General features: G+C 35.4%; 46 protein-coding genes, 1 rRNA gene and 2 pseudogenes (2 of these 49 running past the window's edge). 16 read left to right on the top strand and 33 right to left on the bottom strand.

Going from position 1 to position 46,986, the window contains the following annotated elements; translation table 11 throughout:
• A 16S ribosomal RNA gene (locus tag MHH42_RS02690) occupies positions 1 to 25 on the bottom strand (it extends 1,527 nt beyond the left edge of the window).
• A gap of 396 nt (positions 26 to 421) precedes the next feature.
• On the opposite strand from MHH42_RS02690, the gene MHH42_RS02685 reads away from it, so the two are divergent.
• Entirely contained in the window at positions 422 to 778 is a 357-nt protein-coding gene (locus MHH42_RS02685) for a YgzB family protein (RefSeq protein ID WP_000025051.1), read from the top strand.
• Positions 779 to 973: 195 nt separating this feature from the next.
• Here MHH42_RS02685 and MHH42_RS02680 read toward each other — a convergent pair whose 3' ends face one another.
• The 7 genes from MHH42_RS02680 to MHH42_RS02650 all read right to left on the bottom strand — a co-directional run bounded on the left by MHH42_RS02680 (position 974) and on the right by MHH42_RS02650 (position 5,876).
• Positions 974 to 1,393 (bottom strand): GNAT family N-acetyltransferase, encoded by a 420-nt coding sequence (locus MHH42_RS02680; protein WP_340892869.1) that lies wholly within the window; start codon positions 1,391 to 1,393, stop codon positions 974 to 976.
• 191 nt (positions 1,394 to 1,584) lie between these two features.
• The gene (gene perR / locus MHH42_RS02675) at positions 1,585 to 2,013 is read right to left on the bottom strand and encodes a peroxide-responsive transcriptional repressor PerR (RefSeq protein WP_000237831.1); all 429 of its coding nucleotides are present in this window, start codon (positions 2,011 to 2,013) and stop codon (positions 1,585 to 1,587) included.
• Positions 2,014 to 2,311: 298 nt separating this feature from the next.
• Positions 2,312 to 2,767: a thioredoxin-dependent thiol peroxidase gene (gene bcp / locus MHH42_RS02670; RefSeq protein WP_000633719.1), complete on the bottom strand. Its 456-nt coding sequence runs from the start codon at positions 2,765 to 2,767 to the stop codon at positions 2,312 to 2,314.
• 44 nt (positions 2,768 to 2,811) lie between these two features.
• A complete protein-coding gene (locus MHH42_RS02665; protein WP_000964354.1) occupies positions 2,812 to 3,216 on the bottom strand; it encodes a potassium channel family protein in 405 nt (134 codons plus the stop codon).
• A 72-nt stretch (positions 3,217 to 3,288) separates the two neighbouring features.
• Positions 3,289 to 4,074 carry an ABC transporter permease gene (locus MHH42_RS02660; protein ID WP_000965746.1) on the bottom strand — a complete coding sequence of 262 codons (786 nt, stop codon included), beginning with the start codon at positions 4,072 to 4,074 and terminating at the stop codon, positions 3,289 to 3,291.
• Between the two features lie 4 nt (positions 4,075 to 4,078).
• On the bottom strand, positions 4,079 to 4,870 hold the full coding sequence (locus MHH42_RS02655) for an ABC transporter permease (RefSeq protein WP_000521522.1): 792 nt from the start codon (positions 4,868 to 4,870) through the stop codon (positions 4,079 to 4,081).
• Positions 4,863 to 5,876 carry an ABC transporter ATP-binding protein gene (locus tag MHH42_RS02650; protein ID WP_000843664.1) on the bottom strand — a complete coding sequence of 338 codons (1,014 nt, stop codon included), beginning with the start codon at positions 5,874 to 5,876 and terminating at the stop codon, positions 4,863 to 4,865. Before MHH42_RS02650 ends, MHH42_RS02655 begins: the two co-directional genes overlap by 8 nt.
• A 127-nt stretch (positions 5,877 to 6,003) precedes the next feature.
• Here MHH42_RS02650 and hemL point away from each other — a divergent pair, with 127 nt between their 5' ends.
• The 3 genes from hemL (at position 6,004) to MHH42_RS02635 (ending at position 13,440) form a co-directional block, all read left to right on the top strand.
• Positions 6,004 to 7,302, top strand: coding sequence for a glutamate-1-semialdehyde-2,1-aminomutase (hemL, locus tag MHH42_RS02645; RefSeq protein WP_001011872.1), 1,299 nt, complete (start codon positions 6,004 to 6,006; stop codon positions 7,300 to 7,302).
• Positions 7,303 to 7,500: 198 nt separating this feature from the next.
• Complete coding sequence (locus MHH42_RS02640; RefSeq protein WP_016107479.1) at positions 7,501 to 11,937, top strand: glutamate synthase-related protein; 4,437 nt, start codon at positions 7,501 to 7,503, stop codon at positions 11,935 to 11,937.
• A gap of 414 nt (positions 11,938 to 12,351) precedes the next feature.
• Positions 12,352 to 13,440, top strand: coding sequence for an aromatic acid exporter family protein (locus tag MHH42_RS02635; protein ID WP_087969380.1), 1,089 nt, complete (start codon positions 12,352 to 12,354; stop codon positions 13,438 to 13,440).
• 14 nt (positions 13,441 to 13,454) lie between these two features.
• Here MHH42_RS02635 and MHH42_RS02630 read toward each other — a convergent pair whose 3' ends face one another.
• From MHH42_RS02630 to MHH42_RS02615, 4 genes are all read right to left on the bottom strand, one after another.
• Positions 13,455 to 15,215, bottom strand: coding sequence for an ABC transporter ATP-binding protein (locus tag MHH42_RS02630; RefSeq protein WP_001161636.1), 1,761 nt, complete (start codon positions 15,213 to 15,215; stop codon positions 13,455 to 13,457).
• Between the two features lie 54 nt (positions 15,216 to 15,269).
• Entirely contained in the window at positions 15,270 to 15,800 is a 531-nt protein-coding gene (ntdP, locus tag MHH42_RS02625) for a nucleoside tri-diphosphate phosphatase (RefSeq protein ID WP_000885402.1), read from the bottom strand.
• A 274-nt stretch (positions 15,801 to 16,074) separates the two neighbouring features.
• Complete coding sequence (locus MHH42_RS02620; protein WP_000651154.1) at positions 16,075 to 16,335, bottom strand: YgaB family protein; 261 nt, start codon at positions 16,333 to 16,335, stop codon at positions 16,075 to 16,077.
• Positions 16,336 to 16,523: 188 nt separating this feature from the next.
• Positions 16,524 to 16,805 (bottom strand): gamma-type small acid-soluble spore protein, encoded by a 282-nt coding sequence (locus MHH42_RS02615; protein WP_340892867.1) that lies wholly within the window; start codon positions 16,803 to 16,805, stop codon positions 16,524 to 16,526.
• A 125-nt stretch (positions 16,806 to 16,930) separates the two neighbouring features.
• Between MHH42_RS02615 and MHH42_RS02610 the strand changes: the two genes are divergently transcribed.
• Positions 16,931 to 17,155, top strand: coding sequence for a hypothetical protein (locus tag MHH42_RS02610; RefSeq protein ID WP_000275432.1), 225 nt, complete (start codon positions 16,931 to 16,933; stop codon positions 17,153 to 17,155).
• Between the two features lie 35 nt (positions 17,156 to 17,190).
• On the opposite strand, the gene mutY is transcribed toward MHH42_RS02610, so the two are convergent.
• Positions 17,191 to 18,288, bottom strand: a complete 1,098-nt coding sequence (gene mutY / locus MHH42_RS02605; protein WP_000171374.1) for an A/G-specific adenine glycosylase — start codon at positions 18,286 to 18,288, stop codon at positions 17,191 to 17,193.
• Between the two features lie 150 nt (positions 18,289 to 18,438).
• Between mutY and MHH42_RS02600 the strand changes: the two genes are divergently transcribed.
• Positions 18,439 to 19,419 carry a metal-dependent hydrolase gene (locus MHH42_RS02600; protein WP_000379139.1) on the top strand — a complete coding sequence of 327 codons (981 nt, stop codon included), beginning with the start codon at positions 18,439 to 18,441 and terminating at the stop codon, positions 19,417 to 19,419.
• A 23-nt stretch (positions 19,420 to 19,442) separates the two neighbouring features.
• On the opposite strand, the gene MHH42_RS02595 is transcribed toward MHH42_RS02600, so the two are convergent.
• Positions 19,443 to 19,709 carry a YfhJ family protein gene (locus MHH42_RS02595; RefSeq protein WP_000998161.1) on the bottom strand — a complete coding sequence of 89 codons (267 nt, stop codon included), beginning with the start codon at positions 19,707 to 19,709 and terminating at the stop codon, positions 19,443 to 19,445.
• A gap of 122 nt (positions 19,710 to 19,831) precedes the next feature.
• Between MHH42_RS02595 and MHH42_RS02590 the strand changes: the two genes are divergently transcribed.
• Together MHH42_RS02590 and MHH42_RS02585 are read left to right on the top strand one after the other, a co-directional pair.
• Positions 19,832 to 19,990, top strand: coding sequence for a small, acid-soluble spore protein K (locus MHH42_RS02590; protein WP_000517891.1), 159 nt, complete (start codon positions 19,832 to 19,834; stop codon positions 19,988 to 19,990).
• 49 nt (positions 19,991 to 20,039) lie between these two features.
• Positions 20,040 to 20,192 (top strand): YpzG family protein, encoded by a 153-nt coding sequence (locus tag MHH42_RS02585; RefSeq protein ID WP_000122093.1) that lies wholly within the window; start codon positions 20,040 to 20,042, stop codon positions 20,190 to 20,192.
• A gap of 64 nt (positions 20,193 to 20,256) precedes the next feature.
• On the opposite strand, the gene MHH42_RS02580 is transcribed toward MHH42_RS02585, so the two are convergent.
• Positions 20,257 to 20,574, bottom strand: coding sequence for a YfhH family protein (locus tag MHH42_RS02580; RefSeq protein WP_001057037.1), 318 nt, complete (start codon positions 20,572 to 20,574; stop codon positions 20,257 to 20,259).
• 13 nt (positions 20,575 to 20,587) lie between these two features.
• Positions 20,588 to 21,400: a recombination regulator RecX gene (gene recX / locus MHH42_RS02575; protein ID WP_000268511.1), complete on the bottom strand. Its 813-nt coding sequence runs from the start codon at positions 21,398 to 21,400 to the stop codon at positions 20,588 to 20,590.
• Positions 21,401 to 21,481: 81 nt separating this feature from the next.
• Between recX and MHH42_RS02570 the strand changes: the two genes are divergently transcribed.
• From MHH42_RS02570 to MHH42_RS02555, 4 genes are all read left to right on the top strand, one after another.
• Positions 21,482 to 22,387 carry a TIGR01777 family oxidoreductase gene (locus MHH42_RS02570; protein WP_000684404.1) on the top strand — a complete coding sequence of 302 codons (906 nt, stop codon included), beginning with the start codon at positions 21,482 to 21,484 and terminating at the stop codon, positions 22,385 to 22,387.
• A gap of 142 nt (positions 22,388 to 22,529) precedes the next feature.
• Positions 22,530 to 23,660 carry an amidohydrolase gene (locus MHH42_RS02565; RefSeq protein WP_000698290.1) on the top strand — a complete coding sequence of 377 codons (1,131 nt, stop codon included), beginning with the start codon at positions 22,530 to 22,532 and terminating at the stop codon, positions 23,658 to 23,660.
• Positions 23,661 to 23,901: 241 nt separating this feature from the next.
• Positions 23,902 to 24,459, top strand: coding sequence for a GNAT family N-acetyltransferase (locus tag MHH42_RS02560; protein WP_000914740.1), 558 nt, complete (start codon positions 23,902 to 23,904; stop codon positions 24,457 to 24,459).
• A 110-nt stretch (positions 24,460 to 24,569) separates the two neighbouring features.
• Positions 24,570 to 24,689: a YfhE family protein gene (locus MHH42_RS02555; RefSeq protein WP_000358484.1), complete on the top strand. Its 120-nt coding sequence runs from the start codon at positions 24,570 to 24,572 to the stop codon at positions 24,687 to 24,689.
• Positions 24,690 to 25,148: 459 nt separating this feature from the next.
• Here MHH42_RS02555 and MHH42_RS02550 read toward each other — a convergent pair whose 3' ends face one another.
• The 11 genes and pseudogenes from MHH42_RS02550 to MHH42_RS02500 form a co-directional block, all read right to left on the bottom strand.
• Positions 25,149 to 26,315 carry a diglucosyl diacylglycerol synthase gene (locus MHH42_RS02550; RefSeq protein WP_000594698.1) on the bottom strand — a complete coding sequence of 389 codons (1,167 nt, stop codon included), beginning with the start codon at positions 26,313 to 26,315 and terminating at the stop codon, positions 25,149 to 25,151.
• A gap of 412 nt (positions 26,316 to 26,727) precedes the next feature.
• Positions 26,728 to 27,459, bottom strand: a complete 732-nt coding sequence (pflA, locus tag MHH42_RS02545) for a pyruvate formate-lyase-activating protein (RefSeq protein WP_000238486.1) — start codon at positions 27,457 to 27,459, stop codon at positions 26,728 to 26,730.
• 69 nt (positions 27,460 to 27,528) lie between these two features.
• The gene (gene pflB, locus MHH42_RS02540; protein ID WP_000192129.1) at positions 27,529 to 29,778 is read right to left on the bottom strand and encodes a formate C-acetyltransferase; all 2,250 of its coding nucleotides are present in this window, start codon (positions 29,776 to 29,778) and stop codon (positions 27,529 to 27,531) included.
• A 152-nt stretch (positions 29,779 to 29,930) separates the two neighbouring features.
• Positions 29,931 to 30,150 (bottom strand): annotated as a pseudogene (locus MHH42_RS02535) (hypothetical protein).
• Positions 30,119 to 31,663 carry a glycosyltransferase family 2 protein gene (locus tag MHH42_RS02530; RefSeq protein ID WP_340892864.1) on the bottom strand — a complete coding sequence of 515 codons (1,545 nt, stop codon included), beginning with the start codon at positions 31,661 to 31,663 and terminating at the stop codon, positions 30,119 to 30,121. Before MHH42_RS02530 ends, MHH42_RS02535 begins: the two are co-directional and overlap by 32 nt.
• Positions 31,656 to 32,621 carry an NAD-dependent epimerase/dehydratase family protein gene (locus MHH42_RS02525; protein ID WP_000037046.1) on the bottom strand — a complete coding sequence of 322 codons (966 nt, stop codon included), beginning with the start codon at positions 32,619 to 32,621 and terminating at the stop codon, positions 31,656 to 31,658. The genes MHH42_RS02530 and MHH42_RS02525 overlap by 8 nt, the downstream gene beginning before the upstream one ends.
• Positions 32,618 to 33,862, bottom strand: a complete 1,245-nt coding sequence (locus tag MHH42_RS02520; RefSeq protein WP_000994263.1) for a nucleotide sugar dehydrogenase — start codon at positions 33,860 to 33,862, stop codon at positions 32,618 to 32,620. The genes MHH42_RS02525 and MHH42_RS02520 overlap by 4 nt, the downstream gene beginning before the upstream one ends.
• Positions 33,852 to 35,399, bottom strand: a complete 1,548-nt coding sequence (locus MHH42_RS02515) for a glycosyltransferase family 2 protein (RefSeq protein WP_033660278.1) — start codon at positions 35,397 to 35,399, stop codon at positions 33,852 to 33,854. The genes MHH42_RS02520 and MHH42_RS02515 overlap by 11 nt, the downstream gene beginning before the upstream one ends.
• Positions 35,400 to 35,412: 13 nt before the next feature.
• On the bottom strand, positions 35,413 to 35,607 hold the full coding sequence (locus tag MHH42_RS02510) for a hypothetical protein (RefSeq protein WP_000899471.1): 195 nt from the start codon (positions 35,605 to 35,607) through the stop codon (positions 35,413 to 35,415).
• 16 nt (positions 35,608 to 35,623) lie between these two features.
• Positions 35,624 to 36,025, bottom strand: a complete 402-nt coding sequence (locus MHH42_RS02505; protein WP_000335537.1) for a hypothetical protein — start codon at positions 36,023 to 36,025, stop codon at positions 35,624 to 35,626.
• Between the two features lie 169 nt (positions 36,026 to 36,194).
• Positions 36,195 to 37,010: a sugar ABC transporter ATP-binding protein gene (locus MHH42_RS02500; RefSeq protein WP_098637655.1), complete on the bottom strand. Its 816-nt coding sequence runs from the start codon at positions 37,008 to 37,010 to the stop codon at positions 36,195 to 36,197.
• A gap of 285 nt (positions 37,011 to 37,295) precedes the next feature.
• Between MHH42_RS02500 and MHH42_RS02495 the strand changes: the two genes are divergently transcribed.
• A protein-coding gene (locus tag MHH42_RS02495) for an IS3-like element ISBth167 family transposase (RefSeq protein WP_087949097.1) occupies positions 37,296 to 38,665 on the top strand; the annotation gives its coding sequence in 2 pieces (ribosomal slippage) (positions 37,296 to 37,761 and positions 37,761 to 38,665; 1,371 coding nt in all).
• Between the two features lie 44 nt (positions 38,666 to 38,709).
• On the opposite strand, the gene MHH42_RS02490 is transcribed toward MHH42_RS02495, so the two are convergent.
• The 3 genes and pseudogenes from MHH42_RS02490 to MHH42_RS02480 form a co-directional block, all read right to left on the bottom strand.
• Complete coding sequence (locus MHH42_RS02490; RefSeq protein WP_097954439.1) at positions 38,710 to 39,954, bottom strand: serine hydrolase domain-containing protein; 1,245 nt, start codon at positions 39,952 to 39,954, stop codon at positions 38,710 to 38,712.
• 242 nt (positions 39,955 to 40,196) lie between these two features.
• A complete protein-coding gene (nagE, locus tag MHH42_RS02485) occupies positions 40,197 to 41,699 on the bottom strand; it encodes an N-acetylglucosamine-specific PTS transporter subunit IIBC (RefSeq protein WP_016107473.1) in 1,503 nt (500 codons plus the stop codon).
• Between the two features lie 141 nt (positions 41,700 to 41,840).
• Positions 41,841 to 41,954 (bottom strand): annotated as a pseudogene (locus tag MHH42_RS02480) (transcriptional regulator).
• Positions 41,955 to 42,023: 69 nt separating this feature from the next.
• Here MHH42_RS02480 and glsA point away from each other — a divergent pair.
• Both glsA and MHH42_RS02470 read left to right on the top strand, forming a co-directional pair.
• Positions 42,024 to 42,953: a glutaminase A gene (glsA, locus tag MHH42_RS02475; protein ID WP_001149858.1), complete on the top strand. Its 930-nt coding sequence runs from the start codon at positions 42,024 to 42,026 to the stop codon at positions 42,951 to 42,953.
• Positions 42,954 to 43,123: 170 nt separating this feature from the next.
• On the top strand, positions 43,124 to 43,465 hold the full coding sequence (locus MHH42_RS02470) for a DUF3969 family protein (protein WP_000766598.1): 342 nt from the start codon (positions 43,124 to 43,126) through the stop codon (positions 43,463 to 43,465).
• Between the two features lie 113 nt (positions 43,466 to 43,578).
• On the opposite strand, the gene ytaF is transcribed toward MHH42_RS02470, so the two are convergent.
• A complete protein-coding gene (ytaF, locus tag MHH42_RS02465) occupies positions 43,579 to 44,190 on the bottom strand; it encodes a sporulation membrane protein YtaF (RefSeq protein WP_000100715.1) in 612 nt (203 codons plus the stop codon).
• 129 nt (positions 44,191 to 44,319) lie between these two features.
• Here ytaF and MHH42_RS02460 point away from each other — a divergent pair, with 129 nt between their 5' ends.
• On the top strand, positions 44,320 to 44,973 hold the full coding sequence (locus MHH42_RS02460) for a DUF1232 domain-containing protein (protein WP_001123710.1): 654 nt from the start codon (positions 44,320 to 44,322) through the stop codon (positions 44,971 to 44,973).
• A 257-nt stretch (positions 44,974 to 45,230) separates the two neighbouring features.
• Here MHH42_RS02460 and MHH42_RS02455 read toward each other — a convergent pair whose 3' ends face one another.
• On the bottom strand, positions 45,231 to 46,553 hold the full coding sequence (locus MHH42_RS02455) for an acetylornithine deacetylase (RefSeq protein ID WP_141489301.1): 1,323 nt from the start codon (positions 46,551 to 46,553) through the stop codon (positions 45,231 to 45,233).
• Between the two features lie 159 nt (positions 46,554 to 46,712).
• A protein-coding gene (locus MHH42_RS02450; RefSeq protein WP_097873166.1) for an amino acid permease crosses the window boundary here: on the bottom strand, positions 46,713 to 46,986 show its final stretch. Its footprint extends 1,166 nt past the window's final position; 274 of the gene's 1,440 nt are visible here — the last part of the coding sequence; its start codon lies beyond the right edge, outside the window; its stop codon occupies positions 46,713 to 46,715.

The following is a 46,986-nucleotide window of genomic DNA, read 5'->3' as shown; positions in this document are numbered from 1 at the left end:
GAGCCAGGATCAAACTCTCCAATAAAGTTAGTTTGTCTAGCATCTAAAAATAAAAATTGACGTTTCACGTTGTTTGTTTCGTTCAGTTTTCAAAGAACTACTCGGTCGCTCATTTGCGACTTCCTTATGTTAACATCTTCGTTTTTCGATGTCAACTAAGTTTTTCAATTTCTTTCTTGTCGTTTTCTGCGTTTTCGCATCAGCGACGTTTATTAATATATCACGCAGTATATATGGGGTCAATACTTTTTATAAAAAAATTTCACATCCCGTTAAGGAGTTAAAAAACCTTTGATAACCATCATTATTTCCGTTTGTTCTTCATTCCTCCTTATTTCATACCTTATCGCTTTAACATAATCTCCAGCGAATGAAAATTCTAAATTTTGTGTTATATTATTATTATAGGAGTGTGGTGAGAATGAGCATTAAATATTCAAACAAAATCAATAAAATTCGGACCTTTGCATTAAGTTTAGTATTTATCGGCCTCTTCATTGCATACTTAGGTGTCTTTTTCCGCGACAACATTATTATTATGACAACATTTATGATGGTTGGTTTTTTAGCTGTTATCGCTAGTACTGTCGTTTACTTTTGGATTGGTATGTTATCTACAAAGACTATACAAATCATTTGTCCAAGCTGCGATAAACCAACAAAAATGCTCGGTCGTGTCGACGCATGTATGCATTGCAATCAACCTTTAACACTTGATCGAAATCTAGAAGGAAAAGAATTTGATGAGAAATATAATAAGAAGAGCTATAAATTATAGGGATATAGGGTACAGTTCTATTTACAAAGCTAAAGAAGTTTCAACTCATTAAAAAGTCGATTTCTTAACCAAGAAATCGACTTTTTAATTTTTCCTTATTAAACTGAAGTTCCCGTTAGTTTAATAAGGAAAAAGGCTATTGGAAAAACGATGCCTTTCATATCGCTTACTGTCTTCTTCTAAAATTTATTATGTCTATTTTCTCGATATTACAGTAAACATCCCCGTCATGTTGGGTGAGTAATCTTTAAAATTATATTTTTCATAGAATGACGTTTTACCTTCTGATGCAAACAAACCAACAAACGCTTTATCCGGTGCAGTCTGATTTAAGTATTCAACTAAAGCACTCATTATTTTCTTTCCAATACCATTCTTTTGATAATCTAGATGAACCACTATATCTTGAATATAGAAATAGATAGCCCCATCACCAACAATTCTCCCCATACCCACAATTCGATTATTATCATTGACTGTGACGCAGTAAATAGAATTTTGAAATGATGTTTCCACCACTTCAAAATTCATATAATTAGTCCACCCGACAGAGTCACATAAATACTTGTATTCTTCCAATGTTGGAATGTTATTTTTAATCTCATATGTTTTCAAAGCGCATCCCCCAAGATGTTATTTTCACTACATAAAATCTATTCGACGCAGTTTTATCTAACCCTCTTACTAACTTAACTTGCTCTCATGGGCCTTTCCACTTAACGCTGAAATTCCAAATAAACATAAGATACCTTTATATAATAAAAAAAGAGGCTGACGTAACCGTCAGCCTCTTTTTTTATTATATATTACGCCTTATGACACTCTGGACAAACGCCATAAATTTCTAAGCGATGACTATTAATAACGAAGCCTGTCGTTTTCGCAGCTTCCTCTTCAAGCTGTTCCAATCCTCCATAAGGAAAATCAACAATCTTACCACATTTTTCACAAATCACATGATAATGTTGACTTGTAACATAATCAAATCTACTTGAAGCGTCTCCATAAGTTAATTCCTTTACAAGTCCAACTTCTTTAAATACACGTAAGTTATTATAAACAGTTGCAACACTCATATTTGGAAACTTACCTTCTAATGCTTTATAAATGTCATCCGCTGTTGGGTGCGTCATAGATTCCACAAGGTACTCTAAAATAGCATGACGCTGTGGAGTAATGCGTACACCCGTATTTTTCAGCATTTCTAGCGCTTCTTTTAATTCTTCTTTGACCACCGTCATGCACCCCGATTCTATACGGATTATTATTTTATAATTCTTATAAAGAGTGTACTCCTTTTCTTATAAATCGTCAATATTTCTACTATAAGTATGTGGTTTATTTTTGTATATAGCCTTATTCTTATGTATCTTTCCCCAGTTTCTATACATTTACATAGAAAAAAGTGCGACATAATCGCACTTGGAATACTATCATCTGAGGAGGTATGCCCTACACTTCCACTTTATGTAAGACGATAAAATATGTATAGACACTTGCCTTACTTCTATATATTTTACCTCCACTATAGGTTTACTTTATATAAGAAAGAACGTCCTCGGTATGCCCTTTTACTTTTACCTTACGCCACTCTTTTACAAGTTCACCGTCTTTATTAATAAGAAATGTCGAGCGTTCGATTCCCATATACTCTTTCCCGAAGTTCTTTTTCAATTTCCAAACATCGTACAATTCTGCCACTTTATGATCTTCATCTACTAAAAGTGTAAATGGAAGTTCATGCTTCTCAATGAATTTCAAATGTCTATTCGCTGAGTCAGGGCTTACACCAAGAATAACCGTATCCTTCTCTTGAAATAATCCATATGCATCACGAAAATCACATGCTTCTGTTGTACACCCTGGAGTCATATCTTTCGGATAAAAATATAGAACTACATTTTTCCCGCGAAAGTCAGCTAAGCGAACTTGTTCTCCGTTACTTCCTTCTAACGTGAATTCCGGTGCCATTTCTCCTACTGTAATCATTATTATCACTCCTTATTGTTTCTTTTACTATATCAAATGCGATCTTATTTTTCATTGTCTATTACAGACCTCATCACAAAAGCAAACGGTAATGTATATCCAATTAGTGCTTCTCCGATTGCAATCCATCTCCCTATTCCAATCGGAGCTATATCACCATATCCAACGGACAATAAAGTGACTGCACTAAAATATAAACAAATTTCAACAAGCTGAAAAGAATGAGCGGTCAACCTTTCACCATCTTCTTTCAAAACTGTAAAACCCATTTCCTCTAATACAACATAACTTAATCCAAATGCAATCAGTACTGTTGTATAAATTAAAAATAACGAGGCTAAATTATATAACGAAAAGAAACGTTTTGAATCTGAATACGAACTCCATAATAATTGGACACTTCTTAAAATAGCTACTGCTGCAATTAATAGAATAAATCCCCATAACATGTCCTCCACCTCATTTTATATGTATGAGATGGGCGGCTGATTTATCCCTTTGAAACGAACAAGCTTCTATAATTAATTCCCCGCACCACGATATCGTTTTACCCCTTGATTCCAGAGAGTAATTGCAATAGTAAAGCAAATGACACCAACAATTGGCGTTGCAAATGCATAGCTATTCCACTCTGTTTTTCTTAAGAAGTACGCCGCTGGGTATACTCCAACAAATGCAAATGGTAAAACAAACGTTAAAATGAAACGAATTACACGGTTATAAATATTAACAGGATAGCGGCCATAATTACCTATGTTATACATAAGCGGCATAATGGAACTTTTCGCATCCGACCAAAAACCAAGGCTCGCAAGCGTAACAAATATCCCGCCATACACAAGCGCTCCTCCTCCTACCATCAGTAAGAATAGGAAGAAATCATACCAGTAAAAGGATAAATTTAGTTCCACTGCTGCGTATCCCATTACAATAATTCCTGTAACCGCTCCAATTAAAGATTCAAGTTCCATTCTTTCTAATATAATTTGAAATAAGCTATGAATTGGTCTCGTCAATACACGATCCATTTCACCTTTAATAATGTAACGATCATTAAAGTCCCATATGTTAAAGAATGCTGAAAAAATGGCAAACGGTACTAAAAAGAAACCATAAATAAAGATGACTTCTTCTCGGCTCCATCCTTTTAATGCTTGTGTATGCCCAAATACTACGAGAATAAAGATTAAATTAACCGCTTGTAGTGATAAATCCGAAAGTAATCCGACGATAAAATCGCCTCGATACTCTAATTTAGTTTTTATATATTGGCTTGCGTATTGCAAAAATAATTTTATATATAGCATCCTATCATCCCCCTTGTACAATTAGACGTTTTCTCGCCGTTTTCCACATGAGTACAATTGGAATAATAAGTATAATTGCCCAAATTACTTGAAATAACAAAGCTTCATATAACTTACTTCCCTGTATACCTTCAGAGAAAATCATACTCGGAATATAACTAATTGCTTGAAACGGTAAAAACACCATTGCTTTTTGGGCCCATAATGGATAAAAACTAATCGGTAATAATAAACCAGAAAATAAATCAATCACAACACGTTTTGCATACATAATTCCACTATTATTAAATAAGAAGAATGTAAGCATTCCCGTCATTAAGTTTATTTGTGTATTAATGATAAAGCTAAATATTAACGATAAGAAGAAATATAACCACGTTTGAAAATTCGTTGTAATTTGTAATGAAAATAACAAAGTAACGATGACCATACCTGGGATTGAAAAGAACGCAAAACGAAATATCCCTTCGCCAAGACCTTGCATAACTTTCATTCCTAAATAGTTATATGGACGAATTAGTTCTACCGCCACACGCCCTTCTTGAATCTCCATCGCAATTTCTCTATCTATATTATTGAAATAAAAAGCACGTGCCATCCATGCGATCGCAATATACGTAGTCATTTGCGAAATAGATAAACTTTCAATATTCTCTTTCCCGCTATAAATCGCTTGCCATAAAAAATAATACGCACCGATATTAATCGTATAAATTAAAATCCCGCTGTAATAATTTGTACGATAAGCAAGCATCATTAAAAAGCGAATGCGAATCATTTCAATATACTTACCCATGCTTAATACCTTCTTCATAAATGTTACGAATTATTTCCTCTGTAGACACTTCGTTAATTTTTAAATCTTTAATTTGAAAAGCTTGTACTACTTTAGAAATAAGCATTGAAATAATAATTTCTTCATTCGGTATTTTTGCAACCCACGCATTTTCCTCTTTCGCTTTTGACCAAACGACTTGACTATCTGGCATAACCATCGATAACATCTGATAAGAAACTGGAGCGACAAATTGAAAATGGATTTCCTTCTCTGCTCCCCACTGTGTGCGAAGGTTATTTAAAGAACCGTCATACATAATATTTCCTTCATCCAGCATGATAACGCGCTCACATAAAGCTTCAATGTCAGTAATATCATGTGTTGTTAATAAAATTGTTGTTTTATAACGTTCATTCATCTCTTTTAAGAATTCACGTATTTTCAATTTCACAAGAACATCTAGCCCTATTGTTGGCTCATCTAAAAATAGTAACGGTGGATTATGAATTAATGCTGCCGCTAATTCACAGCGCATCCTTTGGCCAAGAGATAACTTTCGGACAGGCTTATCTAATAAAGGACCAATATCTAACGTTTCGATTACGTGCTCCATATGTTCCTTATACTGAGTGTCTGAAACACCGTACACTTTCTTCAATAAACGAAACGATTCTTGTACCGCAATATCCCACCAAAGCTGAGAGCGCTGACCAAAAACAACACCAATTGTTCTCACAAATTCTTCTCTTTGTTTATGTGGATTCATTCCGTTCACCGTGATTTGCCCTGAAGTCGGAGTCAAAATCCCTGTAAGCATTTTAATCGTCGTTGATTTACCAGCACCATTCTCACCAATATAACCAACCATTTCACCTTGCTTCACAGTAAAAGACACATCATTTACTGCTGGTACTATTTTATAATTACGATTTAATAAATCGCGAAATGCACCCTTTAATCCCGGACGACTTGAATAGGCTGTAAACTCTTTACGTAACCCTTGTACCTCAATTACCGATTTCATAATCGGACCCCCTTCCTAAATGTCACAACGAATAGTTTACCCAACTGCTCCTTCTATCACAAACAATACGTCTTTTCTAAAAACATGTTAGAATAATACATAGATTTTTGTAAGGAGATGAATTGTAGTGAATTTCACGAAATCAGAAGCATTACATAAAGAAGCTTTAGAACATATCGTTGGTGGTGTTAATAGTCCTTCTCGTTCTTTCAAAGCAGTTGGAGGCGGTTCTCCCGTTGCAATGGAACGTGGAAAAGGTGCTTATTTCTGGGATGTAGATGGAAATAAATATATCGATTATTTAGCAGCATACGGTCCTATTATTACTGGACATGCTCACCCCCATATAACAAAAGCAATTACAACAGCTGCTGAAAATGGTGTACTATACGGAACGCCAACAGCACTAGAAGTAAAATTTGCAAAAATGTTAAAAGAAGCAATGCCTGCATTAGATAAAGTCCGCTTCGTAAACTCTGGTACAGAATCCGTTATGACAACCATTCGTGTTGCCCGCGCTTACACTGGTCGCACAAAAATTATGAAATTTGCTGGTTGTTACCACGGTCATTCCGATTTAGTACTTGTAGCAGCTGGTTCTGGCCCTTCTACTCTTGGAACTCCTGATTCAGCTGGTGTGCCACAAAGTATTGCACAAGAGGTTATTACCGTTCCCTTTAATAATGTAGAAACTTTAAAAGAAGCGTTAGATAAATGGGGACATGAAGTAGCAGCTATCCTTGTAGAGCCAATCGTTGGAAACTTCGGTATTGTAGAGCCTAAACCTGGATTCCTTGAGAAAGTAAATGAGCTTGTCCATGAAGCTGGTGCATTAGTAATTTATGATGAAGTTATTACTGCTTTCCGCTTTATGTACGGTGGTGCTCAAGACTTACTTGGCGTAACACCAGACTTAACTGCACTTGGTAAAGTTATCGGCGGCGGACTTCCAATTGGCGCTTACGGTGGTAAGAAAGAAATTATGGAACAAGTTGCCCCGCTTGGACCTGCATATCAAGCTGGTACAATGGCAGGAAATCCTGCTTCTATGGCATCTGGTATCGCTTGTCTAGAAGTTCTTCAACAAGAAGGCGTATACGAGAAATTAGATGAACTTGGCGCAATGCTTGAAAAAGGAATTTTAGAGCAAGCTACAAAACATAATATCGATATTACAGTAAACCGCCTAAAGGGTGCATTAACTGTATACTTCACGACAAATACAATTGAAGATTACGATGCAGCCAAAAATACAGATGGTGAAATGTTCGGTAGATTCTTCAAACTTATGCTCCAAGAAGGTATTAATTTAGCACCATCTAAATATGAAGCATGGTTCTTAACGACAGAACATACACAAGAAGATATCGAATATACAATCGAAGCTGTTGGAAGAGCATTTGCTGCTTTAGCAGACAATAAATAATACTGTCATTACAAGGAAAAAAGAAAGGTTACCTTTCTTTTTTCCTTTTTTCTATTTCATAAATCCCGCATTAATAGTATAATTATTCATAATTATCTGTTTTATATTCTTTTAGATCGTTATTATCTCTGTGTACAAGGTGATTTACACCTTAAATAGTAAGATTATTCAATCTTTTACAAGAAGGGGGATTGACGGATGCTCAATAAAAAAAATACATGGACACCGTCTTTATTTCGAGATTATAAAAATGCAGAACATGATGCGTGTGGAATCGTTTCCGTTATGGAAAAAAGAAAAATTCCTACAAAAGAAAATATCGACCTTTGTATACAATCACTAATCAAAATGAACCATAGAGCTGGTTTCATCAATGGCGAAGGCGATGGTATTGGAATCCATATTGATTTACCAAAAGTACTTTGGAACGAAAAATTGAAAAGTAGCGGATATAATCCAACGATTGTGGATCATCCCCACTTTATCGTTGGACATTTTTTTCTAAACAAAAAAGAAAATATTGTTGACTTAAAAAATTACATTCGTACGCAATTAAACAATGAAAACTTTACTATTATTTTCGAAAGTGATGATGTAATAAATTCCGATGCACTCGGTCCACTTGGTAAACAGGAAGAACCTTTATTTTGGCAAGTTGCCCTTATCGCTGAAAATGAAGTTAAAAGTATTGAGCAAACATTATTTGCTGTAACGATAAAAATAGAGGAAAACGAAGCGATTCACGTTGCTTCATTAAGTCGTGATCATGTTGTATATAAAGTTCTAGGTGCTGGAGATACACTTGTTGCCTATTACAACGATTTACAACACCCACTTATCGCTTCAACTATGACATTAGGACATAATCGCTATTCTACTAATACATTATCTAATTTTTTTCGTGTACAACCATTTAGCATTCTCGGACATAATGGTGAAATTAATACAATTGCCAAATTACGTGATCAAGCCGAAATGATTCATGTACCACTAACGGCAGGGGGAAGTGACTCCCAAGATTTAAACCGCACCTTAGAGACTCTTCTTGTTCAATATAACTACAGCTTATTTGAAGCGATGGATATACTATTCCCACCAATTATTAATGAAATAAAACTATACGAAACAAACTTACAAAACTTATACACTTATATAAGAGAAGCTTGGGGACATTTCGCACAAGGACCAGCTGGCATTATTTCACGCTATAAAGATGAAGCTGTATTCAGCGTCGATTCCCTTGGCCTACGACCAGTATGGAAAGTAGAAACAGAAAGCTCTTATATTTTCTCTTCTGAACCTGGAGTTGTATCACCAACCGAATATGTAGAAGAACCGAAACCACTCGCTCCTGGAGAAAAGGTCGGATTAAAATGGAATGAACAAGATGAACTTGTTCTTTATGAATACGACAAATACCAAATTGAAGTATATAATCGTTTCCAAAAACGAATCGATGTTAACAATTATCATTTAAACTTATCTATCCCTGAAGCGAAAGAAATCCAAGGATTATGTGATTCTGTTCAAGTTGAAACGAAACAGTACGTTTCTTTCGGGTGGGATCGAGAGCATATTCAGCTCCTTGAACAGATGGCAACAAAAGGAGTTGAGCCAATTCGGTCACTTGGTCATGACTCGCCACTTGCTGCACTCGATACGGATAGACGAAATATTGCTGACTTTATTAAGGAAAGTGTAGCCGTTGTTACAAATCCAGCAATCGATCGCGATCGAGAGGTCGAACACTTCTCCACACGGACGATACTTGGAGAGCGTCCAAGTTTATTAAGCGGCGCTAAACAGCCATTTGTAGTTGAGATGCTTTCACCGATTATTTTAGAAGGAAGTGTTGCACAATCTATCGCAGAGGAATTGCACACAATTACGTACGAACAACTTATACAGTTGTTCGTTACACATAGTTCTATCGCTACAATTTCTGCCACCTTCAGTCCGTTAGAAACTTTACAATGCGCATTAAATCGAATTAGTTCCGAAGCGATAGCTGCCGTTAACAATGGTGCTTCCCTACTATTATTAGATGACGCAAAAGCTCATCTAAATGAACAGTTATGGATGGATCCACATTTAGTTACCGCTAAAGTACATCAAGTATTAAGTGAAAATAAATTACGCAGAAACTGTTCTCTCGTTATACGTTCTGGTGCCCTTCGTTCCTTACACGATATCGTCACACTATATGGATTAGGAGCAGACAGTATTAATCCATATTTATTGTTCGCGACCGTAAATGATGGATCAAAAACACCAATTATGAATCTGTATAATGCACTTAATAAAGGACTAGAGAAAGTCATTTCAACAATTGGAATTCATGAGTTACGTGGTTACGGCCGCCTCTATTCCTCTATCGGATTACATGAGGAAATCGCAAATATATTACAAATTACGAATTTCTTCGGTTCAAATGATTTAGCTTTTTCACTTGAATCGCTTGCTAAAGATGCGAAATCGCGGGCAAATGATTATAACAACCCTAAAATTAGAATGCGAAAATCATTTCATATATTCCCACGGATTTGGAAAGCAATTGGTGATGTTGCAAAAGGAAATTCTTATGATGATTACCGCGAAAAGTTAAGTGAATTAGAAGACAATAATCCGATTGCAATCAGACACCTTGTTCAAACGAAACAAACAAAGCATGTCGTTCCGGCTGAAGAAGTGTCTATTAGCATTCAAAATCATGATTTACCGTTTATTATTAGTTCCATGTCATTCGGTTCTCAAAATGAAATTGCCTTTCGTGCATATGCAGAAGCTGCCGATCAGCTAAATATGATTAGTTTGAACGGTGAAGGCGGCGAAATTAAAGATATGATTGGCAAATACCCAAATACACGTGGACAACAAGTTGCATCTGGCCGATTTGGAGTAAACGCTGAACTACTAAATTCATCAAATTTAATTGAAATAAAAATCGGTCAAGGCGCAAAACCTGGCGAAGGCGGACATTTACCAGGTTCTAAAGTAACCGCAAAAATTGCTGAGGCACGTAACGCTACAATTGGATCAGATTTAATTTCGCCTTCTAACAACCATGATATTTATTCGATTGAAGATTTAGCTCAAATGATTACAGAAATTAAAACGGCTAATCAACTTGCAAAAGTAGCCGTAAAAGTCCCTGTCGTTCCTAACATTGGAACAATTGCTGTCGGTATCGCTAAAGCTGGCGCTGATTTTATTAACATTAGCGGATTTGACGGCGGAACAGGGGCTGCACGTATTCATGCATTACAACATGTAGGTCTTCCAGTAGAAATCGGTGTTAAAGCTGCTCACAACGCTCTACTAGAAGCAGGTATGAGACATAAAGTAGAAATTTGGGCAGATGGTGGTATTCGAAGTGTAAATGATGCCTTAAAAATCATGCTTCTTGGAGCAAACCGTATTGGGTTTGGTACATTATCAATGATTGCCATCGGCTGTACAACTTGCCGTGGTTGTCATCTAGATACTTGCCACGTTGGAATTGCAACACAAATTGAATCTGAAGCACAAGCGAAAGAACATGGATTACGCCGCTTCGTCCCGCGCGAATTAGAAAGCGCAGTTGCTGGCCTATTAAATTTATTCACCACTTTCGGTTTAGAATTAAAACGGTTAACAGGGCAACTCGGTTATACAAATTTACAAGAAATTGTCGGGCGTTCCGATTTATTAGAACAAGTTCGAGGTCAAGATTTGTTAGAGTTATGTAATTTACTACAAACGATAGAAAATTCAACTGTTACAACAAGAGTATCTGTGGAAGAAAAACAATTTGAAACAGTGCATTCTCCTCACTCAAAAGAATTAGTAGGAGTTGGCGTAGAACAACGAGTTATGGGCGGTTTAGAATCTTGTTATCGCGTTCGTAGTAAATTATATGAAGATACAAAGCTTGAACCACTTACATTAAAGTATACAAATGGCTCTGTTCCTGGAAATGGATTAGGTGCTTACAATAGTGAAAACTTATTTATACACGTAAATGGCGGCGCACAAGATGGCATTGGCAAAACTTCATTTGGCGGTGGCATTTATATAACGAAAGCAAAAGGTAAAAATGGAACATATTATAATGGGTCTGTCGGAAAAGGATTTGGATATGGTGCACAAAAAGGTGCATTATACGTGCAAGGTAATGCCGACGCTCGTGCTGGTATTCGCCTTTCTGGAGCAGACATGATAATTGGAGGGAGAATGACAAAACCACTCCGTGAAAAAGAGCAAGGAAATATAGGATCATACTCGAATATTAAAGGTTTCGCTTTTGAATATATGACAAATGGGCGGGCTCTTGTTTTAGGAGATCCTGGTCCATGGATCTGTGCTGGTATGACTGGTGGTGTTGTTTATTTACGTCATGATTCAAACTTAGGTTTAACAGAAAAAGCCTTAAAAAGAAGAATCGCAAAAGGTGCAAATGTTACATTACAATCAATTAGTAAAAATGGTGTGCAAGATGTAACTGAACTATTGCTAGATTATATTCGTGTATTAAATGAGCATGAGCAATATGAGGAAGTTGCTTTGTTAACCCCGTTACTAGATGATATGCAGCAGCAATTTTTTGAAATTATCCCGAAAAAGGAGCAGGCTGATCCATCTATCTCAACTGAGTGATATATACCCTTTTTATTTTCAATAAAAAATTGACGAAGTATACTTCTCATAGTAATCTATAGTAACAATTTGAAACCTGCTGAAATTCAGCAGGTTTTTTTACTAAAAATTAATGTTTAAAAAGAATTAGGAAAAAATTATAAAGTGAAACTTTAATCAGTGGGGGTTTTGTTCATCCCCCACTGATTATTAGCCCACACCAATCGGGCATTTACGGGCAGCCCGACTCCCACCTAACTCCTTTGCTCTAGCCGAACTTTGAGGTAGGAGTTCTACTGCCCGCAAATAGCGGGATAAATGAATCTTAATTTCTTTTTTTATATCACTAAAATATCACTTGCTAACATATTGTAATGAATGTATAGTATCATGTTGTACATTCATTATGACAAGAGAAAGGATCTTATTAAGGGTATGAAACTTGGTGCTCGCATTTTAAAAACGGGTATTGCCATCACATTAGCTTTATTTGCTTGTATTTTACTTCACTTACCGAGTCCGGTATTTGCGGGAATCTCAGCTATATTCGCTGTTCAACCGTCTGTATATCGTTCATATTTAACTGCACTTGAACAAATTCAAGCAAACGTAATTGGTGCGGTATTCGCTATCGTATTTGCTACTGCTTTTGGACATAATCCTTTTATTATTGGATTAACATGTATATTAGTAATTGCTCTTACATTACAATTACGATTAGAAAACACAATATCAATTGCTTTAGTAACAGTTATCGCCATTATGGAGTATCAAGGCGAAGATTTCTTTAGTTTTGCCTTACTTCGCTTTGCGACGATTATGATCGGAATTATTGCGGCTTCAATTGTAAATTTAGTGTTTATGCCGCCAAAATACGAAACAAAGCTTTATCATCGTATCGTTGATAATACAGAGGAAATTGTGAAATGGATTCGAATGAATAGCAGGCAAGCTTCTGACTTTACAACGTTAAAAACTGATATTGATCGTATGAAAGAAAAAATGATCAAACTAAACCATTACTATTTGCTGTATAAAGAAGAAAGAAGCTACACGAAAAAAGTACAGTTCGCAAAAATTCGTAAGCTCGTTTTATTCAGACAAATGTTAGCGACGACAAGCCGTGCTTTAAGTACGTTAAAATCATTACATCGCACTGAAAATGAACTGCGCTATATGCCAGAAGAATTTCAGGAATCTATTCAAAACGAACTTGACTCATTAACGCATTATCATGAACAAGTTTTATTAAAATTTATTGGTAAAGCAAAGAAACAACAATCCGTTGAGATGCTTGATGAAGTTGAAACAGGTAAACAAGAATTAATTGATATCTTTATGGAGTATCAAAACAAAGATGATGAGGAAGCATATAAAACATGGTTACATCTATTCCCTCTTATTTCTTCAATTATTAATTATAGTGAAGAAGTAGAGCATTTAGATTTACTTGTGGATAGCTTCTACACATACCATAAACCAGAAACAGAACTCCAAATCGATGATAAAAAAGAAGACGAATAAAAAAACAGCTCCTTTTACGCTAAAGGAGCTGTTTCTGTTATATTTTGAAGTTGATATAAATTGTAATAGAATCCCCTTTTTTTCATTAACTCTTCATGAGAACCTGTTTCTTTAATTTCACCATCTTCAATGTAAATAATTGTATCAACATGCGTAATCGTTGCTAATCGATGTGCAATTATAATCGTCGTCCGATCAGCAGCTAACGTTTGAAGTGCCTCTTGAATATACCGTTCGTTTTCTAAATCTAAAGCAGAAGTTGCTTCATCTAATATAAGTAACGATGGATTCTTTAGAAATACTCGCGCAATTGCTACACGTTGCCTTTGCCCACCAGATAACTTCACACCACGTTCTCCAACAACAGTATTATAACCATCTGGTAACTCTATAATAAAATCATGAATTTGCGCGGCTTTGGCTGCTGCAATCACTTCTGTCTCTTTAGCTTTCGGATTTCCATATAAAATATTAGCTCCGATTGTATCGCTAAATAATAAATTATCTTGCAGTACAATTCCAATATGGCTACGTAAATTTCTCATATCATACTTTCTTACATCTATCCCATCTACATAAACTGACCCTTCCGAAACATCATAGAAACGCGGAATTAAACTAGCAAGAGATGACTTTCCTCCCCCACTCGCTCCTACAAGTGCTACCTTCTCTCCTGGCCGCATAGTTAATGACAAGTTATGTAATATCTCTTTTTCATCTGCATTATAACGAAAAGACACATTATCAAATACAATTTCTCCATTTAATTTTTTCGCTTGTACCGCATTTGGCACATTAACAATATCGTACTTTTCATCTAACAGTTCAAACACTCGATCCATCGAGGCGAAAGATTGCGTTAATGTTGTAGATGAATTAACAAGGCGGCGAAGCGGACTATATAAACTATCCATATAACCAACAAAAGCTACCATAGTCCCTAGCGTTAACTGACCTTGAATTACTTCATATGCTGCAAAACCAATGACAAGTAACGGGCCTAAATCAGTTAAAGTATTTACTGCCGAAAATGTTCTCGCCGTCCAACTTGTATGCGTTAATGCTTTCGTTAAAAATTCATTATTTCTTTTTTCAAACTGCTTACCCTCATACTCTTCTAATGCAAAGCTACGCGTCACTTGCATTCCTTGAATACGTTCATGTAAATAACCTTGCATAGTTGCTAACGCTTGTGAACGTTCTTTCGTCAATTTTCGAAGACGTCCGAAAAAATATTTCACCGCAACAACATAAATAGGTAAAATCAATAAAGCAACAAACGTTAACTTTATGTTCATAGAAAACATAACAATAATAGCAATCGCAATTGTCGCAGTATCTAACCAAACATTCATTAAACCGGTAATTACAAAATCCTTCGTTTGCTCTACATCATGGATTACACGTGAAATAAGCTCTCCTGTTTTTGTATTCGAATAATAACGCAAGCTCAATTTTTGCAAGTGACCAAAAATATGTTTCCGCAAATCATATAGTATTGTATTCGCGATACGTTGCGCGAAATATTGACGATAATATTCAATCGGTGGCCTTAATACTGCAAAAATAAAAAAGGCTATCCCAATCGCCGTTATTAATTGGGACGTTTTATCTTGAAGTGAACCCCCACCTTGGATTACATCGTCGATAATATACTTTAATAACCATGGCATAATAAGCGGGATACCGAACTTAACTAGACCGATAACAATTGTAATAGCAATAAGCCATCTATATGGTTTAACAAATTGTAAATATCTTTTTATACCTTGCACATAATCCCCCCTCTAATAGGACAAACCTGCCGGGAAATCCCCTGCAGGTTTGTTTTAATTTCTGTACATTAAATATCTCTCATACCACATATCTACGAAATCTGGTGCAAATGGACCTTTTCTTTGATGAATCCACTGCGTTAAATGTGCTACATTTCGCTTTAAAATTGTATCAATAACAGGTGGATATTGCATGATTTGACTATGCTTTTCATACTCATCTTCATCTAACAGTGTATATGTCATATCTGGATACACTTTAATATCTAAATCATAATCAATATACTTTAATGCTTCTGAATCATATGCAAAAGGAGAACTTAAATTACAATAATAATATACGCCCTCTTCTCTTAGCATCCCAATCACATTAAACCAATAGTTTGCATGAAAATAACAAATTGCAGGTTCCCGAGTAACCCATGTTCGGCCATCTGATTCTGTAACTATTGTTCGATCATTCGCTCCAATTACAAGACTCTGTGTCCCTTTTAAAATCGTTGTCTCTTCCCACATTCTATGAATGGAGCCATTATGTTTATAACTATGTATTTGTACTTTTTCTCCTTCTTTGGGAAATGCCATATATGCTCCCTTCTTTCAACTGCAAATGCCCTTCTTAAATTAAATCAACTATCCTTTGAACTGCATTCACTTTTTTTCTATTATAACTTTTTTGTCGAAATTTTAAAACTAAAGCGACAAGACTCTATTTTTCACACTGCATGTTTATTGTTGAATACCATATCCCTACTGAGGCTTTTCCTGACTCATTTATAAATGAGGAAATAATAACAGAAAAAGCCCTTCCTTATTTTCATGTTAAGAAGGACTTTTCATCTGAAGGTAAGAACATATCTTATCCTAAATTTGAAATCATTTTTTCAGTTTCAAAAGATTTAATCACACTATTCGTTTGCTTTTCGAATTTTTCATGTAATAGTTTCAATGCTATTTCTGTTCTATATATTTCTTGGCGAATAAAATGTAAGTCTTTTTTATCGCACGTATCCTTTTCACTCACTTCAATTTGCTGATACTTCTCTAAGTGTGATTGCAATTTTAACAGCTCATCCATCGTTTCCAATTGCTCTCCTACCAACTTATCAAAATCCTTCATTACTTACCCCCTTTTAGATTTATTCATTAGTTATTATTCCTAATTACATATTTCTAATCTTTAACTTCCTTCTCCTTTGACTACATTTGTTGACTTATTAGAAGTTATGTCGTTCACTTTCTTTTCATTACAATGACCCGCACACAAAGAAAACACTTCTCTCGAATTGGAGAAGTGTTTTTCTTTCATTACTCGTTTGAACTAGAAGATTGTGATTGTTTTGCAGCTGATTTTGCATTTTGTTTTTTCACAGCATGCACGTCTGTTTCAGTTGCAAATTCTGTACCATAACTAGCGTTTGCACTTTGTGCACCAGAAGCTTGTGCTTTCTTTGCTTCTGATTGTGCGTTTGCTTGTTTTAATGCTTGTACATTTGTTTCAGTCGCAAACTCTGTACCATAACTAGCATTTGTACTTTGAATGCTAGCACCAGAAGTTGCCTTGTTATAACCTTGTTGTTTTTTACTCATCTTTCTCACCTCCACAACCAATAATGTAACCAATTCACTCGGAAACTATCCGTAATTTTCTGTTGAAAAATTTCCGCATATATCTCTTAATACTCATTCAAACTATAGGGTACGGAGGTGGAAATATGTATATAGGACGCGATATGACTGAACTAACGATGATTTCAAAAAATGAATGGAAAGAAGATGAATTAGCTTATTTTCATCATTCATTACAACAAATTTTGCCCTATTTAAACGCAGAAGGTCAAAGTATTTATAAAGAAATTGTAATAGAAATTGAATCAAGAGGTGGCTTACAAGAAGGTAATGCCAGTTGGACTCATGGGACAAAAATTTCTTACGATTAAAAAAGTGTTCCCAATCTAGGGAACACTTTTTTTGTTTATTGCATTGTAATTTGCTCAACACAACTCTCATAAATCGTACGATGCGATTTAGAGAAAGGTAACTGCTCAAATGCTTCTTTCGATACAAACTTTAATGTATCTGTTTCAACAATATCACCAGTTACTTTTCCGTAAAATACGAATATATCCCAGGTGCGATGCGTAAACGTATGTTGCACATTCATTGCGTACTCATCAATAGAAATCGAAAGCTCAAACTTTTCCTTCATATAATCTATAAGCTGTTCTTTCTGACTTCGAATCCCTTCACCAAGTTCAATATTCGGAAACTCCCACATATTAGCTAATAATCCGCTACTTGGACGTTTATTAATAACGTAACGACCATCTTCAGTTTGAAGTACTCCTGCAACAAGCGGTACCATTGTAGGAGCTTTCGCTTTACTTTTTACTGGTAGTTCTTTTTGAACACCTTCAGCATATCCCCTACAATGCTCACGTACAGGACAAAGTAAGCATGCTGGATTTTTAGGAATACAAATTAGTGCACCTAATTCCATCAAACCTTGGTTAAAATAAGATGGATTTTCAGCTGAAATAATTTCCCGCACAATCTCTTCAAACACTTTTCTAGTTTTCGGTTTTGCAATGTCATCCCATACTGATAAAATACGGGATAACACGCGCATAACATTTCCGTCAACTGCTGGCTCTGGTATACCATATGCGATACTTAAGATTGCACCTTTTGTATATGGTCCCACTCCTTTTAATTTTTCAATTTTCTTTACATCACTCGGTACTATCCCGCCATATACTTCTTTTACCTCTTTTACAGCCGTGTGTAAATTTCGTGCTCTAGAATAGTACCCTAAACCTTCCCATGCTTTTAATACTTCTTCATCATCAGCATTTGCTAAAGCTTCCAACGTAGGGAACTTCCCCATAAAATTTGCGTAATATGGTTTTACAGCTTCTACCCTTGTTTGCTGTAACATAATTTCCGAAACCCAAACACGGTATGGATCTTTATTTTTTCGCCACGGTAAGTCGCGTTGCTCTTTTTCAAACCAACCAATTAAATCATTTTGAAACTGCTCTATGTTAAATTTTTCTAATATTTCAAGTGTCAAACTTGATCCCCCTCATTTTTTTGCATATACGTACTATTATAAAGATTTTTAGGAAAAAATTTAAGTAAGATGACATAGGAAATAGAAGGCAAAGGACTTGAGGTATCGAATAAAAAGAGTTACATTAATAAAAAACGGAGGTGGATTTCTATGGACACAGCCACTCACCTTGTTATGGGTGTCACTTTAGGTAGTTTGGCAACATTAGACCCAGCTATAGCGCAAAGTGATATTGGACCACAAGCAGTTATGCTCGCTACAATTGCTGGTTCCAATATTCCTGACATCGATACAGTTTTAAAATTGCGTAATAACGCTAAATATATAAGAAATCATCGCGGGGTTACTCATTCCATTCCTGCAGTAATTCTTTGGTCATTCCTTATAAGCGGCATCTCTTTCGCCTTCTTTTCAGACGCTCCATATCTTCATCTACTACTTTGGTCATTTATAGCTGTCTTTCTTCACGTCTTTGTAGATATTTTCAATGCCTACGGTACACAAGCGTTACGGCCTTTCACAAAAAAATGGGTCGCACTCGGCATAATTAATACGTTTGATACTGTCATTTTCTTTATCCATATACTTGCGATTGCTTGCATGCTCGTAGGTTCCCATAAAGGATATACAGCCTTAGCTGCATATATATTAATGATTGTTTACTATATCGGACGGATTATGATGCATAGAAATATAAGAAGCGTTGTACACAAACGTTTCAAACATGTTGAGAAGATCATCATTTCTCCTTCTTATCGATTTTATCATTATCATTTAGCAGTCGTTACGACTGATTATTACTACGTTGCGAGATGGCATCGTGGTAACATTATGATATACGATAAGTTCGATCGGGTACCGTTCCCAGATAACGCTATTATGAGAGCTGCTAAACAAGATGAAAACATCTCGGCCTTCTTATCTTTCTCTCCTGTATATCGTTGGGATATTTTTGATTATGATAACTATTACGAAATTCGATTCATTGATTTGCGCTATCGAAGTAAAGATTATTATCCATTCGTTGCAATCGTTCAGCTCGATCAAAATTTAAATATTATTAATTCTTATACCGGATGGATTTTCAGCGAAGAAAAACTTCGAAAGAAACTGGAATTGCTTCCACATTAAAAAAAGCGACTTTAGTCGCTTTTTTAATGTTTTAAATGGTCTTCTTGATTAATTAAATGGCTGTATTTCGGATTATTTGTACGCATTTCATGAAGACGCGCTCCATGATTATTAATCCATGTTCTTACTACTTGCTCAGTCATCTCCTCCCCTTGATAACGACCTGATTTCGCATAAGTTGTTTGAAAATCTTCCCAAAGTAATTCAACCCACGCACGAGCTTGTCCGTAAGAAAGCTTGTCATTCTTGTCTAATAATTCTTTCGTTAATGCTTCATAAATATCATTCATGTTCTAATCTCCTTTTACCTATTTATCCCTTCATTTCTAAAGGATAGTTTCTTCTATTTTGCACATTCTATAAGTGATACTTCTTAAAGAGGTATCAACTGATGATGAGGAGGGCGTTCGCAATGGGTAAACAAGCCGAATTTTGGTCTGAGTCAAAAAACAACAGCAAAATCGACGGTCAGCCGAAAGCGAAATCACGCTTCGCTTCGAAACGACCTAACGGCACAATTAACACGCACCCACAAGAACGTATGCGTGCTGCAAATCAGCAGGAAGAGTAGTAGTACAGGTACAGCCTAAAAAATTAACTTCCTACACGAGGTGATAAAGATGAGCTACCGTGATCGTTTAGATAGTCGTTCTGAATTATTTAACCATACGTGGACTCGTCCGAAACATGCGAAAGCGCAAGTTAACGGACAGACGCAACAAACCCAGTCTCTCATTATATTGGCCAACGAGTGTAAAAAACGCCAATTTTAGAATCTCCTATCTCCTTTAACGCCTACCAAAGATGAAAACCAGAGAGATATTCGCTCTCTGGTTTTTATTTTTCTTGCAACAAGGAAATTGGTATCCCAATCTCTTCATTATCATTTTGCTTATAACCCCAAGCAAATACCCCATTGAAGTACGTAATTTTAAATAATACACCAGGTTCTTCTACTAATTCATATGTCTCACCAATATGGAATTTGTTTATATCAGTCATGTAAGCACGGGCCATAGCCATCTTTCTCATTAATACATCGAATTCATTTACAATTCCAAGTTGCTCAGCCTTTACTGCTTGCTCCTTCAAAGCGCCAATTTCTTCTCTAAGCTCATGCTGTGTCATTTCACTGTAGCGTTTTGGCATATTCATCTTATTATTCCCCTCATCCCTCTTCACTTTTCATTTGTAAAAATATCTCTATTTCATCAATAGAAAATCCTTTTCGATATAACGCTTGTTTCATCTTATTTTCGAATGTCCATCCATCATACTTCCTATATTTCTCATAATATTTATTCCCATGATAGTGTAAAGCTTCTTGTTGCTTTTCGTCATCTTTTTCGTCTTTCAATTCTTCCAAACAAATTTGAATCACATCTCTAGAATATCCTTTACGAACAAGCATTTCATCTAACTTTAGCTTCATTTGTAAAAATGAATGCTTTTGATAAGATTTTTTCTTTTTTTCTACAAGAATCAAAGCATTTTCAATTTGCTTCTCCTTTGGATACTCTTGTAAACTATGTGTAATGATTAGATCCTGAACGCCTTTATTTAACAGCTCTCTTTTTATAACAGTTGGACCTTTTCGATTCACATTACTTTGCGTTCGCGTATATAAAATGGCATACTCTTTATCATTAATATATCGATCATGTAATAATTTCGAAACGACTTCAGAGATGATGGCCTGTCCCACTTCTTTTTTTCGTAAAAAATCTTCTATTTCTTGTTTCGTTCTCATTTGATAGGATAAATAGGAGATTGCTTGTAAATATGCTTTTTGTACCTCTTCATTGAACAAAATATTGCCTAACTCTATTTCATCAATTTCTAAACCTTTTTGTAATCCATGTTTCATTAAAATTACTTGATCCACACTAAATCCGTACTCTTCACCTTGACCTTTATCAATATAAATATTAAATCGCTCTTTCGATCGTTTTTGCACTTCTATTTTTGTAATGACAGCCATACTCTCACCTCTCTATTATTTTAACATAGTCAAGGAACATTTTTGCTTTTCAAGAATATATATAATGAGGAGGAAATAATTATGAAAATTGCAATTTCTGGTGGTACTGGCTTTATCGGCAAATATCTATCTACTTTTTTCATTCAAAAAGGATACACAGTCTATATCCTTACCCGAAAAAATAAAATTGAAACTTCAAACCCTAACCTTCAATACGTGCAATGGACACCAGATTTACCTACTTTCCCCCTCTCTTCTATTGATATAGTTATTAATCTAGCTGGAGAGTCAATCAATAGTAGATGGACAAAAAAACAAAAAGAAGCAATTTTAAACAGTAGAATTCAAGCGACAAGAGGACTTATTAAACAACTACAAACACTCAGCACAAAACCACATACATTTATTAACGCAAGTGCTATTGGATACTACGGAACTTCTGAAACAGAGTCTTTTACCGAGCAGCAAGAAACTCCCGGAAATGACTTTTTAGCAGAAACAGTATTTTTATGGGAGCAAGAAGCATGTAAAGCACGTTCTCTTGAAATCAGAACAATATACGCAAGATTCGGAGTCATATTAGGTGCAGACGGAGGTGCTCTTCCAAAGATGCTACTTCCCTATCAATTTTATATCGGAGGCACAATTGGATCTGGAAACCAATGGTTATCATGGATTCATATAGATGATGTCGTTCGCATGATTGATTTCATCATACACAAAGAAGAAATTAATGGTCCTCTTAATATTACAGCCCCGTTACCTATAAGAATGAAGGAATTTGGAGAAACCATGGCAACTATAATGAGAAAACCTCATTGGTTACCTGTCCCTTCATTTATGCTTCACGCTTTATTGGGTGAGATGAGTATACTTGTACTAGAAGGGCAACATGTATTACCTAGTAAAGCAATTGAACATGGGTACCAATACACATTTCCGACAATAGACCATGCATTACAAAATATACTTTCGCATACAATGTAGTACTTCTAAAACACAGTTTTACAAGGGGTTCCCTTTCAAAACTTTCATTTTCTAGGATTCAGAGCATTACTACACAAATAACCTTTCAGTTACTTTTTCTTCAATCACATTAATATTGTAAAGTAACAGAAATGAGGTACCTATGAAAATATTGCTCAAACAAGCCATTGTGTATCCTATTACATCTCCCAAGTTTCAAGGTGATGTACTCGTTATAGGAGAACGAATTGCTGAGGTCAAACCTTCTATTCAGCCTACTCAAGATATGACCGTTATAGATGCGCGAGCTCTTCATCTCTTACCTGGATTTATTGATGTCCATACTCACCTTGGTCTCTATGATGAAGGCACTGGTTGGGCTGGAAATGATGCTAATGAAACCTCTGAAGTTTCAACACCACATATCCGTTCTTTAGACGGAATCCATCCTTTTGATATCGCATTTCAAGACGCTGTACAAAACGGGATCACAACTGTTCACGTTATGCCTGGGAGTCAAAATATTATCGGCGGTACTACTTGTGTAATAAAAACTGCTGGAACTTGTATTGATCACATGATTATTCAAGAACCTGCTGGTTTAAAGATTGCCTTTGGAGAAAACCCTAAAAAGGTTCATAGTAATGGAACGAAAGAGTCCATAACACGCATGGGCATTATGGGGTTACTTCGGGAATCATTCTATGAAGCACAGCACTACGGGCATGAAGCTGATTTTCGAATGCTCCCTATTTTAAAAGCATTACGCCGCGAAATACCGGTACGTATCCACGCTCACCGTGCTGACGATATTAGTTCTGCTTTACGCTTTGCAACAGAATTCAATCTTGATTTACGTATTGAGCATTGTACAGAAGGACACTTTATTGTTGAAGAGCTTTCAAAACACAATTTAAAAGTTTCAGTTGGTCCCACTCTTACACGCCGGTCTAAAATCGAACTAAAAAACAAAACATGGGATACTTACCATATATTATCTAAAAATGGAGTAGAAGTTTCTATAACAACTGATCACCCTTATACACCAATTCAATATTTAAATGTTTGTGCTGCTGTCGCAGTAAGGGAAGGGTTAGACGAGAAAACTGCATTGGAAGGAATCACTATATTTCCAGCGAGAAATTTGCGTTTAGAGGATAGAATTGGAAGCATTGAGGTTGGAAAAGACGCTGATCTCGTGTTATGGACACATCATCCTTTCCATTATTTAGCCAAGCCTGTACTAACTATGATTGACGGAAAAATAATTTACAAAAAAAATAAAAAAAACTAGTTTATTTTTTTGACTAGATAAAGTATTATACGATTATAAACTGAATGAAACCATAATCAATTTGTGTCGTGATTATCATTTTCAAATTGATGAATGGGGAAGGCAAATGGTGCGCCACCAGCGTTATAAACTGGTTCTAGTGGGTTCGATTCCCACCCCGAAATTTTTTAAAGATTGATATAAAAATTTCGAGGGTGGGGTGCTTTTTCGTCATGCTACCCTCGTGTGAGGAGGAGTTAGTGTGTTGAAAAAACGCGACTTACACGACAGCCACGTTCTATACGAGTTAATGGTGGATCCAGCTGTCTTCCCTTTTGTGCGTCAAAAGGCTTATTCTTATGAGGAATATTTATTTTTAACGAAACAAACCATTGAAGCCGAAGAGCGTGGAGAGTTAATTTCACGCACAATTTTAGATGAATGGGGTAACCCTATCGGAACAATTACTTTATTTGATGTGCAAGAAAAAGCTGGATTCCTTGGAACATGGCTTGGAAAACCATACCATGGCAAAGGCTATAATAAATTGGCGAAAGATTCATTTTTTAGCGAACTTTTCTATGAGTTAGATATTGAAACCATCTTTATGCGTATTCGCAAAATAAATATTCGTTCTATTAAAGCTGCCGAAAAACTACAATATGTGAATCTAGCAAATGAAACGAGAAAAGCCGTTTATGATGAAATTAACGTAAATGAAGAAGTATATAATCTATATGAAATTCCAAAAGATCAATATACACTTGCAACAATGCGTGATACAACATTCCAAGACGCCCACCACTTAAAAGAAGCGTAATCTAAATTTTTAGAAATAATAATTAATCATTAACCGTTTGGCATATATGTATATCACCCCATGTCTTTGGAAACGATAGATAGTGACTTTAGGACACGAGGTGATTTGTAATGGATAAAAAGAAACGTGACAAAGCGAAAAATACATTATCTAGTACACAAGAAGTTCTATATCAACGAGAATTTCGAAAAGCAGATCGTGCAGCGGGATATCGCTCAAAAAGTATTTAAAGTGAAAATGAATAATTAGAAGTTTTCCCCCCTAATTATTCATTTTCATTACATAATTTTCCCGATTGACAGAAATAACCTAAAAGAGTTCCCTTATACATAAGGGAACTCTTTTGTTGTGGACAACTTTATCCACAACATCGATATGATTGTGAATATTTTTCTAAAAACTTTGATATTTTTATATATTTTCGCACATATCAACTACTGGAATTGTGGATATTTTTCTAAAAATTGTGGACAATGTGGATATAGTTGTTAATATTCCGACTTTACCGTCTAATGAAAGCGCATCCCTTTGTGGATAAAGTGAAGGCTTTTACGGGAAGCTATCTCCCACCTAACTTCCTCGCATTCGCCCAATTTCGAGATGGGAGTCTTACTTCCCTCAAATAGCCGGATAAAGGAATCTTTACAATAAAAGGAACCCTCTTTAAACATATAAAAGAGGGTTACATATTAAGTAAATGATTCTGCAAGAGCAGGTGATTTCATAGGTATATGATTCGGCTCTGCATGATTTTCTTCCAAAATTGTATCCACGATATGACATGCCGGTTCAGGACGATAAATATTTTTCATTGCTTCTTTCATTTGGAGAAGCTTCATATCATCTTGTAATAACGCCTCTGTTTTTGCAAAAACCTCACTGTCATCACGGATTACAACTGCAGCTCCTTTTTTTTCAAAATACAACGCATTTTCATTTTCTTGTCCTGGGACAGGCTTATATAAAATGACAGGTACTTGTAATGCTGCTGCTTCGCTTAATGTAATACCACCTGGCTTCGTAATCATACAAGAAGTAACACGGAATAACTCATCAATGTTTTCAACATAACCAAATACTTTTAAAGCATCCGAATTTTGTTCCTGTAATCCTAATAAATCCTGTTTTAAAGCTTCATTTTTTCCGCAAACGACAACTACTTGTAAATTAGGTACGGCCATAAATGACTGGCATAGTTCTTTTACACTTCCTAGTACCCCATGAGCACCTGCTACAATTAGTAAAATCTTTTTATTCTTACATAACTGATACTTATTATATATAATGTCTTGATTTATCTTTAGCTCAAAACTATTACGAATTGGAATTCCAGTTTCAACAATTTGTTCCGCAGGTACACCAATATCAACCATCACCTTTTTCACGTGATCAGTTGCTACAAAATAACGATCTACTTCACGATGAATCCATATTTTATGCACACAAAAATCCGTCAACACATTATAAACAGGGATTGAAATACCTGTTTGCTTTTTCAACTCAGGTACAGCTATGATTGGAAAGGTATTAATAACGATATCCGGTTTCTCCACTTGTAAAAGTGATTTCAAACGTTTCCTTCCAAAATTTGCGTACCAAGATGCTATTTTTTTATCATAAATTTTTTCTACCCCGTAATAAAACAAACGATATAATTCTTTTCCTATTGTATAACTTTTTAAATATAAATATTTTGTAATGTCAGTTATAAATGGATGTGATTCTCCAAACAAGTCGCATACAATTACATTTTCAATTCCTTTTTGGCGAAATGTTTGTTCTAATGTTTTCGCTACTTGCACATGACCATTACCGTAATGTGCAGTTAAAATTAAAACCTTGGGGTTTTTTATCAAACAAATCCACTCCTAGCTTTTTGTTTCTCCATATTGCATATACGACAATAGGAAAAACATTTTCCTTAAACATTACATACTTGGATTCCAATATTCCCCTGTTAGCTATGTACCTGTCGTGGATATGCAAAGCATATAAGATTGACCCCTTAATCCTATCCGTGCTCATATCTTTACATTATACTTTCCTATAAGAGCTTTCGCAATAACTTACAAATGTTCTCTATTCCATGATACTCACTCTTTTACTTCTTAATTCTTTTTACCATTTTGATTTCCCTTTACAATTATGTAAATTTCTCCACTTATTCCTTACAAAAATATGGATATTCTTTTTTCAGTATACTCTTTTCTATATATATACTCTAGGTTTTATTGTAAAGAAAGCAAAAAGTCTAATCCAATATTTGGATTAGACTGCTTTTAAAATATGTCTCGCTTGTTCTACATTTTTTTCCGTAGGTGGTTCTACATTTGCGAGTGGATATTTATGCCCAAGCGCCTCCCATTTATATACACCAAGCTTATGATATGGTAGCACTTCAACTTTCTGAACATTAGACAGACTTTGAATAAAGCTAGATAATTTTTGCAGATCCTCTTCATTATCAGTAACACCTGGAACTAATACATGTCGTACCCAAATCGGTTTATTCTTATCCGATAAATAACGAGCAAATTGTAAAATATGTTCATTTGATTTCCCTGTTAATTTACGATGTTTCTTTGAATCAATATGTTTCAAATCCAATAAAACTAAATCTGTATAATCCATTAATTTATCCAACTTTTGCTGGAATTCTGGCTCTTCAGAATAACAACCTCCAGAAGAATCAATTGTTGTATGAATTCCAACTTCCTTACATTTCTTAAATAATTCAATTAAGAAATCTAACTGTAATAATGGTTCTCCACCACTAACTGTTATACCGCCTCCAGAAGCTTCAATAAATGGAAGGTAACATGTCACATCCTGCATTACTTCTTCAACTGTTATTTCTTTTCCTTTACCGATCTCCCACGTATCAGCATTATGGCAATATTGACAACGTAATAAACACCCTTGTGTAAATATGACATAACGAATCCCTGGGCCATCAACAGTACCACAAGACTCTACAGAATGTATTCTTCCTTTTACCATGTTACTTCCTCCTTTATTGAAACAGCCTCCCTCCACTACATATTAAAAGCGGAGGGACACTTTTTTCACTTACATGCTTTCATGCATTGTACGGTTAATTACATCAATTTGTTGTTCACGAGTTAATTTAATAAAGTTAACAGCGTAACCAGATACACGAATTGTTAATTGTGGATATTTTTCAGGGTGCTCCATTGCATCCATTAATGTTTCACGATTAAATACGTTAATATTTAAGTGATGTCCTTCTTTTATTGCATAACCATCAAGCATAGATACTAAGTTGCGTACTTGTACATCATCTTCTTTACCAAGTGCTTTTGGAATAATAGAGAATGTATTGGAAATACCATCTTGTGCATCTTCATATGGTAATTTAGCTACAGATAATAGTGATGCTAATGCACCTTTTGTATCACGACCATGCATTGGGTTTGCGCCCGGTGCAAATGGTTCTCCAGTACGACGGCCATCTGGAGTATTACCAGTTTTCTTACCGTATACGACGTTAGATGTAATTGTTAAGATTGACATTGTATGAACAGAATTTCTGTATGTTTTATGCTTACGAAGTTTATTCATAAATGTTTTCACAAGATTTACTGCGATTTCATCTACACGATCATCATTGTTACCATATTTAGGGAAATCACCTTCAATTTCAAAGTCAACTGCAATACCATTTTCATCACGAATTGGTTTTACTTTTCCGTATTTAATTGCACTTAATGAGTCTGCTACTACAGACAATCCTGCGATACCTGTCGCCATTGTACGAAGAACATTTGTATCATGAAGCGCCATTTCAATACGCTCGTAGCTATATTTATCGTGCATATAGTGGATAACGTTTAATGTATTTAAATATAGACCTGCTAACCATTCCATTGTCATATCAAACTTATGCATAACTTCTTCATAATCTAATACTTCAGAAGTAATTGGTGCGTACTCAGGGCCAACTTGAGCTTTAGATTTTTCATCTTTACCGCCGTTAATCGCATATAGTAATGCTTTCGCTAAGTTTGCACGTGCGCCGAAGAACTGCATTTGTTTACCGATTCTCATTGCAGATACACAACAAGCAATACCGTAGTCATCACCGTAGTCAGCACGCATAATGTCATCATTTTCATATTGAATTGCTGATGTTTTAATAGACATTTTTGCACAGTAGTTTTTAAAGTTCTCTGGTAATTGTTTAGACCAAAGAACTGTTAAGTTTGGTTCTGGAGCTGGTCCTAAATTATCTAATGTATGCAAGAAACGGAATGAGTTCTTTGTTACTAATGGACGACCATCTAAAGCCATACCACCGATAGATTCAGTTACCCAAGTTGGGTCACCAGAGAATAATTCATTATAATCAGGTGTTCTTGCGAATTTCACAAGACGTAATTTCATAATGAAGTGATCCACGATTTCTTGTACTTCTTCTTCTGTTAAAGTACCATTTTCTAAATCTCTTTCAATGTAAATATCTAAGAATGTAGAAGTACGTCCAAGACTCATTGCAGCTCCGTTTTGCTCTTTAATCGCTGCAAGATATGCGAAGTATAACCATTGGAAAGCTTCTTGTGTATTTGTTGCTGGTTTAGAAATATCAAAACCATGAGAAGAAGCCATTTGTTTTAATTCTTGAAGTGCACGCATTTGCTCAGATAACTCTTCGCGTAAACGCATCGTCTCTTCGCTCATTACACCACCAGTTAAATTAAAATCAGCTTTTTTCGCTTCAATTAAATGATCTATACCATATAGCGCTACTCGGCGGTAATCACCGATAATACGTCCACGTCCATATGCATCTGGAAGACCAGTAATAACACCTGATTTACGAGCCGCTTTCATTTCTGGTGTATATGCATCAAATACACCTTGATTATGAGTTTTACGCCAGTCTCTGAAAATCTTACTAAGTTCTTTATCCATTTCGTATCCATAAGATTCACAAGCTTGTTCCGCCATACGAATACCACCATATGGTTGTAATGAACGTTTAAATGGCTTATCAGTTTGGAAACCGACTACTTTTTCAATATCTTTATTTAAATATCCTGGTTCATGTGATGTAATAGAAGAAACAATTTTTGTATCCATATCAAGAACGCCACCGTTTTCACGTTCTTTTGTTGTTAAATCCATTACTTGATCCCAAAGTGTTTTCGTTGCTTCAGTTGCTCCCGCTAAGAAAGATTCGTCCCCTTCGAAAACGTTTACATTATTTAAAATGAAATCGCGAACATCAATCTCTGCTTTCCATTTTTCACCTTTAAAGTTTTCCCATGCGTTTTTTACATTTTCTAATATTTGAGTCATCCTAATCTCCTCCATTTTTGATTAGTACAGGAATAAGATTTTTTATATAACAGCTTACACACTTAGAATACTACTTTTTTGCGAAAGTGAACGAAATAGTTGTGACATGTTTGTGAAATGTTGAGCAAACTACTGTATGCATAGTGTTAACTTCACTCAAAAGTCTTTATAATTAACCCTTTCTTTAATTGTATTTTTTTGGTATCCTTATATACGAGTCCTATTTTGTAATATAAGAACAATACCCATTGTAGAGCTGTAATACTCTTATCTCCTAATCTGTTATAGTTTTTATAACGGAACAAAAAAGTGTACATATGTTGTACACTTTTTTTGTTACCTATAAAACATCTCTTTTTCTATTTCCATCATAGAATCCACCCCGACTGCCCTTTAATGCAATTAATTGCTCTAATCCTTCGATATGATCACCAATAATTCGAAGTACAGCTGGAGGATGTCCTATTTTTGCAAAATGTTCACTAGGACGAATACGGTTCATTTTATCGACCTCAACACGACTGACACATGCAATTTCGAATCCTGAAAGAACAGCTTTCACTTGCGCTACACAAGGTGACAGTAAAGATCTATATCCTATTGCTTTCAAACACGTCTTACTAAATGCATTAGGTACGGCAATAAGAGAGCCTACTCCTAAATCTTTTCTATCACAAGCTAAATTTAACGCATATTTAAATGCAGTTACGAGATGAAGTGGTACTCTTAAATCTAAATAATGATTTAGATCATTTAATGCGACATCTTGCCCATCTGCAATAGCTTTTGCAAAAGGATATAGCTCACTAGCTGGAATAACAAAATCACCGTCTATAAATAACACAATTTCTCCTTTTGCAAAATAAGTTCCAAGCGAACGCCCCACATCGTTTCCGAGTGCTTCTTTATATATAATTGTTGTTGCTCCTTTTTCTTTTGCAATTGTTGCCGTTTTATCTGACGAACCATTTACAACAACGATGATTTCAAAAGGTTCAATTTTACGAAGCTCCTCTATAACGTTTCCAATTGTTTTCTCTTCATCTTGTACAGGAATAATTACCGATAATTGCTTTCCTTTATACAAATTAGATGTAACGCCCCATCCTTGATAAAAATCTTCAAAATTTAAAGTATGATAGACACTCTCTCTTTTCCGATTTCCATCATAATATCCTCCACGCTCATCGCTGCCTATTATCCGCTCCGCTACAGCTTCTATATGGTCACCTATCATTCGTTTTTCAGCTTGTGCAAGATCTGTGCCATATGCTGCATGCTCGAGTGGCCGAAATTTATTCGGCGTAATAACGTCAATTGCACAATGACGACTAATTTTCCATTTACTTTGTGCTAAGCGTAAATGAGCTACAATAGGATTAACAAAACATTCATATCCAATACTTTGAACGACTTCTTTCGTCAACGCATGAGGTACAGATAATAAAGAATCAATTTTTAATTCTTCGCGCTCTAACATTGCATTTAATATTTGGCGCCATACTGTAACGGAATGTGGTTTTTGTTTTTTTAAAAATAATGCATCCAAATTATTTAAAACGATGTCAGCCTGATCATGTAAAATCGGATTAAGAAATAATCGCAATTTTGAAGTTTGAATAGCGAAATCTCCATCTATAAACAGTAATACATCACCTATCGCATGTTTTGCACCAACTGCGCGGCCAACGTCGTTACCAAGTGACTCTTTATTCTGAATTACTCTACATCCTAAACTCTCAGCAACCCCTTCTGTACCATCATTGCAACCATTAGCTACTACAATAATCTCTACTGGATTGAATGGCTTTACCGATTGAATCACGTCTGAAATCGTATCCACTTCATTACATACGGGAATAATAACCGATAATGACTTAGCCATTGTTTTCTTCACGAAACCATTTAATAGTTTCTTTCAATCCTTGTTCCCACGTTATTGTCGCTTGAAATTGAACAAGTTCTCTTAATTTTGTTACGTCTGGTCTTCTATTTGGAATTTCCTCAAAACCATGTGGATATACTTTTTCAAAAGGAACTTGTACAATTTTTGAAGAAGAATTTGTTAGTTTTTTGATTACTTCTGCTACTTCTTTAATATTTTTTTCATTCTCAGAACCTATATTAATAATCTCACCATTTACATTCTCATCCATTGCTCGAATCGTTGCCTCTACTGCATCACTTACGTACGTAAAGCAACGTGTCTGCTTTCCATCGCCATATACGAGAATGTCTTCACCTTGCAAAGCCGCCCGGATAAATCGTGGGATTACCCCTGCATACGGACCATCTTTCGCTCTTGGACCATAAATATTAAAATAACGAACAATCGTTACCGGCAAACCTTCTAATGCGTATCCTAAACATAATGTCTCTTCTAACGTTTTACAAACTGCATAACTCCAGCGTATTTTAGAAGTTGCCCCGTATAATCGATCTCCTTCTTCAGAGAAAGGTGGCTTGCCCTTACCATATACTTCTGAAGTAGACGCAAAGACTACTTTTTTCTTGCCTTTTAATGCTGCTTGTAAAATGTTTCTCGTTCCATCAAAATTTGTTTCAATGAGTTCTATACTTTTTTCCATTGTCGTTTTAACACCTAAAATTGCTGCCAAATGGAATACTACATCGTGTTGATTTACTAATTCATCGATTGCCTTTTTGTCTAAAACACTGATTGGAATAACTGGAATCTCTTTCATTAACTCATTATGATATTTATTTTTCCCTTTATAGAAGTTATCCACAATTGTGACTCCATAACCTCTTTTCACTAATTCTTCAGCTAGATGTGATCCAATAAATCCTGCTCCACCTGTAATTAAACATTTCTTACTCATGCACTCACCTTCTTTATAATTCCACGTGTATCGATTACTCGCTTTATTCTTTTAAAAAGCTCCCAATCGATATTAGAGTGATCAGTTAAAATTAATATACAATCTGCTTGTTTAACCTTTTGTTCATCCAAGGAAACAGATTGATACACCCTATCTCCAATTTCCGCAGAAGAAATATATGGATCATGGTATTCTATCTCGTATCCTTCTTTTATTAGTAATTGAATAATTGGCAATGCTGGTGATTCTCTCAAATCATTTACATCTTTCTTATACGCAATCCCTACAATTAAAACCGTTGCGGGTGATTGCACCATGCCTTTTACCTTTCCGACTATTTTCTCTGGCATTTCTTCATTAATTACATGTGCCGCCTCAATTAATTGACTAATAGCCCCATTTTTCTTTATTCTCCATTGAAAATATAAAGGATCTACAGGAATACAATGTCCTCCTATTCCTGGTCCTGGCCAATACGGAGTAAATCCAAACGGTTTTGTAGATGCAGCTTCAAGCGCCTCATAAAAATTAATATTCAAACTTTCACATAGCATATTTAACTCATTTACTAACGAAATGTTAACTAAGCGCTGAATATTTTCAAATAGCTTACACATCTCCGCTACTTTTGGAGAACTAACAGGAACAACTACATCGAAGATAGTGCTATACAAATCCTGTACCTTTTGTTTACATTGTTCTGTTTGTCCACTAATAACCTTTGGAATCGATTGAACTGAATATTGACTATTTGCCGGATCAATTCTCTCCGGTGAATAACCAATATAATAATCTACTCCTACCTTTTTACCAGTTTGAGAAATAATAGGAATGATAACTTCCTCAAGTGTACCTGGATATGTGGAGCTTTCAAAAATGAAGGTTTGTCCTTTTTGAAGGTTTTGTTGTATATAATGCGAAGCTGAAATGAGAGCACTTAAATCCGGTTCTCTTTGCTCATTAATTGGAGTCGGGACAGTAACAATAACATAATCACTCTTTTGGAACTCAGTAACACCTTTATCTGGTGTATTTACTAGTAAGCTTTTTTTAGTTAATAAACTTTGTAACTCTTTAGAAGAAACATCTGGAATATAACTTTCTCCTTTTATAATCGATTCTATTTTCCTAGTATCTTTATCTAGTCCAAGTACTGTATATCCTCTTTCTGCGAAATGGACCGCTAAAGGAAGACCAACATACCCTAATCCAATAATAGCTACTTTACTACTAGCATTCATCTGTATTCTTTTCTTCCTTTCTCAATTGTTGAATAATATCTCTATCCCGTTCTCCATCTGTAAAACTCCCGCGTTCGTCTGTATATTGTAATAGATAAGCAATCGCCTCAAGTTGATCACCGAAAATACGGTCAAATGCTGGAATACGTCCATTAACAAATCCATGTTGCTCTGGGCGTACTCGATTTGTTTTTATAACATCTACAAATTGTACTGCTGTAATAGAGAATCCCTCCAAAATAGCTTTCATTTGAGCTAATGGCGGGATAATGAGAGAGTCATATCCAATTTTATCCATTACCTTCTTATGCATAGCATGTGGCACTGCCGTTAGTGAGTTATTCCATAAATCTGGTCGTTTCGCTACTAAATTTACAAAGTATTTTCCCATACTAATTGGATCCGCGGGATGAAACATATCTAATAAACATTGCAAATCATTTAATGCCATATCACTCCCATCTTCAATAGCATGCAAAAAGGGAGTTAGTTTTTTTGCCGGAATAGCAAAATCACCATCAACAAATAAACAAATATCAGCTGTAGCATGCATGGCTCCTATCGCTCGCGCTACATTATGTCCAAGCGCCTCCCCGAATTCAACAACAATAACATTCTCTAGCTGTGCCTGTTTAATAGTCTCGATATCCGCTCCATTCGCAACAACAATAATTTCATCTACTCCTGCTTTTTTCACTTCTTGTATAACAGATTTTATAGTCATCTTTTCTTCTGACACTGGTATAATCGCACTATATTTCGCTTTTTCCTTCTTTAATACAGCTGGTTTATATTTCCCTATAAACTCTCTATCTCTGTTTCCCTCCGAAAAACCACCGCGTTTACCATATATTTCAATTACATATTGCAAAGCACGTAAATGATCACCCATAATACGACTAGTCGCTTTCGGATAAGGAGAACCAGGTGATGTTCCCGTATGCACAGGACGAACCTTATTTGTATGAATTACATCGACCGAAGCCATATCGACAATATCTACTCCTCTAGACATCGCCATCGCTTGAAATAATGCTGGATCTGCTAAATTCCACCACCCAAGTTTCTCAATAACTTCCCTACTCATCGCATGTGGAATTGCGATTAAAGATCCAACAACAAGCTCCTTTTTATTCAAATAGCGATTCAGCATGAATTTTCCAACTGTCGTATAATGTGGTCTCATCTTTAAATAAACCGACCATGTTAAATTATTCACAACAATTTGGTGCCCCTGCCGAATCCCTTTCACGAAACATTGTAACTCTTTACTCTCAATAACGATGTCACCATCTAAAAACAAGACAATTTCACCTTTTGCTTCTCTTGCTCCAATTGCCCGTCCCACATCATTGCCAAGAGAATGTTTATAATAAATCACATGACAATGATGTTGTATTGCTATTTCTTTCGTCCCATCTGTCGATCCATTATCTACTACGATAATTTCATACGGCTTCAGCTTCTCCACTTCTACTAAAACTTGAGATAACGTACTTGCTTCATTATGCGCCGGAATAACAACTGATACTCTCATACTTGTATCACGCTTACCCTTCCAAGCGAACATAGGCAATAATAGGAGTACGCACAATTACATCTTCCGGTGGTCCATAGGAAGGAGAAGTACGAACACTTACTGCCCCGTCTGTCACAGATAAAAGAATGCCTGCAACAATTTCTACAGCTGTCACAACTTGCACTAACTCACCAACATGGTTACGCAGTTCATCAGTAAATAACATATATAACTCTCCTTTCTTACACTTCTTTAATTGATATAATACTTGTAAATGGTAATAAAACTTCAGTTCCTATTCCTTCTTGCAGTATTAAGAAATCGTCGCCAACTGCTACAATAACACCTGTTAACTGCCCAACCGTCACAGTAATTTCGACGTTTTTACCTAAATATTGCTTTGCAATTTCTTTAAACGGTGATGTATTACATTCTTTTAAAATGTTACAAATAATCGATTGAAATTGACTTGATTTAATAAATTCTTCTGTAGCTTGCTTAGAATTTCTTTGAATAAATCTCGCAAAATTTTGCGAAAATAAAAGTCGTTCCACAGCAGGCAGTAACTTGTCATCTAAAAAATAACCTAATTGTCTATTAAACAGTCGGGATAATTTATGCCAATATTTTCTGAACAGACACATACACTTCTCCTCCTATTTATTTTTAAAATATAAAAAATACATTCATACATCTTAATGTATACAAAGCAGGCTTTTTATGTGATAGGTAAGACATACATTTTTCAAAGAAACAAGAATTTTTAACTAAATAAAAAAGATAGACGGTATCCCATCTATCTTTATAAGTATTTTAATTTTTAATTGTAACAATGGCAGCTGTACTGTAATAAACCGCTCGTGGTAATTCTGCCTGTTCACTGATAGAAGCTGTAACAAGAGAACCACCGCTTGCCGAAAAATACTTAACAGCTTCTAACGGAATACCATCTTCTTTCACATCAATATGCGTGCCATCTCGCCAGTCTATTTTCTGCATTGTTGCTGAAAGGTCCCCAGTCACTTTACCAAATTCTTTACCATCCACCCCTAAAAAGATCCATTCCCATTTTGTTAAACTTAGTACTTGTTTCAATTCCCCAATTTTCTTTCCATCCATATTCGAAAAAATATAGAAGTTGCGTACTCCCATATTCTTTTGAACACGCAACAATCTTTCTCCTGAGTGATTATATAAATAAAATTGTTGCTTATGTAGTCCTTTAAAAAGAAAAGAGAGTACAGCTTGCCATACACTTTGAATAGCAAAATCATACTCTTCTTTTAAAAACCCTACTGTATTTCCTTCTAATCCAAAGTACGTTATTACTTGAAATATCCCTACCTCTTTACGAACAACAAATTTTTGTTGCTCAAATAATTCAGAAGTCTCTATATTATAATTTTCCTGTTTAAGTATTTTTGATCTTCGTTTTTCTATAAAGCTATATATCAATAATCCAAATACTGGTAGTACAATACCTATTAATTGCAGATTGTCTTTCTCTGAAGTGAATAGCATCCCTTTTTTATATTCCATCACTAATCCAATTGCAACGATAATCCATACAATGACAGATACAAAAAAAATACGTTTCGCATTACGTGCGTGATGCTTATGTATACTCATATCCCGTCCCCTTTTCCATTTATCCCGCTATTTGCCGGGCAGTAAGACCCACACTTCAAAATTCGGCGAAAGCAAAGAAGTTAGGTGGGTGATCGACTGCCCGTAAAAGCCCGATTGGTGAAGGCTAATAATCAGTGGGGGATGAAGAAAATCCCCACTGATTAAAGTTTCACTTTATTTCATTATCCCATTGCACATACACTTCCTCAATAAAAAAAGACTATCCAAAAATGAAGTGCACCCCAATTGTTAGACACATAATTAACAATTGGAGGTGCATTTTTTATGGCTAAATTTTCTTCAAAAGATAAAATACAAGCAGTAAAACGATATCTAGAAGGTACGGAAGGCGGAAAAACCATTGCTAATTCTATAGGGGTTCATCCTAGAGAACTTTATCAATGGATTAAACGGTTTGAATTTTCAGGGGAAAAGGCGTTTGAAAAACGCTATACAACTTACTCTCTCGAGTATAAACTAGATGTAATTCATTATATGAATGAAAATGGGACATCTCTGAGAGAAACAGCTGCTTTTTTTAATATTCCTTCTTGCGAAACACTCCGAAAATGGAAAGTAGCATATGAAACAGAAGGATTAGATGCCCTAAAATCAAAGAAAAAGGGGCGTCTAACCATGGCCAAAGAAAAAGCTAAGCTACAACATTTAAAACAAAACGAAGTATCTCTTGAAGGTTCTATAGAAGCGCTACAAGCAGAGAATGAACGTCTGCGTATGGAAAATGACTATTTAAAAAAGTTGAATGCCTTAGTTCAAAAGAAGAAAACATCACAGACCAAGACAAAGCGCAATTGATTTATGAATTAAGGCATAAATACAAGGTCGTTGACCTTGTGAAAGTCGCTAATATCGCTCGTAGTACGTACTATTACTGGATGAAACAAGCGAAACGTCCAGATAAATATAAGAAAGTTAAAGAATTAATTAAAGAGATCTTTAGTGAGAATTTTGGGAGGTATGGTTATCGTCGTATTACATTGGAATTACGTAATCGAGGCCATGCATTAAATCATAAAACCGTTCGACGTTTAATGAATATCCTGGGATTAAAATGTCTTGTTCGATTAAAAAAATATCGTTCATATAAAGGGACTGTCGGGAAATTCGCTCCTAATATTTTAAAACGTAATTTTCACGCATCAAAACCAAATGAAAAATGGGTAACAGATGTGACGGAGTTCCACTTACATGGTAAAAAACTATATCTATCACCCATTTTAGACTTATATAACGGAGAAATTATAGCTTACAATATAGAACATAGACCTGCCTATTCCCTTGTTTCTAAAATGTTGAATAAGGCGTTTCAACGTTTGAATGATAAGGAAACTCCTATTTTACACTCGGATCAAGGTTGGCATTATCAAATGCGACAATATCATCAGTCGCTTAAAAAACATAACGTTATCCAAAGTATGTCCCGTAAGGGAAATTGCTTAGATAATGCAGTCATGGAAAATTTCTTTGGCTTATTAAAGTCTGAATTACTTTATCTTAAAGAGTTTGAAAGTATGGAACAATTTAAGCAAGAACTAGAAACTTATATTCATTACTACAATCACAAAAGAATTAAAACAAAACTAAAAGGATTGTCCCCTGTGCAATACAGAGTTCAATCCTTAGTAGCTGCTTAATATATTTGTCTAATTTTTTGGGTTCAGTTCAAAAAGACAGTCTTTTACACTTCAATATTTCGCAACATCGTATAAATGTCGTTATTCACTTTACCAAATGATTTAATGTTATTTTGAATGTTAGATAATAAAACAACATATACACTACCATTTTTACTAAAACCATTTAAACAATTCCAACCTGGCATTACACCGTGATTTGAATAGCTTCCTGGATCTACATACCAGCCAAATCCGTAATCTTTTTTCACGGCAGTAAACATTTGATTATAACTCTCTTTTGAAATTAATTTTCCAGAGAAGAGTGCTTCATTAAATAAATATAAATCATGTGCGCTCGTATATATATCACCACAACCATATAGTTGTGACATGCTCGGAATATTAGGTGTTGTCATATTGTTATTCACTATTTTATAACCCGTTGATGGGAATCTTGTTTGTTCCAACGCTGTTCCAAAACCAGAATGTTTCATACCCGCAGTCGCAAAAATATGCTGTTTTATATATTCTTCGAGCGACTGTCCACTTACCTTCTCAGCAATGTAAGCAAGTATAGAATAGTTTGAATCAGAATACTTCCATTTCTCTCCCGGACTCCCAATACGCTTTTGCTTTCCTATTCGTTTAATCAATTCTTCATGAGAAATATCCTCTGTCCCCTGCTCATACTCTGGAATTCCTGATGTATGTGTTAATAGATGTTTTAACTGTATGCTATTACCTTGAGGAAAGTCTGGAATATACTTTGTAACTGTATCCTCTACTTGTAACTTATTTTGATCTTTTAATTGCATAATAGCAGTCGCTACAAACGCTTTTGAAATAGAACCAATATAAAAGGTCGTCTCTGAATTATTCGGCACTTGATTCTCTTTATTAGCCATGCCGTATCCTTTATTCACAAGAACTTTCCCATTCTTCACAATAACAGCTGTTCCACTAAATCCCATGCTCTGTAAATATTGATCCAATTGAGCATTTTCATTAATTTCTTGAGGTGGTCCCTCAGCAGGCTTCTCCACAGCTTGCGCTTGCTTCACTTGTTCTTCCTGCTCTTTTTGTTTTTGTGCTTCTTGCTTCTTTTTTTCTTCTTCTTTCTTTTTTAGCTCTTCTTGTTTTTTCATTTCTGCTGCCGCTTTTAAAGTTTCCTCTTTCTTATTATGCGCAACAATTTTTGTATACATGAAATATACAAGTGATAATAGTAAGACGAGAATGATTGTTCTTTTTATGTATACAATCGGCCGACGTGCTTTCCCATTCGCATTATTTTTTTCCTGATCCATAATTGCCTTTTTCCCCTTATTTACCGATAATTTACTTTTAATTTCCACCTATATTTTGGATAATCTATTCTATAACATCACTACTTTATCACGCACTGTACATATAACCAACCTATATGTACAAAAAAGAAAAAGAAAATTTACAAAAGTAAGATTCCCGTTAAATTTTTAACATAAAAAAAGAGGATATCCTCTAAAAACTGATATTATCAGTCTTTTTGGATATCCTCTTATTTAATTATTTATACGTGTTTTTTCATATCATCGGCAACAGATTCAACATTTGTACCTACGATAACTTGTACACTTGTGTTACTTAATTTCATAACACCTTTCGCACCCGCACGTTTTAATGCAGCTTCGTTTACTTGACTAGCATCTTTCACTTGTAAGCGTAGACGTGTTGCACAGTTATCAATAACTGTTAAGTTGTCTTTTCCACCTAAAGCTGCTACGTAAGTTTCACCAATTGAACCTGCAACTGGTGCATCACCCTCTTCAACTAACTCATCGTCATCTTCACGACCAGGAGTTTTCAAGTCAAACTTCTTAATTAAGAAGTAGAATACTACAAAGTAAATTACTGCGTAAATTAAACCGATTCCCGCTAGCAATACTGGTTTCGTTGCAATACCAAAGTTTAAGAAGTAATCAATTGCACCGGCACTAAATGTGAAACCATCGTGAATGCCAAGTGATGTTGTTACGAATAAAGAAATACCTGTTAACACGGCATGAATACCATATAATACTGGTGATAGGAACATGAATGAGAATTCAATCGGTTCTGTAATACCAGTTAAGAATGAAGTCAATGCTAGGCCACCTAACATACCTGTAACCATTTTACGTTTTTCTGGTTTAGCAGCTGCAATCATTGCGAAACATGCTGCTGGTAAACCGAACATCATAACTGGGAAGAAACCAGTCATAAACATACCTGCTGTTTTATCCCCTGCAAGGAAGCGAGCAATATCACCATTTACAACGTTACCTGCTGCATTTGTAAAGTCACCAAATACGAACCAGAAGTATGTGTTCATTACATGGTGTAAGCCAATTGGAATTAATAGACGGTTTAATAAACCAAATAGACCTGAACCAACTGCACCTAAATTAACAATTCCATGAGCCAATGCATCGATGCCATTTTGAATTGCTGGCCAAATTTGTGCGAATAGAATTCCTAATATTAGCATCACAACCGATGTAACAATCGGAACGAAACGTTTTCCAGCAAAGAAACCTAACCATTCTGGAAGTTTAATCTTATGGAATTTATTATAAAGGAATCCTGCTATAACGCCGACAATAATACCACCTAAAACTTTCATATCCACTTTAGTCGATAATTCGGCGGCCTTAGATACTTGTGTCATTGTATCTGCCAGCTTAGCTGGATCTATATTTGCGCTATTACCTATTAAATCTTGAACTTTACCTAATTTATCTTGTAATTCTACAGTAGAATATCCCTTACTAAGTGCATCAATACTGTTTTTCATAACCAGATAACCAATTGCACCTGCAAGACCTGCTGCACCACTACCATCAACTGAAAGACCGATTGCAATACCAATTGCAAAAATAAGTGCTAAATTATCAAAAACCGCTGCGCCGGCCTGTGCCATAACAGGAATATCAAATACATCTGGTTGCCCTAAACGAAGCAATAATCCTGCTGCTGGTAGTACGGCAATTGGAAGCATTAGCGCTTTACCAATACGTTGTAAAAACTGCAACATTTTAATTCCCCCTATCAAATTTATGAAATCGTTATCATTATAAGTACGCTTTAGAAAACGCTTTCTATTTACATAACCATAATAACATATAGTTGTATAGATGTGTAGTTTTTATTTCCGAACTTTTTATGGATAAGTTTTCTATTTCCAAACTGTTATATAAAAGGGGAATTCTCCTCTTTTATTACAGAATAATCTAAACTAAAGACCCACTATAGAACATGTAACTTTCGTTTTATCATTCCACTTTTTCATGTTATTATTTATTTCCGAGCATATCGGGAAAAGTAAACTTAGTTAATTCGAAATAGGAGCGTTGGTACTATGCAGTGCATTGAAACAAACAACTTACAACAGTTGTTAGAACAAGTAAAACCATATACGAAAAAAGGAAAACTTGCTACTTATATCCCCGAACTAGGAAATGCAAATCCAGACGATTTAGGGATTGCCATTTTCCATAAAGAAACAGAATATATCCATGCTGGTAACTCACAGACATTATTTACTCTTCAAAGTATTTCCAAAGTAATTACACTTGCACTTGCCCTTTTAGATCGCGGTGAAGAATATGTATTTTCTAAAGTTGGAATGGAACCAACTGGTGACCCATTCAATTCTATTATTAAGTTAGAAACGACAAGTCCTTCCAAACCTCTTAATCCAATGATTAATGCGGGAGCATTAGCTATTACAAGCATGTTAGCGGGACAAGATAACGAAGAAAAAATGGAGCGCATTCTTCATTTTGTACGTGAAATAACAGATAATCCTACTATTAATTATTCTTCTAAAGTTGCCAATTCAGAATTAGAGACGGCTTACTTAAATCGTTCACTTTGTTACTATATGAAACAAAATGGAATTATCGATTGTGACATTGAGGAACTTATGGATTTATACACTCGTCAATGTGCAGTTGAAGTAAACTGTATTGATTTAGCACGTATTGGCTTAATTTTTGCAATGGACGGATATGATCCATATAAGAAAAAACAAATTATCCCTAAACATATTACGAAAATCTGTAAAACATTTATGGTTACATGCGGTATGTATAACGAATCTGGTGAATTTGCAATTCGCGTTGGTATCCCTGCAAAAAGCGGTGTAGCTGGTGGTATTTTCGGTTGCGTAAAAGGCGAGATGGGTATCGGCATTTTCGGGCCAGCTTTAGATGCAAACGGAAATAGTATCGCTGGTTTTAAAATTCTTGAACTTCTTTCTGCTCAAGAAGGTTGGAGCATTTTTTAATTGGGCGGTATCCTGCTAATATAGCAGGATTTTTTTACGGAAAATTCATTGTTACTGGTCATCAATATCCTTACGAAAACAGTACTGAAAGTTTCTCTTTATTATGCATATTTGCTCCCCCCTCCTGAATAGTATAGTACAACCTAGCGCTATATGTGGAGGTGTAAAAGATGAAACTAATATTTCAAATGGCGAAACAACCTGTTCTTGAAAAAACAATTGTTCTTTTTATATTGAGTATTGTAGAAAGCTTAAAGCTAAAAGTTGTTTCACTCGACGAAGCTCACCGATACATATTCAATTTAGAAGTACTTGAACTATTAATGGATCGAAACATCGATGATCAAGTACTAGAGCTTATACATTTCGGAATGGGACTCGAAGATATTCATCATGTACTCCCTGAAGAACTTGAGCATAGTATTGAGGAACTAAAATGGCTTTGTATCCAAGTTTTAAGTGAATATAGTATGCACGAAGAATCGGAACAATTAATTGAAGATATACGCTAAGAAGCACCTTTGTAGGTGCTTTTTATGTTTATTAAGAAATAAATATCCGATGTCGATATATGAAATTTATTCAAGTATTTCCGAGGAAATGCTCGAACATTGCCTTTCTATGTTTACAACAACTGATCTATCCCAATAAGAATTAATAATACGCCTGCAATTATCGTCGCCCATTTCCCTAAGTATTCAGCTAAAAATCTTTTTCCTATATATGAAAAGCCACTAATACAAATGAAACTAAACACCCCAGAAATACATGCCGTAAGCCACAGATTCAAATTTGTTACTCCAGCATCAAACCCACCTGCAATATTATTAATAGATAATGCCACCCCTAAAACAAGAGCCTCAGAAAAACTAATTGTTTTCGATCCATCAAAATCTGCTTTTTCTGGATCACGTAAAATCCCCAAAAGTACACTACCATCTTTAGATTCTATGGTGTCCTTTTTACTCAAGAAAGGCTGACATAAAATAAACACTCCGATTATCCCTAAAACAATTGCTCCAATCAGGTTTGCTGTAAACTCTGAAATAAATAATGCGATCCAATTCCCCAAAAAACCAGCTAATAAAGTAAATAAAAAACCAAAAAATGCGATGATAAAATTGTTAAACCACGAAATACGAATTTTACGAATGCCATATGCAATCCCAACACCTGCATTATCTAAATTAGAAGCAATTCCGATTAAAAGAATTGAAAATATACCTGCCGTACTCATAAACAGTCACCCCTTTTTCTCACTTCTCAATGCATATTATGAAAATGTTGAGCAACTGTGCCTGTCTGTTTCATATACTTGTAATAAATGCTCAACATTTTTTCAACAATAAAAAGGGGTGCCTTCACTATGCCTAAAGAAAACCCAAACGATCGGCTTGGTAAATTAATCAAAAAGCTTTTAAAAGAACGTGCCTTATCCATGCGCCAACTAGGAATACTTACAGATATTGATCCAGCAACAATCTCAAGAATTATGAATGGTAAACAACAACCAAAACAAAAACATCTACAAAAATTTGCAGAATGTCTGCAAGTTCCGCCTCAATTGTTATTTGATGAAATGTATCCTAATTCTCCTCACATAAATAAAGAAAAGACGGATATGTATACATCTCTTGATACAATTCAGCAAACTTTACAATCCTCTAACTTATTCGACTTCGATTACACAACAACTCGCGTAAAACAAGAACTTGAAACTTATGAACGCTATGCTCAAACAACAGAAGGTGAAAAACGTATTCATGAAAGTTTTTCGAGCAAGTTAGAACAGATTGATAGTGCAGGCCCTTTCATTGAACAATTAACAGATATGTATCAACAATTTTGTAATGAAACCATTTCAAAAGAAGAACGTGCAATTCTTGGGGGTGCATTACTGTATTTCATTTTATCGACCGACATTATACCCGACTATCTCTTTCCAATTGGCTATTTAGATGATGCAATTGCTGTTGAATTAGCAAAAGAGAAATTAATTGAACTAAAACGAAAGACATAGAAAAATAAAGTAAAACTTTAATCAGTAGGGGTTTTGTTCATCCACCACTGATTATTAGCCTTCACCAATCGGGTTTTTATGGGCCGTTGATCTCCCACCTAACTTCTTTGCTTTCCCTGAATTTTGAGATGGGGGGGCTTACTGCCCGGCGAATAACGGGATAAAAAACTATTTCAGCTGTTGTTTAAGTTCAACTCTGAAATAGTTCACTAAAAAATCGTACAAGTTGCAGACCCGTACGATTTCAATATACAAATCTATTTTTTCGTATGACACCATTCATATATGAACGTCGTTATTACTTTTGTAAATTCAATTAACTGTTCAACTTCAACTTTCTCATTTACAGAATGGGCCTCTTCTAGTGTACCTGGCCCATAAATAATGGCTGGGATATGAAATTCACTAAACCACCCACCATCCGTTACTGTTGCAGACATATCTAAAATTGCATTTTTAGATAAAATAGATTCATGTACCGCACTAAGAGTTTTTACAGCTACATGTTCACTATCTACTTCTAAAGAAGGAAAAATTTCACCACGATCCACAATCATCGACTCTCCGCCCCACTTAAATTGCGGTGGATTTTCACTTAACCATGGATCAGCAGCTGCTACTTTTCTTATATACGCTTCTATTTCTTCTATTATTTGTTCATGCGTTTCGTTTGGATAGAAGTGTACTGTTATCCACAATCGGCACTCATCAGCAATAAACGCTGCATGCCGGCCACCTTCAATAACAGCTGGATTAATTGTTGTTGTTCCAGGTGGATAGCCTTCATACGTTTTCATGACTGCCCAGTGGCGCTCCAGTTCTTGTAAGCTTTGCACAATTTTCATCATTTTTTCAATTGCACTCGCTCCAAATAGACGTCCTCCGGCATGAATCATTTGTCTACGTGTTGCATCATGAAACGTTCGCGGGCTTTTCACAGTAATCCATCCAGTAATTACGCCCCCCTGTCCTTGCATATGTAAATTGCTCGTATCCACTACGACTGCAAAATCAGCATCATAACCACGTTTACAACATTGAAGTGTTCCTGCTTCTCCTACTTCTTCTCCAATTACTGATTGAAATATTAGATCACCCGGCAATTCAATCCCCGCTTCTTCTAAAAGCTGAATAGCAAATAAGGATCCAGCTAATCCACCTTTCATATCTGCCGCGCCTCTTCCAACTAACCAGTCGTCTTTTATAAACGGCTCAAACGGATTTGTTTCCCATGCCTCATCTATCGACACTTCAGCTACATCCATATGTCCATTAATAATAAGACTTTTATATGTCCCGCTTTCCGTCCCTTTTTTTACACCAACAACGTTCGGGTCATTCGGATATACATCCCATTTATCAATACTAAAATTTCGTTTTCTTAGAAAATCTGCAACAAACTCTTGTGCTTCATTTGTATTTCTCGCTGGTGGCGCTGGTGTTTCAAAACGAATTAATGTTTTTGTAAGTTCGAGCAATTCCTCTTTCCTTGAATCTATTTGTTTTAACAACTGCGAAATTTCTGGATTCATCGCTAATTCCCCTTTGCATACGTAGTGTGTTTCCAGCTTTATTTTCACAAAAAAAGAGACTGTTTACAATTTTACAGTCTCTAAATGACTCACTATTATAAAGTGAAACTATAATCAGTGGGGAGGTTCATCCCCCACTGATTATTAGCCTTCACCAATCGGGCGTTTACGGGCAGTTTATCTCCAGCCGAATTTTGAAGTGGAGTTTTACTGACCGTTAATGCGGGGTAAACTTTCTAATTCAGTTGTGTTTGTCTTTTCAATATGTTCTACGCTACTTCTCTTATTTCTGGTAGCGCGATAAAACAGTAAACAAACAATCATAAATGGAATACCACAATATAAAGCCATTCTTTGTTCAGGAATAAAAGCCATGCCAACAATTACTGTTAAATTTAATACTAACGCAAGAAGTGGAACAAATGGATACAATGGTGTTTTAAATTTCAAATCCTTAATATCCCCGCCCTGCTTTACGTAT

Source organism: Bacillus sp. FSL L8-0099 (genome assembly GCF_038006385.1).
Classification (GTDB): Bacteria; Bacillota; Bacilli; order Bacillales; family Bacillaceae_G; genus Bacillus_A; species Bacillus_A toyonensis.
The sequence above is the reverse complement of the archived record's forward strand: the minus strand, read 5'-3'. Positions and strand labels throughout refer to the sequence as shown.

What these genes read in the sequence shown, in the direction of transcription:
- MHH42_RS02615 (WP_340892867.1), bottom strand. Translation starts at nt 16,805, where the DNA reads ATGAGTAAAAAACAACAAGGTTATAACAAGGCAACTTCTGGTGCTAGC.
- MHH42_RS02640 (WP_016107479.1), top strand. Translation starts at nt 7,501, where the DNA reads ATGCTCAATAAAAAAAATACATGGACACCGTCTTTATTTCGAGATTAT.
- MHH42_RS02570 (WP_000684404.1), top strand. Translation starts at nt 21,482, where the DNA reads ATGAAAATTGCAATTTCTGGTGGTACTGGCTTTATCGGCAAATATCTA.
- MHH42_RS02620 (WP_000651154.1), bottom strand. Translation starts at nt 16,335, where the DNA reads ATGAAGGATTTTGATAAGTTGGTAGGAGAGCAATTGGAAACGATGGAT.
- MHH42_RS02505 (WP_000335537.1), bottom strand. Translation starts at nt 36,025, where the DNA reads ATGTGTCTGTTCAGAAAATATTGGCATAAATTATCCCGACTGTTTAAT.
- ntdP (WP_000885402.1), bottom strand. Translation starts at nt 15,800, where the DNA reads ATGGCATTTCCCAAAGAAGGAGAAAAAGTACAAATACATAGTTATAAA.
- MHH42_RS02500 (WP_098637655.1), bottom strand. Translation starts at nt 37,010, where the DNA reads ATGAGTATACATAAGCATCACGCACGTAATGCGAAACGTATTTTTTTT.
- glsA (WP_001149858.1), top strand. Translation starts at nt 42,024, where the DNA reads ATGCAGTGCATTGAAACAAACAACTTACAACAGTTGTTAGAACAAGTA.
- pflA (WP_000238486.1), bottom strand. Translation starts at nt 27,459, where the DNA reads ATGGTAAAAGGAAGAATACATTCTGTAGAGTCTTGTGGTACTGTTGAT.
- MHH42_RS02650 (WP_000843664.1), bottom strand. Translation starts at nt 5,876, where the DNA reads ATGAAATCGGTAATTGAGGTACAAGGGTTACGTAAAGAGTTTACAGCC.
- MHH42_RS02610 (WP_000275432.1), top strand. Translation starts at nt 16,931, where the DNA reads ATGTATATAGGACGCGATATGACTGAACTAACGATGATTTCAAAAAAT.
- MHH42_RS02515 (WP_033660278.1), bottom strand. Translation starts at nt 35,399, where the DNA reads ATGAGAGTATCAGTTGTTATTCCGGCGCATAATGAAGCAAGTACGTTA.
- MHH42_RS02665 (WP_000964354.1), bottom strand. Translation starts at nt 3,216, where the DNA reads ATGTTATGGGGATTTATTCTATTAATTGCAGCAGTAGCTATTTTAAGA.
- MHH42_RS02510 (WP_000899471.1), bottom strand. Translation starts at nt 35,607, where the DNA reads ATGTTATTTACTGATGAACTGCGTAACCATGTTGGTGAGTTAGTGCAA.
- nagE (WP_016107473.1), bottom strand. Translation starts at nt 41,699, where the DNA reads ATGTTGCAGTTTTTACAACGTATTGGTAAAGCGCTAATGCTTCCAATT.
- bcp (WP_000633719.1), bottom strand. Translation starts at nt 2,767, where the DNA reads ATGATTACAGTAGGAGAAATGGCACCGGAATTCACGTTAGAAGGAAGT.
- MHH42_RS02470 (WP_000766598.1), top strand. Translation starts at nt 43,124, where the DNA reads ATGAAACTAATATTTCAAATGGCGAAACAACCTGTTCTTGAAAAAACA.
- ytaF (WP_000100715.1), bottom strand. Translation starts at nt 44,190, where the DNA reads ATGAGTACGGCAGGTATATTTTCAATTCTTTTAATCGGAATTGCTTCT.
- MHH42_RS02595 (WP_000998161.1), bottom strand. Translation starts at nt 19,709, where the DNA reads ATGAATGATATTTATGAAGCATTAACGAAAGAATTATTAGACAAGAAT.
- MHH42_RS02655 (WP_000521522.1), bottom strand. Translation starts at nt 4,870, where the DNA reads ATGGGTAAGTATATTGAAATGATTCGCATTCGCTTTTTAATGATGCTT.
- MHH42_RS02635 (WP_087969380.1), top strand. Translation starts at nt 12,352, where the DNA reads ATGAAACTTGGTGCTCGCATTTTAAAAACGGGTATTGCCATCACATTA.
- MHH42_RS02490 (WP_097954439.1), bottom strand. Translation starts at nt 39,954, where the DNA reads ATGGATCAGGAAAAAAATAATGCGAATGGGAAAGCACGTCGGCCGATT.
- MHH42_RS02660 (WP_000965746.1), bottom strand. Translation starts at nt 4,074, where the DNA reads ATGCTATATATAAAATTATTTTTGCAATACGCAAGCCAATATATAAAA.
- pflB (WP_000192129.1), bottom strand. Translation starts at nt 29,778, where the DNA reads ATGACTCAAATATTAGAAAATGTAAAAAACGCATGGGAAAACTTTAAA.
- recX (WP_000268511.1), bottom strand. Translation starts at nt 21,400, where the DNA reads ATGGCTGTCATTACAAAAATAGAAGTGCAAAAACGATCGAAAGAGCGA.
- MHH42_RS02525 (WP_000037046.1), bottom strand. Translation starts at nt 32,621, where the DNA reads ATGAGTAAGAAATGTTTAATTACAGGTGGAGCAGGATTTATTGGATCA.
- MHH42_RS02565 (WP_000698290.1), top strand. Translation starts at nt 22,530, where the DNA reads ATGAAAATATTGCTCAAACAAGCCATTGTGTATCCTATTACATCTCCC.
- MHH42_RS02590 (WP_000517891.1), top strand. Translation starts at nt 19,832, where the DNA reads ATGGGTAAACAAGCCGAATTTTGGTCTGAGTCAAAAAACAACAGCAAA.
- MHH42_RS02600 (WP_000379139.1), top strand. Translation starts at nt 18,439, where the DNA reads ATGGACACAGCCACTCACCTTGTTATGGGTGTCACTTTAGGTAGTTTG.
- MHH42_RS02685 (WP_000025051.1), top strand. Translation starts at nt 422, where the DNA reads ATGAGCATTAAATATTCAAACAAAATCAATAAAATTCGGACCTTTGCA.
- MHH42_RS02555 (WP_000358484.1), top strand. Translation starts at nt 24,570, where the DNA reads ATGGATAAAAAGAAACGTGACAAAGCGAAAAATACATTATCTAGTACA.
- MHH42_RS02530 (WP_340892864.1), bottom strand. Translation starts at nt 31,663, where the DNA reads ATGGCTAAGTCATTATCGGTTATTATTCCCGTATGTAATGAAGTGGAT.
- MHH42_RS02520 (WP_000994263.1), bottom strand. Translation starts at nt 33,862, where the DNA reads ATGAATGCTAGTAGTAAAGTAGCTATTATTGGATTAGGGTATGTTGGT.
- MHH42_RS02580 (WP_001057037.1), bottom strand. Translation starts at nt 20,574, where the DNA reads ATGAATATGCCAAAACGCTACAGTGAAATGACACAGCATGAGCTTAGA.
- MHH42_RS02460 (WP_001123710.1), top strand. Translation starts at nt 44,320, where the DNA reads ATGCCTAAAGAAAACCCAAACGATCGGCTTGGTAAATTAATCAAAAAG.
- MHH42_RS02585 (WP_000122093.1), top strand. Translation starts at nt 20,040, where the DNA reads ATGAGCTACCGTGATCGTTTAGATAGTCGTTCTGAATTATTTAACCAT.